Raw genomic sequence first — 56,804 nt, forward strand, 5'->3', positions numbered from 1 at the left:
AGGGCATGACGATGGTGGTCGTCACGCACGAGATGGGCTTCGCCCGCTCGGCCGCCAACCGGGTCGTCTTCATGGCCGACGGAAGGATCGTCGAGGAGACGACCCCGGACGAGTTCTTCGGCAACCCGCGCAGCGACCGCGCGAAGGACTTCCTCTCCAAGATCCTCAAGCACTGAGCCTCGGCCGCGGCCGACCCACAGCCCCCAGGGGTGATCATGATGAACCCGCTCAGGAACACCGGGAACCGCACGGCGGACCGGAGCCGCACGGCGGACCGGAGCCGCACGGCGGACGGGAGCCGCTCGGCACGCCGGACCGGCCGGGGCTTGCGGGGCGGCGTCGCGGTGGCCGCCGCCCTCGTCCTCTCCTTCACCTCCGCAGGGCTCGCCACGGGCCTGCCGGCCGGCCACGACGAGGACGACACCATCACCATCGGCATCAAGTACGACCAGCCCGGCGTCGGCCTGAAGACCCCGGACGGCACCTACACCGGCTTCGACGTCGACGTCGCCACGTACATCGCCAAGGAACTCGGCCACGACCCGTCCAAGATCGTGTGGAAGGAGGCGAAGAGCGCCGACCGCGAGACGCTGCTCCAGCGCGGCGACGTCGACTTCATCGCCGCCTCGTACTCGATCAACGACGAGCGGGCGGAGAAGGTGGACTTCGCCGGACCGTACCTCCTCGCCCACCAGGACGTCCTGATGCGGGCCGACGACGACTCCATCAAGCAGCCGTCCGACCTGAACGACAAGAAGCTCTGCTCGGTCACCGGCTCCACCTCCGCCCAGAACGTCAAGGAGAAGCTCGCCCCCGACGCCCAACTCCAGGAGTACGGCGGCTACTCGGAGTGCCTGACCGGTCTGGAGAACGGGGTCATCGACGCCGTCACCACCGACGACTCGATCCTCGCGGGGTACGCCTCCCAGAGCCAGTTCAAGGACAAGTTCAAGCTCGGCGGCTTCAAGATGAGCAACGAGAACTACGGCATCGGCGTCCAGAAGGGCAGCGACCTGAAGGACAAGATCAACACCGCCCTGGAGAAGATGGTCGAGGACGGCTCCTGGGAGGCCGCGGTGAAGAAGAACTTCGGACCCGCCGGGTACCAGAACGAACCCGCCCCGAAGATCGGCACCGTCGTCCAGTGAGCGGGCCGTCGTGTTCGACTTCCTCGAGGGCTACGACCTCCTCGGAGCCTTCTGGGTGACGGTGCAGCTCACCGTCTACTCGGCGATCGGCTCCCTCGTCTGGGGGACGCTCCTGGCCGCCATGCGCGTCAGCCCCGTTCCCCTCATGCGGGGCTTCGGCACCGTCTACGTCAACGTCGTCCGCAACATCCCGCTCACCGTCATCATCGTCTTCACCTCGCTCGGCCTCTTCCAGACGCTCGGGGTCGGACTCGGCGCCGAACGGTTCACCACGATCAACTTCCGGCTCGCCGTCCTCGGGCTCACCGCCTACACCAGCGCCTTCGTCTGCGAGGCCCTCCGCTCCGGCATCAACACCGTCCCCCTCGGACAGGTCGAGGCGGCCCGCGCCATCGGGCTCAGCTTCCCCCAGGTCCTGCGGATCATCGTGCTCCCGCAGGCCTTCCGGTCCGTGGTCGCCCCACTCGCCAACGTCCTCATCGCGCTCACCAAGAACACCACCGTGGCGGCGGCGATCGGCGTGGCCGAAGCCGCGCTGCTGATGCGGGAGATGATCGAGAACGAGGCCCAGCTCATCCTCGTCTCCGCCGTCTTCGCCGTCGGCTTCCTCTGCCTGACCCTGCCCACGGGGCTGCTGCTCGGCCGGGTCGCCAAGAAGGTGGCGGTGAAGCGATGAGTGGAACGAAGGGAGCGAGGGGGCGGGAGGGGCGGGTGAGGGGAGCGAGGGGGAGGGGGGAGCGAGGGAGGGGGATGCGGGAGAAGACGGCGAAGGTGAGGCCCACCGTCCTCTACGACGTGCCAGGCCCGCGCGCCCGCCGGCGCAACCTCCTGTGGACCGTCCTGTTCCTGCTCGCGCTCGCCGCCGTCGTCTGGTGGGTCGTGGTGAGCCTCGCCGAGAAGAACCAGCTCGCATGGGCCAAGTGGGAGCCGTTCTTCACCGACGCCCGCGTCTGGGAGACGTACCTCCTGCCCGCCCTCAAGAACACGGTGATCGCCGCGGCGCTCGCCATGGTGATCGCCCTGCCCCTCGGCGCCCTCCTCGGCATCCTCCGGCTCTCCGACCACCGCTCCCTGCGCCTTGTCGCCGGGACGGTCGTCGAGTTCTTCCGGGCGATCCCCGTCCTGATCCTCATGCTCTTCGCGAACGCCGCCTACTCGGAGTTCACCGACATCAGCCCCGACACCCGCCCCCTGTACGCGGTCGTCACCGGGCTCGTCCTCTACAACGCGTCCGTCCTCGCGGAGGTCGTCCGTGCCGGGATCCTCGCCCTGCCCTCCGGGCAGACGGACGCGGCCAAGGCCATCGGCATGCGCAAGGGCCAGACCATGGCGTACGTGCTGCTGCCGCAGTCGGTCACCGCCATGCTGCCCGCCCTGGTCAGCCAGCTCGTCGTCATCGTCAAGGACACCGCACTCGGCGGCGCCATGCTCGGATTCTCCGAACTGCTGGCCTCCGTCCGGCCCATGAGCGCCAACTACGGCGCCAACACCATCGCCTGCTTCACGGTCGTGGCCGTGCTGTTCGTCGTGCTCAACTTCGCCCTCACCACCTTCGCCTCGTGGCTGGAGGCCCGTCTGCGCCGTGCGAGGAAGTCGAGCGGAGCGGTGGTCGGCGCCGACGCCGTCGAAGACCTCGCCACCCCCACCGGACCCGAGGGGGGCGGCCCCGGCCCCACGCCCCGCGGATGAGGGGGACCCCGCCGAGAGGGAGCGGGAAGGACGGCACAGGCCGCGCCGTGCCGGGTAACGAACCGGTTCCCGGGGGTCCGTTCGGCGCGTTCATGAGGGACACTGCTTCCGTGCGCGGACATCTCCCTGACGACAGCCCCGGTTTCGTGGGGCGCCGGACGGAACTGGCCCGGGTTTCCGAGGCGTTGGCGGAGCACCGCCTCGTGACCGTGACCGGCGTCGGGGGAGTGGGCAAGACCCGGCTCGCCCTGCGCGCCGCGCACCGCGCCGCCCCGCTGTTCCCGGACGGCGCCTGGTGGACCGACCTCACCCCGCTCGATGGCGACCGGCTGCTCCTCTCCCTCGTCGCCGACTCGGTGGACCTCTCCGACCACACGCCCGGCATGGGCGCCGCCGCGCTCCACCGTCACCTCGCCGACAGCCGCCTCCTCCTCGTCCTCGACTCCTGCGACCACCTCGCCGCACCCTGTGCCCGGCTCGTCGCCGACCTCCTCGACGCGGCACCCGGCCTCACCGTCCTCGCCACCGCCCGCGGCGCGCTCGGCGTCCCCGGCGAACACGTCCTCGCCCTCGACCCGTTGCCGCCGTCCGGCCGCGACGCCCTGGACCTCCTGCGCCGCGCGGCCGGGGAACACCTGCCGGCCGCCGGAGTGGGCGGCGAGATCTGCGTACGCCTCGAAGGCATCCCCCTGGCCCTCGAACTGGCCGCGGCCCAGATACGGCTCCAAGGCGCCGAGGCCGTCCGCGACCAGCTCGGCACCCGCTTCGACGGCCGCCCCGGCGAGGCCCCGCCCGGAGCCCGCTTCGACGTCCTCGCGCACCCGGAGCGGGTGTGGCCCAGTCGCCACCAGACCCTGCGCGCCGCCATCGGCTGGAGCCACGAGCTGTCCGAGCCCCTCGAACGGCTCCTCTGGGCCCGCCTCTCCGTCTTCCGCGGCCCCTTCGACCTCGCGTCGGCGACCGCCGTGTGTGCCGGCGGGCCCCTCACCCCCGCGCTCCTGCCCGGCGCGCTCGACGGCCTCGTCCGCGCCTCCGTCGTCCGGCATCCGGACGGCGCGGGGCGCCACCGCATGCTCGACACCCTCCGCGAGTACGGCGCCCTCTGGCTCGACCGGCTCGGCGAGACCGCGGCCGTCGCCGACCGGCACGCCCACCACTTCCGACAGGTGGCCCGCCGCGCGGGCGCCGCCTGGCAGAGCGCACCCGATGCGCCGCCGGGCGTCTCACGCATCCGGGGCGCGGTGGGAGATTCCCGTACGCCGGAGGCTCACGGCGCCTCGGGGCCTGCCCGCGCGTCCGGGACCGCCGGTATCCCAGGTGCTGCCGGGCCCGCCGGTACCCCGGGGGCCTCCCGTGCCTCCGGGACCGCCGGTACCCCAGGTGCTGCCGGGCCCGCCGGTATCCCAGGTGCCGTCGGCGCCTCCGGGCTCGCCCGCGCCGCCGCGCCCGCCGGTGCTCCGGCGGGCGCGCGTCCGCCCCACTGCGGCCAGCCGGGGATCGACGCCCACCACACCGACCTGCGCACCGCCCTCGACCGGCTCCTGCGCACCGACCCCGACGCCGCCCTCGACCTCATCGGCTCCGTCGCCTTCGCCTGGTCCTGCCGCGGCCGCCTCCGTGAGGCGCGCGACGGTCTCGAACAGGCCCTCCTGCTCAGCGGCGCCCGGGGCAGGACACGGACCCGCGCGCTCTGGGCCCTCGGCGTGACCCTCATCCTCCAGGGCGACCTCGGCCCCGCCCAGGAGATCAGCGAGCGGTGCGCGCGCGAGGCCCGCTACACGGAGTACCAGGAGGCCAGGGACGCGGGTCGCGCCGACCGCGACCGGCCGGGCGAGCTCACGCTGGACGCCGCCGCCCTCGCCGGCCTCCTCGCCCTCACCACCGGCCGGGCCCTGGCCGCCGCCGTCGTCGTCGGACACGTCCTCGACGCCGCTCCCGAGGAACACGAGGAAACGGGAGAACCCCAAGCACCCGGAATGCCCCAAGAACTTGGAGAGCGCGAAGAATCCGGCGCGCCCGGTCGACGCGGTGCGGCCGCGGGGGCACCCGGGCCCGACCCGCGCGGCGCGTCCGCCGCGCGCCTCCGCTGCCAGCTCGTACGGATCTTCGCCCTCACCGGCCTCGGCCACCTCGCCGAGGCCCGCGCCCGGGCCCTCGCGCTCCGTACCGTGTGCGAGGAGCTGAACGAGCTCGGGACCCGCACGGCCCTGGAGTACCACCTCGCCCTCACCGGCCTCCTGGAGGGCGACCCGGCCACGGCCGCCGACCACGCGCGCGCCATGCTGGAAGGCACCCGCCGCCTCGGCGCCAGCCTCGGCGTCGCCCTCGGCCTCGACGTCCTCGCCACCGCGCTCGCCGCCGCGGGGGACGGCGAGCGCGCTGCGGACGTCTCCGGCACCGGAGAGGCCTACTGGCGCTCCACGGGGCAGCCGCGGCGCGGCCTGCCCGGCCTGCGGGCGCTGCGCGAGAAGTACACGGACACCGCCCGCGCAACGATCGGCGAGCCCGCCTACGAGGAGATCTTCCTCCGCGCCCTCACCGGCCTCCCGCAGGACGGCCTCGACCGCGCCCTGCGCGGCACCCTCCGCTCCTGACCACCCTCCGCTCCTGTACGCCGTCCACCCGGCACCCTTCCCGCTCCCGTGGCCGCGGCCCGGGCCGACACCCGAGGCGCGGAGCCCCGCGCCGTCGCGCCGCCCCCACCCCGTAAAGTCGGTTGCGTCGCACGTACCAGCCCGACGAGGAGAACCCCGTGACCGACCCGGCGCCCATCGACCGCCAGCAGCAGATCGCCCGGGAGCTGGAGGTCGCCGAGACCTTCGACCCGAAGGCGGAGATCGAGCGACGGGTGGCGTTCCTCGCCGAGCGGCTCACCTCCACCGGTCTGCGCTCCCTCGTCCTCGGGATCAGCGGTGGCGTCGACTCCACCACCGCCGGCCGACTCTGCCAGCTCGCCGTCGAGCGCGTGCGCGCCGCCGGGCACGACGCCACCTTCTACGCCATGCGCCTGCCGTACGGCGTGCAGGCCGACGAGCAGGACGCGCAGACCGCCCTGGGCTTCATCCGGGCCGACCGCGTCCTCACCGTGGAAGTCAAGCCGGCCAGCGACGCGGCCCTCGACGCCTGCCTCGCGGGCGGCGTGACCTTCCGCGACGCCCACCACCAGGACTTCGTGCAGGGCAACATCAAGGCCCGCCAGCGGATGATCGCGCAGTACGCCGTCGCGGGCGCGCACGACGGGCTCGTCGTCGGCACCGACCACGCAGCCGAGGCCGTCTCCGGGTTCTTCACCAAGTTCGGCGACGGCGCCGCCGACGTCGTCCCGCTCACCGGCCTGACCAAGCGGCGCGTCCGCGCCGTCGCCGCCGAGCTGGGCGCCCCTGCCGAGCTGGTCTGGAAGACCCCGACGGCGGACCTGGAGACCCTGGACCCGGGCAAGCCCGACGAGGACGCGCTCGGCGTCACGTACGACGACATCGACGACTTCCTGGAGGGCAAGCCCGTCTCGGAGGCCGCCCACACCGCGATCGTCCGCCGCTACGAGCTCACCGAGCACAAGCGACAGCTGCCGATCACGCCCTGAGCCCGGAGCCCGATGCCCTGAGCCCGAAGCCCTGAGCCGCCCGACGCGGTGAGGGCCCGTTCCCTGAGCGGGCCCGGCGTGGGCGGCGGATCCTGGAAGGGGACCCCGGAACGGTCGGGTCCCCTGAAGGGAGAACACCATGTTCGGCCAGACCTCGGCGTTCAGCGGCTTCTCGGTCGACGACCTCGACGCCGCCCGGCGTTTCTACGGCGACACCCTCGGTCTCGAGGTGACCGACGAGGGCCCGCCGGAGATGGGCGCGCTGCACCTCACCCTGGCGGGCGGGACCCGCGTCTTCGTCTACGCCAAGGACGACCACGCCCCCGCCACGTACACGATCCTCAACTTCCTCGTCGACGACATCGATGCGGCCGTCGACGGCCTGACGGGACGCGGGGTGACCTTCGAGCGCTACCCCGGGTTCGACGCGGACGAGAAGGGGATCATGCGCGGTGACGGCGAGGGCCGTCCCTCCATCGCCTGGTTCACCGACCCGGCGGGGAACGTCCTCTCCGTCCTGCAGACGAGCTGACTCCGGACTGGCTGACCCCGGACGAGCCGACTCCGGACGGGCTGACTCCGGACGGGCTGACCCCGGGCGAGCCGACTCCCGCGCGCGGCCGACGGCCCTGCCCCGAACGGCCCGGCCGGGGTGCGGGCCGCCCCCGCCGCCCCTGCAATGAGAGGGTGACCGCGCCGCCCGACGACTGCCTCGCCCGCAACGAGTGGATCTGCGGCGCCTACCTGTCGACGCGCAGCGAGATCCTCGCCGACGCGGCCGCCCAGCACCTCCGGCTCACGGCCGTCTCCGTCGCCCTCGCCGTGCTCCTCGCGCTGCCCCTGGCGCTCGCGGCCCGCCGCTGGCGCTGGGCGGCGGGCCCCGTCCTCGGCGTCACCACCGTCCTCTACACGATCCCCGCGCTCGCTATGTTCTCGCTGCTGCTGCCGCTGTACGGCCTCTCCGCCTCGCTCGTCGTCGCCGGGCTCGTCCTCTACTCGCTCACCCTCCTCGTACGGAACCTGCTCGCCGGGCTCCGCGCCGTTCCCGAGGAGACCCGGCAAGCCGCCCGCGGCCTCGGATACGGCCCGGTCCGCCTGCTGCTCACCGTCGAACTGCCGCTCGCCCTGCCCGCCGCGATGGCCGGGCTGCGGATCGCGACCGTCTCCGCCGTCTCCCTCGTCACCATCGGCGCGATCGTCGGCCACGGCGGCCTCGGGAACCTCATCTACGCCGGAATGAACACCTACTTCAAGGCACAGGTGCTCACCGCCTCCGCGCTCTGCGTCCTGATCGCCGTCGCCGCCGACCTGCTCCTGCTCGGCGCGCAGCGGCTGCTGACCCCCTGGACCCGGGCGCAGCCGCGGTGAACACGCTCTCCGCCGCCTGGTCGTGGCTCACCACCGCGTCCCACTGGTCGGGTGAGGGCGGTGTCGGGCACCGGCTCGCCGAGCACCTCCTCCTCACCGGTGTCAGCCTCGCCCTCGGCTGCCTGCTCGCGCTGCCCGTCGCCCTCGTCCTCGGCCACCTCGGCAAGGGCGGCGCGCTCGCCGTCAACCTCGCCAACGCCGGCCGTGCGGTCCCGACCTTCGCGGTGCTCGTCCTCCTGATCCTCAGCCCCCTCGGCACGTACGGCCCGTGGCCCACGATCATCGCCCTCGTCCTCTTCGCCGTTCCGCCGCTGCTGACCAACGCGTACGTGGGGATGCGGGGCGTCGACGCCGACGTCGTACGCGCTGCCCGCGGCATGGGCATGACGGGCCGCCAGACGCTCGCCCGGGTGGAAGTGCCGCTCGCGCTGCCGCTGATCCTCACCGGCGTCCGTGTCGCCGCCGTGCAGCTCGTGGCCACCGCCACCGTGGCGGCCCTCGCGGGCGGCGGCGGACTCGGGCGGATCATCACCGCGGGCTTCAACCTCGCCTCCACCCCGCAGGTCGTGGCGGGCGCCTTCCTCGTCGCCGTCCTGGCGCTCCTGGTGGAGGGCGTCTTCGAGGCCGCCGAACGGCTCGCCCCGGCCCGGCGTGCGCGGGAGAGGGGCGGAGCGTGACGGCGAGGACGCCGCCGCGGGCCGCGCGGACCGGGCTACCGCTCGGGCCGGGCTCGGTGCTCGCGTCGTCCCCCGTGCTCGCGCTGTCCACGGTGCTCGCCGTGCTCGGGCTGCTCGCGCTGCTCTCCGGGTGCGCCGCCGGGCCCGCCCTGGAGGACCGGGAGGACGTCACCGCCCCGCCCGGGGACCGGCGCCGACTGACCGTCGGCTCGGCCGGGTTCACCGAGAGCGACCTCCTCGCCCGGATGTACGCCCTCCTCCTCGAAGACGCCGGGTACCGCATCACCGTCCTCTCCGTCACCAACCGCGAACTGTACGAACCGGCCCTGGAGAGCGGCCGGATCGACGTCGTACCGGAGTACGCCGCCACCTTCGCCGACTGGCTGAACGCCAGGACCAACGGTCCCGACGCGCCCACCGTCGGCTCGCCCGACCTCACCGCCACCATGACGGCGCTCCGCGCGCTCGCCGGTCCGCGCGGGCTCGCCGTGCTCGACCCCGGCCGCGCCGCCGACCAGAACGCCTTCGCGGTCACCGCCGCGTACGCCGCCGAGCACCGCCTGCGCACCCTCAGCGACCTCGGCGCCGCCCGCCTCCCCGTGCGGCTCGCGGCGGGGGACGAGTGCGTGAAGCGGCCCTACTGCGCCCCCGGCCTCAAGGAGGTCTACGGCATCGACGTGACGGCGGTCGACCCCAAGGGCGTCGGCACGACGCAGGCCAAGCAGGCCGTCCAGAGCGGAGAGGACCAGCTGGTGCTGACCACGACCACCGACGCCACCCTCGACGACTTCGGCCTGGTCCTCCTCGCCGACGACCGACAGCTCCAGAACGCCGACCACATCGTCCCCGTCGTCAACCGCGCCCGCGCCGGCGGTCCGCGCGTCACCGGCGCCCTCGACCGGCTGAACACCGTCCTGACCACGGCCGACCTCGCCGGCCTCAACGAGCGGGTGGATTCCTGGCGACGGCTGCCGGAGGACGTGGCCCGCGACTACCTCGTGGCCAAGGGACTCATCGGCCGCACCTGAACCGGCCGGCCCCGGGTCCTCGACCGGCTCCTCGCCCCCCTCCCGCGGCGAACTCCGACGGATCCCGGGCGGGCGTTACCCCGCCGGCCGCGGCGGCCGCCCGTATCCTGCGGTCATGATCGACACGGACGCCACGGACCTGACCGAGATGCCCGACGACTGGCAGCGCGCCCTCGCCGTCGTCGCCCACCCCGACGACCTGGAGTACGGCTGCGCGGCGGCCGTCGCCGCCTGGACCGACGCGGGGAAGGAGGTCGTCTACGTCCTCGCGACCCGCGGTGAAGCCGGCATCGACGGCATCGACCCCGCGACCTGCGCCCCGCTGCGGGAGCGGGAGCAGCGCGACAGCGCCGCCGTCGTCGGCGTGGAGACCGTCGAGTTCCTCGACCACCGGGACGGCGTGATCGAGTACGGGCTCGGCCTGCGCCGTGACATCGCCGCCGCGATACGCCGCCACCGCCCGGAACTCGTCGTCACCCTCAACCACCGGGACACCTGGGGCGGAACGCCGGGCGCGCCCTGGAACACGCCCGACCACCGGGCGGTCGGCCGTGCCGCCCTCGACGCGGCCGGGGACGCGGGCAACCGCTGGATCTTCCCCGAACTCATCGAGCAGGGCCTCGCCCCGTGGGACGGGGTCCGCTGGGTCGCCGTCTCCGGCTCCAGCACCCCGACCCACGCGATCGACGCGACCCCCGGCATGGACCGCGCGATCGCCTCGCTGCTCTGCCACCGCGCCTACATCGAGGGCCTGACCGACGAGAACCCCGAGGAGTACGTCCGCGGCTTCCTCGGCGCGACGGCCGCCCGCGCCGCGGACCGCTTCGGCGGCCGCCCCGCGGTGACGTTCGAGTTGTTCCCGCGCTGACACCGCCGTTCACCGGAGCCGGAGCCGGGTCCGGGGCCGGGGCCGGAGCCGGAGCCGGGGCTCAGCCCATCGGGGCGGGCTTCAGGATCGCGAACGGGGCGCCGGCGGGGTCGGCGAACCAGGCGAGCCGGCCGACGTCCGGGATGTCGGCCGGCGGAAGGAGGACGCTGCCGCGCGCCCCCTCGACCGTACGGGCGGTGGCGTCGGCGTCCTCCACGGCGAAGTACGGCACCCAGCGGGCCCGGTGGTCGCCCTCCTGGAGCTGCGCGGCGCCGCCCCAGGAGGTGTCCTCCTGGTCGCCGTCGGCGGTGGAGATCACCCGGTACGTCATGCCGGGGGCCTCCATCTCCGCCCAGCGCCAGCCGAACAGGGACCGGTAGAACGCCAGGTCGGTCTCGGGGTCGGGCACGTGCAGCTCGGCCCAGACGAGCGTGTTCGTGTCCGAGGTCCGCTCCAGGCCCTGGACCGTGCCGGGCTGCCAGACGGCGAACTCGGCGCCGGCCGGGTCCGTGAGGCACGCCATCCGGCCGGCGTCCATGACGTCCATCGCGGGGACGCGGACGGCGCCGCCGGCGGACTCGGCGGCCTTCTGGGTGGCGTCCACGTCCGGCGTACGGAAGTAGATCGTCCAGGCGCTGGAGGCGCCCTCCTCGGTGAGCGGCCCGAGCGCGGCCACCGTCCTGCCGTCCTGCTGGAAGAAGCCGTAGCCGCCGGCCTCGGGACCGGCCGAGCGGAACTCCCAGCCGAAGACGGCGCCGTAGAACGCGGCCGCCGCGTCCGTGTCGGGGCTGCCGAGGTCGATCCAGCAGGGCGACCCCGTGGTGTACTCCGTACCGAGCATGAGCGCTGTCCCGTCCTTCCGTCGCATGGGCACTGGCCGAAAGACGGCCGCCATGGCCGATCCTCGCCCCTCGAAGGACGCGGCGCAGCCGCACCCGCACGGGTTCATCCGACCGGCGGACCCCGGACCCTCAGGCCCCCGGACCCCGGGCCCTCAGACCCCCGCCCGGGTCTCCAGGTCCGTCATGAGGAGGTCCCCGTTGAGGGCGGTGGCCGCGCGGTAGCCGAGGCTCGCGGCGTTCACGACCTGCTCCTGCGGGCCCGTGACGTTGCCGGCCGCCCAGACACCGGGGACGCTCGTGCGGCCCGTCTCGTCGACCGCGACGAACGCCCCGAACGGCGTCTCGCGCAGCTCCGCCCCCAGCTGCCGCAGCACCCCGTCCCGGGCCGCGAGGCGCGTCGCCCCGGCGAAGACCACGGACCGCCCGACCACCCGCCCGTCGGCGAGCCGGACGCCGGTCAGCGCGTCGTCCTCGACGACGAGCCCCGCCACCTCGCCCGGCACGACCCGTACCCCGGCGGCGTCGAGCAGCGCCGCGTCCCGGTCCGACAGCGCGTCGACGGTGTGCAGGAAGAGGACCACGTCGTCGGACCAGTGGGAGACCGTCAGCGCCTGGTGCGCGGGCATCCGGGGGTGGGCGAGCACGCCGAAGGCCCGGTCGCGGACCTCCCAGCCGTGGCAGTACGGGCAGTGGAGCACGTCCCGGCCCCAGCGCTCGGCGAGCCCGTCGACCGCCGGGAGCTCGTCGACGAGACCGGTGGTGACGACGAGCCGCCGCGCGGCGACGGTGCCGCCGTCGGCGAGGGTGAGGACGAAGCCGTCGCCCTCGCGCGCCGCGCCCGTCACCTCGCCGGAGCGCAGGCCCACCCCGTACGCCTCGACCTCCCGCCGCCCGGCGGCCAGGAACTCGGCCGGGGTCATGCCGTCCCGCGACAGATACCCCTGCATGTGGGAGGAGGGGGGGTTGCGGGGTTCGCCCGCGTCGATCACCAGGGTCCGGCGGCGGGAGCGGCCGAGGACCAGCGCGGCGCTGAGCCCCGCCGCCCCGCCGCCGATCACCACGGCCTCGTACCTGTCGTCGGCCGGCGCGTCCGTGCGTGCCTTCATGTCGTGCCCGTCCTTCCGTGTGTCCGGGAGCGCGTCCGGGCGGGCGCTCCTCGCGTCGCCCGTCGCTTCGTTCCTGGGGGAGAGCCTCACTCCAGCTGCCCGACAACGGCAAGCAAGCTTGCCGATTCTGCAACACTGGACGTATGACCGAAGACGACCGCATCGACACCGTCCTCAACGAGGTCGGCCCCCGCCTGCGCCGGGTCCGCCGCGACCGCGGCGTGACGCTCGCCGAGCTCTCCGAGGCCACCGGCATCTCCGTGAGCACCCTCTCCCGCCTGGAGTCCGGGCAGCGCAAGCCCAGCCTGGAGCTGCTCCTGCCGCTCGCCCGCGCCCACCAGGTCCCGCTGGACGAGCTGGTCGGGGCGCCGCCCGTGGGCGACCCCCGGGTCCGGGCCAAGCCGATCGTCCGCCACGGCCGGACGATGTTCCCGCTGACCCGGCAGCCCGGCGGCCTTCAGGCGTACAAGGTGATCCAGGAGAAGTCGTCCGGGGCACCCGACCCGCGCGTCCACGAGGGGTACGAGTGGCTGTACGTCCTCTCGGGGCGGCTGCGGCTCGTCCTCGGCGAGCACGACGTGGTGCTCGCGGCGGGGGAGGCGGCCGAGTTCGACACCCGCGTGCCGCACTGGTTCGGACCGGCGGACGACGGGCCGGTGGAGTTCCTGAGCCTCTTCGGCCCCCAGGGGGAGCGCATGCACGTGCGGGCGCGCCCCAAGAACTCCGTCTGAGCCGGTTCCCCCAGGGGCAAGCGACCGCTTAGTATGCAGCCGACCGCTCGGTACGGACGGAGGCTTCGGATGCAGGCATGGCGTGTGCACGAGAACGGCGAACCGGGTGCGGTGATGCGCCTCGACACGGTGGAACCGCCCACCCCCGGGCCCGGGCAGGTCCTGCTGAAGGTCCGCGCCGCGAACGTCAACTTCCCCGACGCGCTGCTCTGCCGCGGCCACTACCAGGTGCGGCCCCCGCTCCCCTTCACCCCCGGCGTCGAGATCTGCGCCGAGACCGAGGACGGCCGCCGCGTCATCACCACCACCGCCCTTCCGCACGGCGGCTTCGCGGAGTACGCCCTCGCCGACGCCGCCGGGCTGCTCCCCGCCCCCGAGTCCCTCGACGACGCCGAGGCCGCCGCCCTGCACATCGGCTACCAGACCGGCTGGTTCGGCCTCCACCGCCGCGCCGCCCTCCAGGAGGGCGAGACCCTCCTCGTCCACGCCGCCGCGGGCGGGGTCGGCAGCGCGGCCGTCCAGCTCGGCAAGGCGGCCGGCGCCACCGTCATCGGCGTCGTCGGCGGACCGGAGAAGGCCGAGGCGGCCCGTGCGCTCGGCTGCGACCTGGTCGTCGACCGCCGCTCCGAGGACGTCATCGCCGCCGTCAAGGCCGCGACCGGCGGCCGGGGCGCCGACGTGATCTACGACCCCGTCGGCGGCGAGGCCTACCAGCAGTCCGCCAAGTGCGTGGCCTTCGAGGGCCGGATCGTGATCGTCGGCTTCGCGAGCGGCACCGTCCCGGCCCCCGCCCTCAACCACGCCCTCGTCAAGAACTACTCGATCCTCGGCCTCCACTGGGGCCTGTACGCCCAGAAGGACCCGGCGCTCGTCGGCCGGTGCCACGAGACCCTCACGGCGTACGCGGCCAAGGGCCTCGTCAAGCCGCTCGTCGGCGCCCGCGTCCCCCTCGCCGGGGCCGCCGACGCCGTCCAGCGCGTCGCCGACGGCACCACCACCGGCCGCCTCGTCGTCCTCCCGGAAGGAGCCCGCGCATGACCGACGCCGACGAACTGCGCACCCGCACGCGGCAGTTGCTCACCGAGCATCCACCCGCCACCACCGACCGCACCGACTTCCTGAAGGCCCGCTTCGACGCCGGACTCGCCTGGGTGCACTACCCCGTCGGCCTCGGCGGACTCGACGCGCCCCGGTCCCTGCAGGCCGTCGTCGACGCCGAACTCGCCGCCGCCGGAGCCCCCGACAACGACCCGCGCCGCATCGGCATCGGCCTCGGCATGGCCGCCCCCACCCTCCTCGCGTACGGCTCCGAAGAGGTCAAGTCCCGCTTCCTGCGCCCCCTCTGGGTCGGCGAGGAAGTCTGGTGCCAGCTCTTCAGCGAACCCGGCGCGGGCTCCGACCTCGCCGCGCTCGGCACCCGGGCCGTCCGGGACGCCGCCACCGGCGACTGGATCGTCGACGGGCAGAAGGTGTGGACCTCCAGCGCCCACGTCGCCCGCTGGGCCATCCTCATCGCCCGCACCGACCCCGACCTCCCCAAGCACCGGGGCATCACCTACTTCGTCTGCGACATGAGCGACCCCGGCGTCGAGGTCCGGCCGCTGCGCCAGATCACCGGCGAGGCCGAGTTCAACGAGGTCTTCCTCACCGGCGTCCGCATCCCCGACGCCCACCGCCTCGGCGAGGTCGGCGACGGCTGGCGCGTCGCCCGGACCACCCTGATGAACGAGCGCGTCTCCATCGGCGGCGCCCGCCTCCCCCGCGAGGGCGGCATGATCGGGAAGGTCGCCGCGACCTGGCGCGAGCGCCCCGAACTGCGCACCCACGACCTGCACCGGCGCCTGCTCGACCTCTGGGTCGACGCCGAGGTCGCCCGGCTCACCGGAGAGCGACTGCGGCAGCAGCTCGTCGCCGGCCAGCCCGGCCCCGAAGGCAGTGCGACGAAACTCGGCTTCGCCCGGCTCAACCAGGCCCTCAGCGGCCTCGAACTCGAACTCCTCGGCGACGACGGCCTGCTGTACGAGGACTGGACGATGCGCCGCCCCGACCTGGTCGACTTCACGGGCCGCGACGCCGGCTACCGCTATCTGCGCTCCAAGGGCAACTCGATCGAGGGCGGCACCACCGAGGTGCTCCTCAACATCGTCGCCGAACGGGTCCTGGGCCTGCCGCCCGAGCCCCGCAACGACAAGGACGTCGCCTGGAAGGACCTGGCCCGATGACACCCCTGCTCTACTCGGAGACCGAGGACGACCTGCGGGCGGCCGTGCGGGCGCTGCTCACCGACCGGGCCGGGCCGCAGGCCCTGCTGGACCGGATCGAGACCGGTGATCCGTACGTCCCCGGCGTCTGGAGCGGCCTCGCCGCCGACATGGGCGCCGCCGGGCTGCTGGTCCCGGAGAAGCTCGGCGGCCAGGGCGCGAGCCACCGCGAGGCCGCCGTCGTCCTGGAGGAGCTGGGCCGGGCGGTGACCCCTGCCCCGTACCTGACGAGCTCCGTCGTGGCGACCGGGACGCTGCTCGCGCTCGACGGCCCGGGGACGGCCGCCGTGGGCGACCTCCTCGCCTCGCTCGCCTCCGGCGAGCGCGTCGCGGTCCTCGCCGTCCCGTTCTCGACGGCGCCGCCCGCGCCGACGGCCGACGGCGCCGAGCCCACCGCGGCGGGCCCCGCGCGGGCGGTCGCCGACGCCGTGGCCGCCGACGTGTTCCTCGTCCCGCGCCCCGACGGGCTGTACGCGGTGCCCGCCGCCGACGCCGTCGTCACGCCCCTGACCCCGCTCGACCTGACCCGCCCCGTGGCCGTCGTCGACGCGAGCGGCGCCGGGGGCACCCGGCTCGCCGACGCCGTCGCCGCCCGCGCCGCCGTCGGGCGGGGCCTGCTCGCGGGCGCCGGACTGCTCGCCTCCGAGCAGCTCGGCCTCGCCGCCTGGTGCCTGGAGGAGACCGTCCGCCACACCCGGGAGCGGCACCAGTTCAACCGGCCCGTCGGCTCCTTCCAGGCGCTCAAGCACCGCATGGCCCAGCTCTGGCTGGACCTGGTCGGCGCCCGGGCGGCGGCCCGCGCCGCCGCGGACGCCCTGGCCACCGGCGCCCCGGACACCGCGCTGACCGTGGCCGTGGCCCAGGCGTACTGCTCCAAGGTCGCCGTCCGCGCCGCCGAGGAGTGCGTCCAGCTGCACGGCGGCATCGGCATGACCTGGGAGCACCCGGCGCACCTGGCGCTCAAGCGGGCGAAGGCCGACCAGATCGCCCTCGGTTCGGCGGGCCGGCACCAGGACGCGATCGCGGCGCTGATGGAGCTGCCCGCCCCCGTGTGAGCGGCCCGCCCCCGTATCAGCGGGCCGACGGCCCCGGCGTAAGGGGCCCCCGTGTCCACGCCCCTCTACATGCTGTTTAATTGCATGCTGTTCGCAATAACAGTTGATCTTCAAAAGGGGTGTGGACACGATGACCGCGCGATCCCTCCGCGGCACGGCCGCCGCCGTCCTCGCGGGAACCGTGGCCTTCACGGCGGCCTGCACGAACCCCGGCCCCGCGGGGGACGCGGCCGGGCCCGCGGACTCCGCGGTCGTCGGCATCGCCTACGAGCCCGAGACCCTCAGCCCCCTCCTCGGCTACGGCAAGGACGGCAACTCCAAGATCTTCGACGGGCTCCTCGCCTTCGACGCCGACCTGAAGCTGCGGCCCGCCCTCGCCGTCCGGCTGCCCCACATCAGCGACGGCGGCCTCACCTACACGTACACGCTCCGCACCGGCGTGACCTTCAGCGACGGCGCGCCCTTCACGGCGAAGGACGTCGTCTACACCTACCGCACCATCCTCGACCCGAAGACGAACAACCCCTCCCGCACCGAACTCGACGCCCTGAAGAGCGTCGAGGCCGTCGGCGACGACACCGTCGTCTTCCGGCTCAAGTACCCCTACGCCCCCTTCGCAGAGCGCACCGTCCACGCCATCGCCCCCGAGCACGTCGCGGGGAAACAGGACGTCAACACCGGCGCCTTCACCACCCGGCCCATCGGCACCGGACCGTACGTCCTCACCTCCTGGTCCAAGGGCGAGAAGCTCAGCTTCGAGGCCAACCCGTCCTACTGGAACGGCGCGCCCCCGGTGAAGAGGTTCACCATGGCGATCATCAAGGACGACGACGTCCGCGCCACCCGGCTGCGCGCCGGGGACCTCGACGGCGCCATCCTGCCGCCCAACCTCGCCGCCGGCTTCAAGGACGACAAGGCGAAGCGGACGTACGCCGCCACGACGTACGACTACCGCACCGTCACCCTCCCCACCCACCACCCCGTCACCGGCGACACCGCCGTCCGCCGCGCCCTCGACCTCGCCGTCGACCGGCAGGCCATGGTCGACAAGATCCTCGAAGGCGCCGGAAAGCCCGCCTACGGCCCCGTCCCCACCGACAGCCCCTGGTTCGCCAAGGGCACCGAGCGCCGCCACGACCTCGCGGGCGCCGAGAAGATCCTCGACGAGGCCGGCTGGAAGCCCGGACCCGACGGCATCCGCGTCCGCAACGGCGTCCGCGCCGCCTTCCCGCTCTGGTACCTCTCCGGCGACAAGCTCCGCCAGGACCACGCCCTCGCCTACGCCTCCGACGCCAAGAAGGCCGGCATCGACGTCACCACCCAGGCCGGGACCTGGGAGGTCATCGAACCCCGCATGAAGACCGACGCCGTCCTCGCCGGCGGCGGCTCACCCGGCGACCCCGACTTCGACCAGTACCTGCTGCTCAAGTCCGACCTCGCGGGCGCCGGCTTCAACAACATGGCCCGGTACGACAACAAGGCCGTCGACACCGCCCTGGAGGCGGGCCGCAGGACGAACGACCCGGCCGCCCGGAAGGCCGCCTACGACACCGTCCAGCGCGAACTGGTGAAGAACCCCGGCTACACCTTCCTCACCCACATCGACCACCTGTACGTCGTGAACGACCGCTGGGACGGGCTGACCACCCAGACCGAGCCGCACGACCACGGCCTCGCCTCCGGCCCCTGGTGGAACGTCGAGACCTGGAAGCCGAAGAGCGAGGCGAAGAACACCGGGGACACCAAGGCCGGGGACGCGAAGAAGTGAGCCGCCGCCTCCCCTGGGGGGCCATGGCCCGGATGACGGGACGGCGCGTCCTCGCCGCCGTCCCCGTCCTCCTCGGCGTCACCCTCGCGGTCTTCGCCGTCGCCGACGCCTCCCCCTTCGACCCCGTCAAGGCCTACGCCGGCAGCGCAGGCCTCACCGCCTCGCAGGAGAACCTCGACCAGCTCCGCGCCAACCTCGGCGTCGACCGACCCCTCCTCACCCGCTGGTGGGACTGGCTGACCGCCGCCGTCACCGGCGACCTCGGCGACTCCTCCGTCATGCGCAGGCCCGTCGCCGAGGTGATCACCGAGCGCCTCGGCTGGTCCGTCCTCCTCGCCGTCACCGCCTTCCTCGTCGCCCTCGCCCTCGGCACCCTCCTCGGCGTCCTCGCCGGCCGCCGCAGGGGCGGCCTCCTCGACCGGGCCGTCAGCTCCGCCGCGTACACCCTGGAAGCCGCCCCCGCCTTCTGGCTCGGCCTCCTCGCCATCTGGTTCTTCGCCCTCAATCTCGGCGCCCTGCCCGCAGGCGGGCTCACCGACACCGCGAGCGCCACCGTCACCGCCGACCAGGTGGCCCGCCACCTCGTCCTGCCCGCCCTCGTCCTCGGCCTCTCCCAGCTGCCCTGGTTCTTCCTGTACGTCCGCCAGGGCGTCGGCGACGCCCTCGACGAGGACCCCGTGCGCGGCGCCCGCGCCCGCGGCCTCGCCGAACGCACCGTCCTCACCGGCCACGCCCTGCGCTCCGGGATGCTGCCCATGCTCACCCTCGTCGGCTCCCGGGTCCCCGAACTCATCACCGGCGCCCTGCTCGTCGAGACCGTCTTCAGCTGGCCCGGCATCGCCGCCGCCACCGTGCAGGCCGCCACCTCCGTGGACTTCCCGCTGCTCGCCGCGCTCACCGTCCTCGCCACCGCCGCCGTCCTCCTCGGCAACCTCCTCTCCGACCTCCTGTACGGCCTCGCCGACCCGAGGGTGGGCTTCGATGGCTGACCCCCGCACCCACCGGCTGCGCCTGTGGACCTCCGCCCTCGTCGTCGGCACCGTCGCCCTCGCCGTCCTCCTCGTCCCCCCGCTCGTCCAGCTCGACGAACAGGCCGTCGACCTCTCCCGCAAACTCCTCCCGCCCTCCTGGGCGCACCCCTTCGGCACCGACGACCTCGGCCGCGACCTGCTCCTGCGCTGCGTCTACGGCCTGCGGGTCTCGCTCCTCGTCGGACTCGTCGCTGCGCTCGTCGCCACCGTCATCGGCACCACCGTCGGCGCGACCGCCGGAGCCCTCGGCGGTCGCCTCGACCGCGGCCTCATGCGGCTCGTCGACGCCTTCTCCTCCGTCCCCCACCTGCTGCTCGGCATCTTCGTCGTCGCCCTCTTCCGGCCCGGCGTCTGGCCCGTCATCGCCTCCGTCGCGGTCACCCACTGGCTCTCCACCGCCCGGATCGTCCGCGCCGAGGTCCTCTCCCTGCGCACCCGGCCCTACGTCGACGCCGCCGTCTCCGGCGGGGCCTCACGCCTCCGCGTCGCCGTGCGCCACCTCCTTCCGGCCGTCCTCCCGCAGGCCGGACTCGCCGCCGTCCTGATGGTCCCGCACGCCATGTGGCACGAGTCCGCCCTCTCCTTCCTCGGCCTCGGCCTCCCCAGCCACCAGGCCAGCCTCGGCAACCTGGTGCAGAGCGCCCGCTCCTCGCTGCTCACCGGGCACTGGTGGCCGACCCTCTTCCCCGGCCTCCTCCTCATCGTGCCGACCCTCGCCCTCGCCGGACTCGCGGGCATCTGGCGCGACCGCCTCAACCCGCGCCGCCGATCGGAGCTCATGCTGTGACCACCGAGAACGTGCTCCGCGCACTCGACGCCGTCACCGCCGAGCGGGCCGAGGACGCCCTCCTCAGCGTCCGGGGCCTCACCGTCCGCTTCCGGCTGCGCGGCGGCCGGACCGTCGCCGCCGTCAGCGACGCCGACTTCGACCTCGCCGCGGGGGAGTGCCTCGCCCTCGTCGGCGAGAGCGGCTGCGGCAAGTCCGTCCTCGCCTCCGCGCTCCTCGGCCTGCTCCCGGGCAACGCCGAGACCGGCGGCACCGCCCACCTCGACGGCACCGACCTGCTCGCCGCCGACGAGAAGACCCTCGCCCGCACCGTACGGGGCCGGCGCGTCGGCCTCGTACCGCAGAGCCCCGCCGCCCACCTCACCCCCGTCCGCACCGTGCGCTCCCAGCTGGAGGAGACCGTCCGGGCCCTCACCGGCGCGCCCCGCAAGGCCCGCCGCGGGGCCGCCGAGGCAGCCGCCGAACGCGCCGCGTTCCCCGCCGGACACCTCGACCGCTTCCCCCACGAGCTCTCCGGCGGCCTCGCCCAGCGCGCCGCCACCTCCCTCGCCCTCATCGGCGACGCCCGGCTCCTCCTCGCCGACGAACCCACCACCGGACTCGACCGCGACCTCGTCGACCGCACCGTCGACGAACTGCGCCGCCACGTCGACGAGGGACGCGGCCTGCTCCTCATCACCCACGACCTCGCCGCCGCCGCACGCGTCGCCGACCGCGTCGCCGTCATGTACGCCGGCCGCATCGTCGAACTCGCCCCCGCCCACCGCTTCTTCGGCCCCACCGGACCCGCCCACCCCTACGCCCGCGGCCTCCTCGACGCCCTCCCCGACCGCGCCTTCACACCCGTCCCCGGCATGCCGCCGGAGCTCTCCGACCTCCCCGACGGCTGCGCCTTCGCCCCGCGTTGCCCCCGCGCCACCGACCTCTGCGCCACGCTCCCCGAGCTGCGCGCCCAGGTCGCCTGCCACCACCCGGAGCGGCCCCGTGCTTGAACTCCACGCCATCACCGCCGGATACGAGCGCCGCGCCCCCGTCTTCCGCGGCGCCTCCCTGACCGTCGCCCCCGGCGAGTCCGTCGGCCTGCTCGGCCCCAGCGGCTGCGGCAAATCCACCCTCGCCCGCGTCGCCGCCCTCCTCCACCGCCCCGACGCCGGACGGTTCGTCCTCGACGGCACCGAGGTACGGGCCTGGCGCCACCGCGCCCCGCGTGCGCAGCGCACCGCCGTCGGCGTCGTCTTCCAGCAGCCCCGCACCGCCGCCGACCCCCGGCTCACCCTCGCCGACCTGATCGCCGAACCCCTGCGCGCCACCGGCCGCGGGTCCGAGGCCGCGGGCCGCGTCGCCGCACTCGCGCCCGCCGTCGGCCTCACCCCCGACCTCCTCAGCCGCCGCCCCCACGAGGTCAGCGACGGCCAGCTCCAACGCGCCTGCCTCGCCCGCGCCCTCGGCCTGCGCCCCCGCTGGCTGATCTGCGACGAGATGACCGCCATGCTCGACGCCTCCACCACGGCCGCCCTCGTCGCCGCCGTCGAGGCCTACCGCGCGGAGACCGGCGCCGGCCTCCTCGCCGTCGGCCACGACCGCGTCCTCCTGAACCGCTGGTGCGACCGCACGGTCGAGTGGAAGGACTGCCTCCAGGGGCCCGCCGGGGAGTGAACGGGCGACATCTCACCCGTATGGCCGCCCCGCCACACGTCCGGACGGACCGCCCATTCCGCCACACTGTCGGCCGAACGCCGCAATTCCGGTGCGGCGACGGAGGGACGTGAGAGCGATGGCCGTTTCCATTTCTGTCGTGGTGCTGCTGCTGGTCCTGGCGGTGATCTTCCTCCGCAGCGGCGGCCTGAAGCTCACCCACGCCCTCGTCTGCGCGCTCCTCGGCTTCTTCCTCGCCGGCACCAGCATGGCGCCGACCATCCACAACGGCGTCGCCGCCACCGCCAACGTGGTCTCCAGCCTCCGGCCCTGACGCCGACGGGGGCCGGACCCGGCCACGACGGCGCCGGGGACGCGCGACCGCCCCGGGACCGGGTCCCGGGGCGGTACGTGAGCGGTGCGGTGTGCGGTGCGGCGGGGCATGCGGTGCGGTGGCCCGCACGGCTCAGGCCATCTCGGGCATCTCGCCGACGGTGGTCCGCACGTCGATCACCGCGAAGGCGGCGCCCTGCGGGTCGACGATCGCGGCGAACCGGCCGAAGGGGCTGTCCATCGGACCGAACACCTTGCGCCCGCCGAGGCGTTCGGCCGCCTCGACGGCCTTGTCGCAGTTGTCCACCGCGAAGTACACCTGGATGTACGAGGGGATCTCGGCAGGGAAGTCCTCGCTCGTCATCACCATCCGGCCGAGCAGCGGGTCGGAGCCGAGGTCGAAGACCCGGTAGTCCATGTGCTCGTCCAGGATCTTCTTCGAGCCGAAATTGAAGACCGAGGTGAAGAAGTCGTCCGACTTCGCCGGCTCCCGCGTGAAGACCTCGGCCCACACGTACGATCCGGTCTCGCCCTCCAGCTCGAACCCCTCGTGGACGCCCGCCTGCCAGAGGCCGAACACGACGCCCGCCGGGTCCTGCGCGAGGCACATCGACCCGAACTCGCCGACCTGCATCGGCTCCATCACGACGGTGCCGCCCGCGGCCCGGACCTTCTCCGCCGTGGCGGTGACGTCGTCGGACGCGAAGTACAGACACCAGGACGACTGCGGCGGGGCGTCCTGGCCGGGCATCGGCGGGACGACGGCCGCGACGGCCTTCCCGTTCTTGTACGCCTGCGTGTAGTTGCCGTATTCCGAGGAGGCCTCCCCGAAGGTCCAGCCGAGCACGTCGCCGTAGAACGTCTTGGCGCCCTCGGCGTCGGTGAACATCGCGTCGGTCCAGACCGGGGTTCCCTCAGGTCGTGCGGCCATGACGGTGACTCTCTCTTCCGATCGATGACGTGTTCCACCGGCCACGCTAGCCACGGTCGACCGACCGCGCGCGCCGACGCTCCGCCCCGGTCGGCCGGGGTCGGTCGGGCAGCCTGCCCAGGGCGTACCGGTGGAACGGACCCTCCGGCACGGGCAGCTCCGGGCGCCAGGCCCTGAGCACCTGCGCCGAGGGAAGGAACAGCGCCTCCGGCAGCCGGTCCGGGTCCGTCCACTCCCAGCGCTCGATCTTCTCCGGCTCGGCGACGGCGGCGGAGCCGGAGAACCGGCGCACGACCGTCGCCGCCGTCATCCGGGTCAGCGCCGCGGAGGTGACCGAGTCCAGGAGCAGCGCGATCACCTCGACGTCGGCGGCCTCCGCCACGAGCGCCGTCTCCTCGGCCAGCTCCCGCACGGCGGCGGCCTCGATCGACTCGCCCGGCTCGACCTTGCCGCCCGGCAGCTCCCACACCCCGGAGCGGTCGAGCCCGAGCAGGATCCGCCCGGCGTCGTCGACGACCACGACCCCCGCCCCGAGCGAGGCCTGGGCGGGCGGCGGCTGGACGTTGCGGAGGGCGGTGGCGGCGTCGTCGGCGGTCGTCATGGCACCTGTCTACCAGCCGCCGTCCCGGCCGGGGCCGACCACCCGTCCCCTCAGCCCGCGGAGCCCGTCGCCGCCGGCGGGACGACCGCCACCGGGCAGTGCGCGTGGCGCAGCACCGCGTGCGCCACGGACCCCACGAGCAGGGAGCCCAGCCGGTGCCGACGGTGGCGCCCCACGACCAGCAGACCGGCGTCGCGGGACTCCTCCACGAGCCGGCCCGGCGCGTCCCCCGGTACCACCGTCCGCACCAGCTCCACGTCCGGCCACCGCGCGGCGAACGGACGCAGCCGCTCCTCCTGGTCCCGGTCCTCCTCCGCCACCAGCTCCGCGCCGTCGTCGGCGGCGGGCAGCGGCGGCGGCACCTGGAGCGCGGGGGAGGGGGCCGCGAGCAGCGCGGACGGCGTCGGCGGCAGCCGGAGCACGGTCACCGCCACCAGCGGCACGCCCTGCCGGCCGGCCGCGTCGAAGGCGAAGTCCAGGACCTCGTCCGGGGTCTCCTCGGGGTGCAGCCCGAGGAGCACCCGGCGCGCCGGGGCCCCGGAGGGAGGCGCCGCCCGCTCCTCGTCCGGGACGACGACCAGGGGGCAGGGCGCCGTCGCGGCCAGGGTCCTGCCGGTCGAGCCGAGCAGCAGCCCGGCGAAGCCGCCGTGCCCGCGCGAGCCGCTGACCAGGAGCCGGGCGCCGCGCGCCGCCGCCGGGAGGGCGTCGGTCACCGCGCCGTCGAGGGACTCGTACCGCACGGGCAGCCGGTGGCCGCGTTCCTCGACGGTCCTCCGGACCGCGTCCAGGACCGTGTCGGGCAGGTGCGGATCGGTCCCGAGGGAGGCGATCCGGGCGGCGCCCAGCTGGAGGGCGTCCGAGCGGACGTGGGCCGCCACCAGGGGCGCGCCGAGACCCTCGGCTGCCCCCAGGGCCCACTCCAGGGCCCGCCGGCTGGGCGCGGAGCCGTCGACTCCGACGACGACCGGGGGCTCGGACGCGGTGCTCGTATCGCTCATGAACGCATGCCTCCCGCGCTCGGCGCGACGCCACGCCGGATCCGTACGTCGGAGGTACGGGGCGGGGGCGGGGGAGCGGGCGTCCGGGGGCGTACGCCGGGGGGACGGCGTACGCGGAGGGTCAGGCGCCCTGCTCGCGGCGGGCCCGCTCCTCCTCGCGCTGCGCGTTGCGCTCCTTGATGCGGACGGTCTCCTTGCGGACCTCGGCCTGCGTCGCCCGCTCCTTCTGGAGCCACTCCGGCGACTCCTGCTTCAGGGCGTCGATCTGCTCGGTGGTCAGCGCCTCGGTGACGCCGCCGCGCGCGAGACCGGCGATCGAGACGCCCAGCTTCGCGGCGACGACGGGGCGGGGGTGCGGGCCGTTGCGTCGCAGTTCCTGCAGCCAGGCGGGCGGATTGGCCTGGAGCTCGTTGAGTTCGGTGCGCGAGACGACACCCTCCCGGAAGTCGGCGGGGGTGGCCTCGAGGTACACACCCAGCTTCTTCGCCGCGGTGGCGGGCTTCATCGTCTGGGCGTTCTGGTGCGACGTCATGGTGTCAAGGGTATCGAGCATGTGGCCGAGCTCCGACCACGACCACTACCGGTAACCTGGCGGAGTGACAGGCTCGGACGCTTCCCCCGCGGGTTCCCCCGTCGACACCCCCGGCGACATCCCCACCGATTCCCTCGTGGACCCCGTACCGGGCTCCGCCCCGGGGCCGTCCTTCCGGCTCGCGTACGTGCCCGGGGTGACGCCCTCGAAGTGGGTGCGGGTCTGGAACCAGCGCCTGCCCGACGTCCCGCTCGCCCTCGTCGCCGTGACGCCCGGCGAGGCCTTCGGCGCGCTCAGGGACGGCGGCGCCGACGCGGCCCTGCTCCGGCTCCCGGTGGACGGCGACGACCTCAGCGCGATCCCGCTCTACACGGAGACGACCGTCGTCGTGGTCCCCAAGGACCACCTCTTCGCGGCGGCGGAGGAGGTGTCGGCCGAGGACCTCGCCGACGAACTCGTCCTGCACCCCCTCGACGACACCCTCGACTGGGAGGCGCGGCCGCCGGGCCGCCCGGCGGCGGAGCGCCCCGCGACGACCGGCGACGCGGTCGAGCTCGTCGCCGCCGGGGTCGGCGTCCTCGCCGTGCCCCAGTCCCTGGCCAGGCTGCACCACCGCAAGGACCTGACGTACCGCACGCTCACGGACGTGCCGCAGTCCCGCGTGGCCCTCTCCTGGCCGAAGGCCGAGGAGGCGCCCGACCTGGTGGAGGAGTTCATCGGGATCGTCCGCGGACGCACGGTCAACAGCACCCGGGGCCGCCGGGCCGAGGAGCGCAAGGGCCGGAAGACCGCGCAGCCGACCGGGGCCGGGGGAGCGGGCCGGGGCGGTGGGAAGACGGCCGGTGGAAAGACGTCCGGCGGGAAGGCGTCCGGCGGGAAGACCGCGACGGGCCGGAGGGCGGCCGGCGGCAAGTCCACGGGCGGCAGGTCGGCCGGCGGCTCCGCGTCCGGCCGCGGCGGCCGCACCGGCGGCAAGCCCCGCCGCCGCTCCTGAGCCGCCGGTCCCGGGCCGCCCGTCCGCACGGCGGACGGCCGTTCCGCCTGCCCGGGGCGCTCGGCATACTGACCCCTCCTGTGATCATCCGAACGTACGGCTGATCACCCAGCACCCGCAGGAGGAGCCTTGGCCGGCAGTTTCAGGACCGTCATCGAGGTGGCGCCCGACCACCTGGAGGAGGCCCGGTCCATCGACCGGGTCTTCCAGGAGGCGATCGCGCCCGCCACCGTCAACTTCGACTTCGAGGCGATCAGCCGGGCCGCCGCCGCCGTTCCCGACAGCGACGTCGTCCGGATGGTGCGCGGCTGGGGACTCCAGGAGCACGCGCCCGTGCTCGTCATGGTCCTCTCGCTCAAGGAGGCCGTGCGCCAGGCCCTCCCGGCGGAGTGCGCGGAGGCCGGGTTCTGGGAGACCGTCGAGCGCGAGCTCGTGCGGGCCTTCACGGAGCTCGGGGCCCGCGAGGGGGAGCCGGGCCTGGTCTTCTACGAGGAGTCCGCGGAGCGCACCCGCTACTACCGGGACCTGTTCTTCGCCCTCCAGGACGAGGGGACGGGCGAGGAGCTGTACGCGCTCGCCTTCTGCGTCGACGTCACCGTCGACCTCCCCAAGGAGCGGGTGACCGGCCTCGGCCTCACCGACGTCGCCCCCTTCGCGGTCCGCCTCAACGCGATCGTGATGCGCCGGGCCCTGGGCCTCGCCGCCTGACCCGTACGTCCCACCGAGCCGTACGACCACGGTCCGTACGGACCGCCGCCGGCCCGCCGTCCCGGGCCGGATCCCCTCAGCGCTCGGGGTCGTCCCGCCCGCGCCCGTTGCGGCGCGCGATCATCGGCAGCACGAACCAGCAGAGCGCGAACCACACCGCCATCGCGGCCACCAGCCACAGGGCGAGCGTGTCGTCGACCGCCATCCGCATGATCAGCAGGAACGTCGACGCCATCGTCATGTACAGCAGCGCGAGGCCGACGAGCGTCAGGCGCCCCGCCCACGTCACCGTCTGCGGTTTCAGCCGCCGCCCCGCCACCAGCCGGTGCAGGGAGACCGGGCCGATGAGCGCCCCCGTCGTCGCCGCGCCCAGGAAGACCGTGACCACGTAGATCGTCCGGTCGACGTTGCTCAGGTCGGCGAAGCGGGGCTGGAAGACCACGGCCACCAGGAAGCCGAAAAGGATCTGTACGCCGGTCTGGGCGACCCGCAGCTCCTGGAGCAGCTCGTTCCAGCGCCGGTCCGCCCGTTCGTCCGGGGTCTCGTCCCTGCCGTCGGCCGGATTCGCGTCCGGAGGGCGGGGTCCGGATCGTTCCGTGGTGCCCATGCGGGGGCGAGTGCCCGCCTCACCCGCCCCGTACGCATCCGCTGACCCGTGAACATCCGACCCGTACGCGTCCGAGCCGCGGATCAGCCCGAGCGGCGCCGCCACCGCCCCGCGCCCCGGGCCGCCGCCACCAGTTCGGGGACGGTGGTGAGCTTCACCCGCGGGCGGCCCGCGGCCGCTCCCCGGGAGCGTTCGAGCCGGTCGATCGCCGCCATCCCACGCGCGTCCACGAGCCCCCGGCTGCGGCTCCTGGCCAGCCGCGCGAACGCCTTCGGCGTACCGGTCGGGGTCGGCAGGGCGCCCGCCACGGCGTCCCCCAGGAGGGTGCCGACCGTCTCGTGGGAGCAGGTGCGGTTGGCCCCGATGCCGCCCGAGGGACCGCGCTTGATCCATCCGACGACGTACGTGCCGGGCATCCCCTCCACCCGGCCCGCCGTGTGCGGCACGGTGCCGGTGGTCTCGTCGAAGGGCAGCCCCGGGATCCGTACGCCCCGGTAGCCGATCGCCCGGACGAGCAGGCCCGCCGCGACGTCGACCGGCTCCGCCGGGGCGTCCGCGTCGGCCACGCCCCCGCCGATCCGCACCGCCCGCACCGCCCCGGCCGCCGAGCCCAGGACCTCCACCGGGGCGGAGTGGAAGCGCAGCACGATCCGCCGCCGGTCCGGCGCGGGCGGCGCCGACCAGTCCACGGCAGCCCTCGGCACGTCCTTGAGGAGCGCCGCCTTCTCGCCGGGCGCGGCGGCGTCGATCGCCTTCCCGACGCGCGGGTCGTGATCGTCGACGAGGAGGTCGAGCCCCGGCACGTGGCGGAGCGCCCGCAGTTCGGAGGCCGTGTACGCGGCGTCCTCGGGGCCCCGGCGGCCGAGCAGCACCACCTCGCGGACCAGGGCGCCGCGCAGCGCGGCCAGGGCGTGGTCGGCGATGTCGGTGCGGGCGAGTGCGGCCGGATCGGCGACGAGGAGCCGGGCGACGTCGAGGGCGACATTGCCGTTGCCGACGACCACGACGCGCTCGGTCCCGGCGGGGTCGACGGCGTCGGCACCGGTCTCCGGGTGGCCGTTGTACCAGGAGACGACCGTGGTGGCCGCGACGCTGCCCGTCAGCTCCTCGCCGGGGATGCCGAGGCGGCGGTCGGCGGGCGCGCCCACCGCGTAGATCACCGCGTCGTGGTGGGCGGCCAGCTCCTCGGCGGAGACGTCCTTGCCGATCTCGACGCCCAGCCGCATCCGGACCCGGGGGTGGTGGTGGAAGCGGCCGAGGGTGTCGCCCGCGCCCCTGGTCGCCGGGTGGTCCGGCGCCACGCCGTAGCGGACGAGCCCGCCCGCGACGGGGAGCCGGTCGATCAGCGTCACCTCGGCGTTGGTGTGCAGGAGCAGGTCCTCCGCCGCGTACATCCCGGCCGGCCCGGTGCCGACGATCGCGACCCGGACGGGCGCGAAGTCGGCGGGCAGCGAGCGGTCGAAGGTCGGCTCGCCCCAGGCGTGGAAGGTGGGCGAGGCCGCGGCGGGAGCGGGCGGGCGGTCCGCGAAGTGGGCGGCGTTGACGGCCTCGTACTCGCGCAGCCGCCCGGTGAGCCGGTCGGCCGGGAAGATCGCGTCGACCGGGCAGGCGTCGGCGCACGCCCCGCAGTCGATGCAGCTCCTCGGGTCGATGTAGAGCATCTCCGTGGTGCCGAAGTCGGGTTCGTCCGGCGTGGGATGGATGCAGTTGACCGGACAGACGGCGACGCAGGTGGCGTCGTTGCAGCAGGTCTGGGTGATGGCGTAGGTCATGGTCGTCGGCTCGGTTCGGCTCGGGCTCGGATTCCTGGGGGCGTGGGGTCAGATGAGGTTCGCGCGCTTGTAGAAGAACAGCGCGGGCCGTGTGAGCAGCCGGACCGAGGCGAGGAACTCCATGAGCCCGGCGCAACTCGCCCGCATCTGCGCCTTGTAGTGCTCGTTGGCGGCGGCCTCGCGGCGGGCGCGCACCGGGTCGAGGCCGGCCCGCGCGTACACGTCGGGGCTGACCAGGCTGGTGACGATGTAGTACGAGGCGATGGCGATGACCAGGGCGTGGAAGTGGCGACGGGCGGCGCTCGCCCCCGCCAGGTGCCGGCGCGTCTCGTCCCGGGCGAACTTCATGTGCCGGGACTCCTCCACGACGTGGATGTTGTTGATCGTGCGGACGAACGGCACGACCCGCTCGTCGCGCATCCAGTCGCGCTGCATGACGTCGAGGACCTCCTCGGCGACGAGGATGCCCGCGTAGGCGGCCTCGCCGAAGCCGACGGTCTTGAAGGCCCTGCCCAGTTCGAGGACCGCGCGCTTGGGGCGGTAGGCCGGGGCGCCGAGCTTCTGCGCGCCGCGCGCGAACATGATCGAGTGCCGGCACTCGTCGGCGATCTCGGTGAGCGCCCACTGGAACCGGGGGTCGGTGGGGTCCTTGGCGTACATGTCCCGCAGCACCATCTGCTGGAGGATCATCTCGAACCAGATGCCGGTGCTGGCGACCGAGGCGGACTCCTGGCGGGTCAGCTCCTTGCGCTGCTCCTCGGTCATCTCGTTCCAGTACGCCGTGCCGTAGAGGCTGTTCCACTCCGGGCTCTGGCCGTGGAAGTCCTTGTCGAGCGGGGTGTCCCAGTCGACCTCCACGGCGGGGTCGTACGACAGCTTCGCGGCCGACCGGAGGAGCCGCTCGGCGACGTCGTGGTCTTCGTTGTCCGGACGAACGGTGCTGCTGGCCATGGTGCGGCTCCTTGGGTCACGCGAGCGGCTCGGGCTCTTGTTAGACGTCGCGTCTAGCAAGCTTGTTAGACGGAACGTATAGCAAGGGTCCGGTGCAGGCCTACCCCCCGGTAGGCACTTTTTCCCCCGGAAACACCGTGCGGTCCTTCCCGGGCATGCGAAAGGGACCGGAGCCACGGTGGCTCCGGCCCCTTTCCCCGGGTCCGGGAGTGCGGGAGAAGGTGCGGGAAGAGACCTAGAAGGTCAGGTTCCAGGCGTCGACGCGGCCCGTGTCCTGGTTCGCGTTGTCGTTGACCCGCAGCTTCCAGACGCCGTTGGCGACCTCCGCCGAGGCGTTGACCGTGTACGTCTGGGCGATGTTGTCCGTGCCGCTGCCGGTCCGGTTGTGCAGCGTGTACACGGTGCCGTCCGGCGCCACCAGGTCGACCTTCAGGTCACCGATGTAGGTGTGCTTGATGTCCACGCCCACCTTCAGGGTCGCGGGCGCGTTGCCCGTCACCCCGCTGACCGTGATCGGGCTCTCGACGGTGGCGTTGTCCGAGATCGTCACGTCCGTGAGGTTCTCGAAGTACTTGCCGGGCGGCGGGGTGACGCCACCGACGGCCTTCAGGGCGTCGACGGCGCCCTCACCGAAGAAGCCGTTCTTCGTCGTCGTACCGGTGCAGCGGACGTCCGAGGGGCAGGCCCGGTCCGTGGCCTGGACGCCGAGCTGGTCACGGATCTGTGCCGGGGTGAACGTCGGGTTGACGCTCGCGATCAGCGCCGCGACACCCGCCACGTGCGGGGAGGCCATCGAGGTGCCGTTCATGTTGCCGTACTTGCCGCCCGGCAGCGTCGAGTAGACGCCGGAGGAGCCGTCGCCGCCCGGGGCGGCGATGTCGATGACGCCGTTGCCGAAGTTCGAGTACGAGGCCTTGGCGCCGCCGTTGCCCTGCGCGGCGACGGTCACGACGCCCGGGAGCTCCGTCGGGATGTCGAGGCAGGCGTTGGTGATCGTGCGGGTGACCGGCGTCGAGTCGTTGGGGCTCTCGGTGTCGGTCGTCTTGTTCGCCAGGTCGTAGTTGGAGTTGCCGGCGGCGGCGACCTGGAGCGAGCCCTTGCCCTCGGCGTACGCCTGGGCGCGGCGGACGCCCTCGATGATGGCGGCCTGGTCCACGTTGTCGGGGCAGTTGAACGCCCACGGGTCCGTGTAGTAGCTGTTGTTGGTGACCTTGAAGCCGTGGTCACCGGCCCACATGAAGCCGCAGATCGTGTTCTCCGCGAAGAACAGGCTGCTGGTCGGCTCCGCGATGCGGACGGAGGAGATCTTCACGCCCGGGGCGACGCCGATGACGCCCTTGCCGTTCTTCGCGGCGGCGATCGTGCCGGCGACGTGCGTGCCGTGGGTGCCGACGTCACGCCAGGCACCGGCGCGGGTGTCGGCCTTGCCGTAGGCGCAGGAGACCGAGTCGGCGGCGTTGAAGTTGGGCGCGATGTCCTGGTGCTGGTCGTCCACGCCCGTGTCGAGGACGCCGACCTTGACCGTGGCCGAGCCCGTGGTGACGGCCCAGGCCTGGTCGGCCTTGATCTGCGTCATGTCCCAGCGGTTCGACTCCGTCAGGGTCGTCGTCGACTGCGAGGGGTTCGCCGGGAGCGCCGGGTTGTAGGCGTCGGCCGGGACGTCGGACGTCCGGGTCGCGCCGACCTGCTGGACGCCACCGACCGCGCGCATCGACGCGGCGAAGGAGGCGGAGGTCGAGTGCGCGACGATCACGCCGATCGCGTCGTACGCGGCGAAGACCGAGCCGCCGTTGTTCGCGACGGCGGTGCGGACCGCGGAGGTGTCACCGGGCGTCGTGATGACGAGGTAGGCGCGGGTGCCCGCGGCCCAGGCGGCCGGTGCCGCCGCCGCCGTCGTGCCGGCCGTCGACGCCGTGCCCGCCGCACGGGCCCCGACGGGCTCCGTGTCGAGCGGCGCCGCCATGGCGAGTCCTGCGGGGGCGGCCAGCGCCACGGTCGTACCGAGGGCGGCCGCGGCGAGGGCCGAGGACCTCAGCCGGCTGGATATGTGGGAAAACAATGCGTCCTCCGATGACCCGGTGGCGCGGGTGGCGCCCGCCGGGCCCTGTGATGTGTGGGGTGGACGCAAGATCCCAGACGCGTGCCCCGGAGGGAAGCGTTCTGTCCGAGAAGCCTGTTCGCGTTACGCACTGTTGACCTGACGGCGCCGGGAAGGTGTGCCTATCGACCGTCCTGCCCGCTTCGTACGGGGCGGGTGCGGCCCGCCCCGTACGACGGCGCTCGCGGCGCCGGGCTACTTCAGGTACGGACCCGCGGCGCCGATCCTGCCGGGGCCGTTCAGGACGTACACCCGCAGGTTGCCCTTGCCGGGCGCGGCGACCGAGAGGGTGCCGTTGGTGACGGTGCGCACGTCACCGGTGACGGCGTCGGTGTAGGTGCCGTTGGGGATGCCGGTGTACGTCGCACCGCCCGAGACCGTGACGAGGGCGAAGCTGTCCGTCGAGCCGCTGGTGTAGCGGCGCTTGAACGCCATGTCGCCCGAGATGCCCTCCGTGGAGTACTGGCCCGTCTGGAGCGCGGGGATCGCCCGCCGGATCTCGTTGAGCCGCTGCACGTGCCGCACCAGGGGCTGCTGGAGCGTGGTGGCGACGGCGCCGGAGGCCGCGGAGACCTTCGAGAAGTCGGAGGCCGTGACCGACCCCGCGAGATGGGCGCCGTAGTAGGCGCGACCGGTCGTCGCCAGCGGGCACGACGGCCCGCAGTCGATCTTCCGGCCCTTCTGGAACTCGATCTCCGAGCCGTAGTACAGGGTCGGGATGCCGCGGAAGGTCCACATCAGGGACATGTTCTCCGCCCAGGCGTCGGTGCCGCCCGCGTACCGCTCGCTCGACTTGTTCGGCCCGTAGTCGTGGCTGTCCACGTACACCACGTTGTACGTGGCGTCGTTGTAACTGTCGTCGGAGTCCTTGCCGTTGTGGAAGGCGTTGGACGCGTCACCGAAGTTCATGTGCATCCGCATGTCGATGACGTTCATGCCGGAGAACCTGCTGTGGTCGGGCGCGTGGTACGCGTTCCCGTTCAGGAACGCGTTGCCGGAGGTGGGCTGGTTGGCCGTGCCCTGCTGCTGCTCGTAGTCGTACATCTCCAACGCCGCCCTCGCGTCGTCGGCGGCGTACTCCTTGCGCTCCTTCCAGGTGAAGAACTGCGCGGAGTGGTTCACCGAGCCGCGGTTCCACTTGTCGTTGACGAAGGCCGCGACCTCGCCGAAGACGAAGAAGTTCTTCGCCGCCTCCGCGCCGTGGCGCTGGGTGACCCGCTCCTGGATCGCCGGCAGGAAGCGGCGGTTCCAGGTGGTCCGCGGGATGTGCACGGCGGTGTCGACGCGGAAGCCGTCGACGCCCATGTCGATGTACTTGTTGTAGGCGCCGATCAGGTGATTCTGGACGGTGGCGTTCTCGGTGTTGAAGTCCGCGAGGTCCTCGTGGAGCCAGCACGAACGGGAGTCCTCGCCCTCCCAGTTGCCGATCCAGCAGGGGTGGTAGAGGTCCTTCGGGAACATCCCGGAGGTCGGGCTCGGCCACTGGCAGTTGTAGACGGTGTAGCCCTCGGCGCTCTTCCCGCCGGTCGGCCTGCCCCAGTTGACGCAGGTGTTCCCGGCCGGCTCGACCGTCGACCAGAGGTCGCCGTTGTAGTACGACTTGCCGGTCTTCGTGTCGATCGTGAGGCCGTCGTACTCGAAGCCGGGCTGCTTCTCGTCGTAGTACCAGCTCCACTGGCTGTCGCGCACGCCGTAGACGGTCGGCGTGAACAGGCCCTTCGCGCCCCAGCGGGACGAGTGGTTGTAGACGACGTCCTGGTAGATCTTCATGCCCTTGGCGTGGGCTGCGTCGATCAGGTCCTGGTAGGACGCTCCGGCGGACTCCAGGCGCGGGTCCACCTTGTAGAAGTCGTAGCCGTGGTAGCCGTGGTAGTCGTAGTCGGACCGGTTCAGGACCACCGGGGTGACCCACACGGCGGAGAAGCCGAGGCCCTTGACGTAGTCCAGCTTCTGGATCAGGCCCTTGAAGTCGCCCCGGAACATGGGGTCCTCGTTGGCCGCGTTGCCGGACTTGGTGTGCTGGCTGCCGCCCCGGTTGTTCGTCGCGTCGCCGTCGTGGAAACGGGCGGTGAGGACGAAGTAGATCGGGTCCTTGCGCGGGTCGGTGCCGAGCGGCTTGCCGGTGGCCGGCGTCGCGGGCCGGTCGCCGGTCGTGGCGGTCGCCGCGGCGGAGGCGAGGGAGACGTTCCCGGCGGCGTCCACGGCCTTCACCGTGTAGCTGTACGTGGTCCGTTCGGCCAGGTTCGTGTCGGAGAACACGGTGGAGCCGACGTCGGTCACGACCGTGCCGCCGCTGCCGCCGGTACGGGTCACCTGGTACTTCGTGACGGCCCTGTCGTCCGTGGCCGGGTCCCAGGTGACGAGGACCGACACGCCGTCGGCGGCGGCGGTCACCCGGGCGGGCGCGGTCGGGGCCCGGGTGTCGGGCGGGGTCGCCGCGCACGGGTCGGTGGCGCCGGCGGTGACCACGCGGTTGCGCACGGTCGAGACGCCCGTGCCGAGCGTGTAGTCCGAGCCGCCGTTGTTGTCCCACGTGCCGTTGCCGTTGTTGAAGGCGGCCTTGAACGAGGTGGACGTGCCGAGGTCGACCTCCCGCTTCCACCAGCCGGTGCAGGCGGCCGTCATGCCGACGCCGGGGACGGCGGTCCAGGCGCCGCCCGCCGGCTGGTAGTGCACGTTGACGGTGGACCAGCCGAGCGACTCGGTGGAGTAGTACACCGTGGCCTTCGCCGACGGGGGCGGCGTGGTCCCCGCGCAGGGGTCGGAGTGCGCCACCACGCCGTCCTTGACGGTGACGCTGCCGGTGCCCAGGGCGTAGTTCCGGCCGCCGTTGTTGTCCCAGGTGCCGGACCCGTTGGTGAAGGTGGCCCGGAGCCCGGCGGCCGTGCCCAGGCTGACGGTCTTCTTCACCCAGTCCGTACAGGCGGGTTCCATGGCGACGCCGGGGACGGTGGTCCAGGCGCCGCCGTCGGGGGCGTAGTGCAGGTTGTAGGCGGCCCAGTTCCTCGTCTTCGTCCAGTAGAAGACGGTCGCCGTGTTCTCGGCGACGGCCGCGGCCGGGGCGGTGCGGGGCGCGGCCTCGCCGGGCGGCGCGGCGAGCAGACCGAACAGGCCTGCGGCGGCGGCCAGGACGGCCACCGGGCGGCCGGGCGGCCGCGTGGGGGTGCGGGTCATCCGATTCTCCAGACAGAGGACGTGTTCGACGGGCCGGGACGGGAACGGGGATCGGCGCCGTTGGAAACACATTCGGAAAGTTTCAGAAATGTCTTGCGTCGGCGGGAAGTTACCGCCGCGGGACCCGCAGGTAAAGAGTTCTGACGGAAGTGGGCGCGCGCGCCCGTGGGGCCCGGGGCAGGAGGCCCCGCACCCGAACGGGCCCCGGCGGCAGCGGACGTGGAAGGGCCCGGGCCGCAGGGGACGTGGAAGGGCCCGGGCCGCAGGGGACGGGAAAGGGCCCCGATCACCGCGTGACGTGCACGGGGACCGGGGCCCTTCCTACGGCCTGGCCTCTTCGGCCGGTTCAGTCCTTGCCGTCGAACGCCTCCAGCGTGAACAACGCGCCGTCCGGGTCCCGCACCACCACCCGGTCCTCGCCCGCCCCGTCCTCCGCCTGCGGGGCCCCGCCCCACTCACCGCCCGGGACCACCGAACCGCCGTGCTCCTCGACCGCCGCCGCCGCGGCGGCCAGGTCGGCCACCCGGAAGCGGACCAGCCAGCGCGGACGCTGCTGCGGGCGGGGCGACGCGGACTCCACCGGGCCGCTGTCGAGCCGCGCGACCGCCTCGCCGTTCCGCCGCAGGACCACCCGGTCGTCCTCGTACGACACCTCGCAGCACCCCGGCGCCGCCTCCGCCCAGCGCAGCACCCCGCCGTAGAACACCGCCGCGTCGAAGGCGTCCCGCGTGTGCAGCTCCACCCACGCCGGAGCCCCGCTCTCGGCCACGTGCCACCGGGAGCTCAGCCTGCCCTCCCACACGCCGAAGGCCGCGCCCTGCGGATCCGTGGCGAGCGCCGCGCGGCCCCTCGGCGGGTACGCCACCGGGCCCACGCCCACCGTGCCGCCCCGCTCCCGGATCCTCCCGACCGCCGCGTCCGCGTCGTCCACGGCGAAGAACACCGTCCAGGCCACCGGCAGCGCCAGCTCGGCCGCCACCGCGCCGATCCCGGCCACCGGCACCCCGTCCCGCTCACCCACCACGTAGTGCTCGCCGAGCCCGCCCGGCCGGAACGACCACCCCAGCACCGCCCCGTAGAAACGCTTCGCCGCGTCGAGATCGCGCGCGGCCAGACTCAGCCAGCACGGCGCGCCCACCGCCTCCGCGGTCATCGGCCCCGTCACCGGAACCACCTCCTCGTCTCCCCGCCCGCCGCCGGACGTCGTCACGCGCCCCTTCCCGCGTGCGCCGTCCCCCATGCCTCCACTCACCCACGTGCCCGCCAGGACCACACGCCCGGGTGCCCGGGGAGCGGCCGGGACGGTGTCCGGTCATGACCGGGAGCCCGCCACCCCGGCCGGCCCCGGCTCAGCCCGCCGCCCGTGCCACCTGGGCGCGCAGCGCCACGGTGAGGTGGTGGTGGAGCGCCCCGAGGACCGGCCGGCCGGGGGCGAACAGCTCCGCCGCGAGATCACGGGCCCGTCGTGACGGGCGAGCAGCCCGAGGAGCCGGCGCCGGAAGGCGGGCGTGTCGCCTACGCCGAGCGCCGCGGCGTACGCGGCGACGAAACCGTCGAGGGCGCCGGCCGCCGGACCCGGTTCCTCGCCGGGCCCGCGGCCAGCCTCCGTCCCCGTACCTCCGTCGCGGTCCCCTCCGACCCCGGCGGCGAAGGCGAGCCCGTACGCCTCCGCCAGGCCGTCGTACAGCACGGCCGGGCGGTACTCGCCCTCGGGCAGCGGCGGCGCGGGGCGCAGCTCCGGACGGTCGAGCCGGGGATCGGAGACCAGCGCGTGCAGCCGGGCGAAGGCCAGGACCTGCGCGGGCGTCGGTGCGGCGGGCGGCTCCGGGACCACCGCGTCGAGGACCGACGCCACCTGCGCGCGCGGCAACCGGACGGGCAGGGCACGCCGCCAGAAGCGGACCACGGCGTCGGCGTCCGGGGGCAGCGGCACGGCGCCGACGAGCCGCAGGCGCGCGGCCCGTTCCCCGGGAGCGCCGTCCCGGACCAGGCGCAGGGACGCCTCCCGCCAGCGCAGCTCCGTCAGCTGGGAGCCGACCTCGCACAACCGGCCGGTGAGCGCCTCCACCAGGACGTCGTCCCCGGTGCCGTCCTCGCCGCCGAGGACCCGCTCCACCTCCGGCAGCGGGAGGCCGAGGGAGCGCAGGGAGCGGATCGACCGCAGCCGGTCGAGCGCCTCGGGACCGTAGCGCCGGTGACCGCCGCCGCTGCGCGCGGCCTCCGGCAGCAGCCCGCGGTCCGAGTAGAAGCGCACGGTCTTGACCGTGGCCCCGGCCCGGGCGGCCAGTTCGCCGATGCTCCACAACCCGTCGGCCACCATGACTTGAACCTCCCTCAGGGGGAGTTCCTAGCGTACCGAGCGGAGATCACCGAACCGTTCGAGGAGACGACGATGACGGCGTACGTACTGGTGGCGGGGCCCTTCACCGACGGCCGGCTGTGGGAGGAGACGGCCGCCCGGCTGCGGGAACGGGGGGCCGGGGCCCACCCCGTCACCTTCACGGACCGGCCGGCCGCCGGCCACCGCGACGGCACCGGGCGGGGCGGCCCCGGTCACGACGGCACCGGCCGCGACGGCATCGGTCACGACGGCACCGGGCGGGGCGGCCCCGACCCGGGCAGCCCCGCCCCGGACGGCGCGGGCGCGAACGGCCCCGGCCCGGACGGTGCCGGCCAGGACGGCCCCGGCCCGGACGGTGCCGATCTCGACGCGCACGTCGAGCAGCTCGTACGGATCGTGGAGCGCCTGCCGGAGCCGGTGGTCCTGGTCGGGCACGGCTACGGTCTCTACCCCGTGCTCGGCGCGGCCGACCGGGTCCCGGAGCGGGTGGCCCGGATCGTCTCCGTCGACACCGCCGTCCCCCGGGACGGCGACGCCGCCCTCGCGCTCGTCCCCGACGCGGACCTGCGGGACCGGCTCGTCCGGGGCGGCGCCGTGCCGCCGCCGCGCGGCGAGGCGTGGCTGCGGTGGGGGAGCACCGAGGGCGTCCCCGGGGACGCCGCACGGCTCCTCGACCGGCTGGCCGTCCCGCAGCCCGCCGCCACGCTCACCCGCCCGCTGCGGCTCACCGGCGCCGCCGACGCCGTCCCCCTCACCGGCATCCTGTGCACCGGCAACGGAGCGAGCCTCGCCATGGTGCGGATGCTCGTGGAGTCCGGGCCGCCGCAGTTCCGCTCGCTCACCGACGACCGCTACCGCTTCCTCGAACTCGCCACAGGACACTGGCCGATGCTCGCCGACCCGGACGCGCTCGCCGAGGTGCTCCTCGCGGCGGGCGCGGGTGAGGGCGAGCGGGTGTCCGCGCCCGAAGGGCAGGAGCAACTCCCCACCCACCTCCTGCCGTTCCTCCTCGACCCGCCCGAACGGCCCCGCGAGCGCAGCGGACGCGTCGACCTCCACCTCCCGGCGGCGGACGAGGACGGATCGGCGGCCGACCCGGCTCCGGCGGCGACCGAACGCCCGCGGCCCGCCGTGGTGTTCGTGCACGGCGGACCCGTCGCCCCGGACCAGCGGCCCACACCGCGGGAAACACCGTTCTTCCTCGGCTACGCCCGCTGCGCGGCGGGCCGGGGCCTCGTCGGCGTCACCCTCGACCACCGCCTCCACGCCCTCACCGACTACGCCCGCGCCGCCGACGACCTCGCGGCGGCCGTCGCGCGGGTCCGGGCCAACCCCCGCGTCGACCCGGACCGGATCGCGCTCTGGTTCTTCTCCACCGGCTCCCTGCTCGCCGCCGACTGGCTCGCCGCGCCCCCGTCCTGGCTGCGCTGCGTGGCCCTGACGTATCCGCTGCTCGCGCCGGTGCCCGGCTGGGAGGCCGTGGAGCCCCGGTTCCGGCCCGTCGACGCCCTCGGCCGGGCGGCCGACGCACCACCCGTCGTCCTCACCCGGGCCGGGCTGGAGAACCCGGCGTTCGACGCGACCGTACGGGACTTCCTCGTGGCCGCCGCCGCGCACGGCACCGACGTGGAGGTCGTCGACGTGCCCCACGGCCGCCACGGCTTCGAACTCCTCGACCCCACCGACGAGTCCAGGGAGGCCGTGACCCGGGCGATGGACACCGTCGCCGCCCGGCTGCACGCCTGACGCGCCCCGGGCGTCGGCCGGAACCCGACCGGCCGGCGCTCGGCAGGGGCGGCCGCCGCCCCCACCGCGACCCGCGCGGAGCCCCGGAGCGGGTGCGCTGTGACGGGGCTGTGACCGGAGGAGTGGCGTCCGTCACGGCGGGCCGGGACCCGTGGTGATCGGCTCAGGGGCATGCCCCTGACCCGCCGCGCCGCCCCGTCCCTCGCCACCGCGCTCGTCTCCGGTGCCCTGCTCCTCACCGGCTGCGGGACGGAACGGACCGGGGCGGGCGGGTCGCCGTCCCCCTCCGTGCCCCCCGCCTGCGCGAACCCGGCCGCCGGGACCGAACGGGAGGGCGAGCAGGGCGTCGTGCTCACCGGGTGGGCGCTCCGCGCCGGGCGCTGCGAGGCCACGTACACGGTCACCGGAACGGGCACCGAAGCCCAGACGTACACCCTCACGTTCCAGTTCCTCTCGGCCACCGGAGAGGCCCTGGCCACGGCGGCGGAGACGGTGCCCGCCGTCGCTCCCGGCGCCACCGTGCGGGGCTCCGTCCCCCTCGACGGCCCCGCCGTCCCCGCCGTCCCCGCCGTCCCCGGCGGCCCGGACGCCGCCGGGGCGCCCGCCACCGCCGGAGGCCTCGTCCCCCTCGGCGAACCCCCGAGCACCACGGGCCGCGTCGCGGACGTGCGCCTGCTCAAGGTCCGCCGCGTACCCACCGACGAGGCACCCTCGACCGGCGGTGCCTGCCCGCCCTCGGGCGTCCGGGTGTGGGCCGACGAGGGCGACGCCGCCACGGGACTGCGCGTCGTCGGTCTCCACCTGGAGAACTGCGGCACCCGGCCGTACCGGCTCCACGGCTACCCCGAGGTCTCCCTCCGCGACGAGGAGCACCGCCCCGTCGACGGCGTACGCGTCGTCAGGGACGGCTCCGCCGTCGCCACCGGCACCGGGGCCGACGGGCCCGCCCGGGCCGTCACGCTGGAGCCGGGCGAGCGGGCGTACGCCGGTCTCGTCTGGCGCGACACCGTCGAGGCGGGCGTCGGCGACCCGGTCCACGCCCCCTACGTGACCGTACGGGTCAAGCCCGGTGCCGCCCCCGTCACGGTGACGCCCGAACTCGACCTCGGCACCACCGGCAGGCTGGCGACCGGCCCCTGGAAGCCGGAAGCCCCCTGACGGACACGGCCCGGGTGCCCGCGGCCCGGCGGCGCTCACCGCGACGCGGCGCCCGCGACCCACTCCGCGAAGACCTCGGGCAGCCGGTCGAGGTCGGCCGCCGTGACGGTGACCAGACGCAGCCCGAACACCGCCGCGAGCTCCCGCTTCCGCTCCACCTTCGCCGCGTACGCCTCCCGCTCCATCAGTCCCAGCGCCTCGACGAAGGTGCCGTCGGCGAGCCGCCAGTCGGCGCGCAGACCCGTCGTGTTGAGCTCCGGGTGGTGGGGGTAGTGCGGCTCCGGCTCGTGCGCGATGCCCCGGTGGTGCAGGAAGTCGTCGACGTGCCGCTCGAACAGCGACCGGCAGAGGTGGCCGTCCGTGGCCGTGGTGACCGTACCCATCGCCGTCCGCACGCCGTCGACGAGCAGCCCGGCGAGCTGGAGCCACTCCGGCCACGTACGGGCCCGGCGCTCCGGACGGGTGCTCAGGACCGTCGAACCGGGCCGGGGCAGCAGGAAGCGGCAGAGCAGGACCTCGTCGACGAGCGCGGGGTCCGAGAACGGCACCGAGACCCGGGCCAGCTGGGCGAGCGACGGCGGCCCCGAGAACTCGATCTCGGCGAGCCGCCGCAGCGCGTAGGTGACCGCCTCCGTCCACTCGCCGTCCGCCCCGTTGTCCCGCAGGACGCCGCCGAGCGCCAGACCGCAGCAGCGGTGGCAGTAGAAGAGACCGGGCCGGGCCGACTGGGCGGAGCGCCCGCACAGCCGGCAGGGCCCCCGCCGCCCGGTGTCCACGGGCGCGCCGAACAGGCCCTCGAGGGCCCGGCGGTAGTACGGGTTGTCCGAGGCGTCGTCGACGAGCGGCGGCAGCAGGCTCCCGGGGTCCGGCTCGACCGGGACCTCGGGCGTGGCCGCCAGCCACTCGCGGAACCGCTCGGGCAGCAGCCCCTGCGCCCCGGCCGTGACCCGGCTCGTGCCGTTGAACGGACTGATCTCCGAACGGGCGAAGTACGCACGGAAGTTGTGCCGCTCGACCTCCTCGCGCGGCGCGCCCCGCGTGACGAGGAGCGGCCGGACCCCGTGCCGGCGCAGCAGCACCGTCAGCGGCTCGGCGTGGGGGGCCGCGTAGACGGTGAGCGTGCCCGAGTCGGCGTCGAACCAGCCCGCTTCGGGGAGGCCGGACAGCGGCACGCCCTCCTTCACCAGCCGGATCGACCACGTGCCGTCCCGGACGACGACCGAGGCGTCGGGGAAGCCGTCGAGCTCCGCCAGGCGCTCCGGCGTCCCGACGTCGATCCCGTGCGCCCGCAGCGCGCCGAGCGCGTCGGCGCGCGCCCGTTCGTCCACGAGCGTCAGCGGACCGTCCGGCAGGTGGTAGCGGCCCACCTCGACCCCGGACCCGTCCAGGACCAGGACCCGGGTGCGGTGGAAGACCGAGCGGGTGACGGCCCGCAGCGCGGTGAAGCCGTGCGGGCGGGCGCGGAACGCCTCCCAGGACGCCAGCAGCGGCGCCGCCTCGGCGTCCCGGCGCAGCCGGGCCCGGTCGCGGTCGGTCTCCCTGCCCCAGGTGCCCTCGGCGGCGCGGTGCCCGAGCCCCTTCCTCATCAGGACGGCGAACCGCTCGTGGAGCGCGCGCCGCAGCTGCCGCTCCACGAGCGACGGCTCCTCACCGGCCTCCGGGCGGCGGGGCGCGGGAACCTCGGAGACCGCCGTCGTCTCCTTGGACGGCCTCGGTACGGCCGGGGCGGCGGGGCGGCGTCGCTCCGGCTCCCGCAGGTACCGGTCGACGAGCGTCCGCACGGTCTCCCTGGCGGGCAGCAGGATCCGTACGCGTCCGATGCCGAGGCCCAGTTCCTTCTGCTCCGCCCAGGAGAAGGGGGAGTCGTGGTCGGCGACCCAGTCCTCGTCGCCCTCCTCCTCCCGCTCCTCGTACGCGTAGCCGTCGGGGTCGAGCCGGTCGATCTCGATCCAGCCGTGGCAGCCCACCGGTGTGCCCGTCTCGTCGGTGAGCCGGCGGATGCTCTCGCTGGTGATGTGGAGGCCGCTGCCGTACATGTAGCCCATGTGCCGGTCGAGGACCGATCCGCCGTGGCCCGGGGGTGCGGCGACGGATATCGCGCGCGCGTCGTAGTCGTTGTCCGGCCGGGGCACCAGGTTCAGCACCACCGGGACGACGAGGTCGCAGTCCGCACGGGCGGGCGGCGGCGGCACGCGCGGACCGGGGGCGCGCAGCGCGCCGAGCACGAAGTCCCGCAGGGCCGGGACCGAGTCGTCGAAGACCGCGAACCCCGGCGCGTGGTCCTTCGCGGGGTCACCGGGGATCATGAGCATGCCGGTGGCGGGGTCGTACTGCACCGACGGGGCGGGTGGAGAACTCGACATGGGCGGATTATGTCAGCGGCATATGACGCGGCAACGGGACGGGTGGCACGCGACGGGTGGCGGTGTGTCAGGCCAGAACCTGCGCGGCGTAGAAGGCACCGACGCCGGCCGCCGTCGCGCCGAGGAGCAGCCGCAGCGCCGCCTCCGGCAGGCGCGGCTGGAGCCGGGCCCCGAGGTGCCCGCCGACGAGACCACCCAGGCCGCAGGAGAGTCCGAGGGACCAGTCGGGCGCGAGGTGCGCGCCGCCGACCAGCGCGAGCAGACCGTACGCGACGGCGCCGACGACCGACGTGACGAAGGTGGCGGCGAGCGCGGCCGGGGCGACCGTGGCGACGGGCAGTCCGCGCCCCACGAGGACCGGGCCGATCAGCGAGCCGCCGCCGATGCCGTACACGCCCCCGACGGCGCCGACCCCGAGCGCCAGCCACGCGGTGGCCCGCCGCGACGGCCCGGCCGCCCCGGTCGTCAGGGCAGTCTCCGTCGCCCGGTCAGCCTCCGGCGGCCCGACCTGAGCACCCGTCACCGGACTCGTCACCGGACTCGTCGGAGGTCCCGTCACGCGCCCCGTCACGTGCCCCGTCACGCGCCCCGCGCGCCCCGTCACGTGCCCCGTCGCGGGCCGGGCCGGGCGCAGCGTCCGCAGGCAGAGCCACAGACCGAGCGGCAGCAGCAGCGCCGCCACGAAGAGCCGGAACACCACGGCCCCGGGGACCGCCCACGCCCGGATCAGCGCCCCGAGGACCACTCCCGGCACCGTGCCCAGGAGCAGCAGCCGCGTGAGCGGGCCGCCCAGCGCCCCCGTCCTGCGGTGCCGGAGCAGCGCGCCCGGTCCGGCGACCACGTTGTACAGCAGGTTCGTCGGCGTCACGGCGGGACTCGGCACCCCGAGCACGCTCACCTGCACCGGCAGCAGGAAGACCGCGCCCGAGACGCCCACGGGCGCGGTGACCGCCGCGAGCACGAGCCCGGTGGCGAAGCCGAGCAGCGCGGTTTCGATGCCCATCACACGATTCCGTCCTTCCGGGCGCCCCGGAGGACGGCGGCCCAAGCCCTTCCCCGCGATTCTCCCCGCCGGCTCCCGCTTTCCTCACCCGATCGTGTGAACAGATCGTTGCGGGGCCGAACGGGCCCGTCGCGGCCGGCCACCGCCGCCCGCGACGGGCGGTAGCGCACGGTTCTGAGCGCGACAGCCGTAGACGCCACGGTCCTCAGCGGGACGGCCGTTAGCGGGACGTAAGCGGGACGGCAGGGCCGACCGCCACGCTGGGAGGGACGCGCCACGGGACGGGACCGCGGCCGCGCATCCACCGAGCATCGAGGGAAGGCATCATGCGACGACGCACGCTTCTGAAGGGCACGCTGCTGGGCACGGCGTTCGCGGCCGTACCGTCGGCCGCCCTGGCCGCCGGCGGAGCGACCGGTGCCGGCGGCGCCACCGGCACGACGGCCGCGGCCGCCGCGGCCGAGACGTGGGTCTACTCCCTCAAGGACCTCCAGAGCGCGATCAACTCCGCAGGACCGGGCGACCGGATCGTCCTCGGCGACGGCACCTACACCGTGCCGTCCGGCGGCGCTGTCACCGTGTCGGGGAAGAACGGCACCACCAGCGCCCCGATCACCGTCGTCGCGGCCAGCCGCGGCGGCGCGGTCCTCCAGGGCGAACGCAGCTTCGTCTTCAGCAACTCCAGCAACATCACCATCAGCGGCTTCGCCCTGCGGCAGAGCACCTCCCTGGTGATCCCCGTCGGCAGCACCCGCATCCGGCTGACCCGCAACGACCTCCGCTTCGCCGACGTCGCCGGCCTCGACTGGGTGATCGTGCAGGGCGACGACGCCAAGGTCGACCGCAACCACTTCCACCACAAGACCACAGAGGGCATCTTCCTCCGGGTCGACGGACCCGGCACCGAGGGCATGGCCCAGCGTCTCCACGTCCTCCGCAACCACTTCTCCGACCACACCTTCGCCGGAGCCAACGGCGGCGAGCCCATCCGCCTCGGCGTCAGCTCCCGCGCGCTCACCGCCGCCCACGCCCTCGTCGAGTACAACCTCTTCGAGCGCTGCGACGGCGACCCGGAGACCATCTCCGTGAAGTCCTCCGACAACACCGTCCGCCACAACACCATCCGCGACAGCCTCGGCGGCATCGTGCTGCGCCACGGCAACGGCACGACGGTCGACGGCAACCACATCCTCGGCGGCCACGACGGCGTGCGCGTCTACGGCAACGACCACGTGATCGTCAACAACTACGTCGCCGGCCTGTCCGGCAGGGCGATGGTCGTCGGCAGCGGCACCACCCGCGACCACCACGCGGGCGAGACGACCGAGGAGCGGCGCGGCAACGACGCCTGCGACCGCGCCGTCTTCGCCCACAACACCCTCTACGGCAACGCCCAGTCGCTCACCGGCGAGACCAGGACCTACGAACCCCGGGACGTCGTCGTCGCCGACAACCTGATCGTCGGGAACTCCGGCAACCTCGTCGCCATGGGCGCCACCAGCGGCTTCACCTGGCGGAGCAACATCCTGTGGGGCAGCGCCGCCAACGGCACCATCCCCTCCGGCGGCTTCGTCCGCGTCGACCCTCGCCTCCAGCAGGGCACCGACGGGGTCCACCGCCTGACCGCGGGCAGCCCCGCGATCGGCGCGGCCACCCTCGCGACCCCGGCCGTCGCCGAGGACATCGACGGGCACCTGCGCGGCACCACCCGGGACATCGGCGCCGACGAGTACACGACCACCGCCCCCCTGCGCCGTCCGCTCACGCCGACGGACGTCGGCCCGAACGCCGCGTAGCCCCCGATCCGGCACGGCACGCCGGGCCGCCCAGGCCCCCTGATGCCGGATCCCACCGCCCGGGCCTCCTAGGCTCGGGCGGGTGAAGGACAACGAGATCAAGCTCAAGGCCATCGCCGCGCTGACGGCACTCCGCGCCGACGTGGACGAGCGCGTCGCCTCCGACCTGCTCGGCGAGGTGATTCCCGATCAGTTCGAGGTGCCGATGGGCGCGAGCGCGGAGGAGGCCGGGCTCGCCGTCCTCTCCCAGCTCTCGGCGCCGCTGAGCGCCCTGGTCAACGGCTTCGTCCTCGCCTTCGAGACGATCGCCGACGCGTACGACGGCACGGGCGCGGAGCCGGGCACCGAACTGATCCTCCAGGAGCTGGCCCTGCGCCTGGCGCGGGAGAACTTCGAGGGCGGGACCGACAGTGACGGCGAGTTCGACGGGAACGGCGGCGGATTCGACGGGAACGGCGGCGGGTTCGACGGCAACGGCGGGATCAACGGTGGCGGGGGAGGCGACGGCGACGGTCCGCTCTGAGGTCACTCGGCGGTGCCCAGCGGCACCGTCCCCACCCCGTGGAACGCCCGCTCGGCCGCCGCGATCAGCGCCTGGATGCGGACGCCCACCTCCGCAGGACCGCAGGCGGGGGTCGGGAACGGCAGGCGTACGTCGGCGTGCCCGTCGGCCCGTTCGGCGCGGAGGGTCAGCCCGTGGCGGTCCACCGCGGCGGGCCGGACCGCGTGCGCGCCCTCCAGGACCTCCGGCGCCAGCAGATGGGTGAGGACACGGACGACGTCCTCGTGGTCGTCGACGAGGTGGGTCAGCATGCCCGCCTCGTACGGCGCGAGGGCGTCCGGCCGGGCGAGCGCCAGCTCGTCGAGGCCGACGGTCACGGTGCCGCGGGCCGTCTCCAGGGAGACGTGCGCCGTGTCCAGGCGCAGCTCCGTCTCCCGCTCGCCGGGCGTCAGCCAGCCCGCGAAGGTGACCCGGGCGCGGACCCGGTCGCGCAGCGCGACCGGGGCGACGTCCGTGAACTTCAGGAGCGTGGACAGGACTCCACAGGGGGCCGTGGCGACCTCGGCGGTGAGCGGGCTGTCCGCCGGGACGTGGAGGAGGAGCCGGCCGTCGTCGTCGACCGTGTGGAGACCCGCCCCGAGGAGGTCGTAGTCGCGGGCGCCGGTGACCACGGTGAGCGAGTCGGCGGCGGCCACGACGGTGCGGACGCGCTCGGCGTCGGTGGGCCGGATCGCGGCGGTGTGGTCGGCGGCCATCGAACAACCTCCAGGCTTGTTAGGTAAGGCTTACCTAATCACCCTAGGGGTTGGGGCGGGGGAATCCAAGCCCCGGCACCCGGTTCCGCTCCTTGGTCTGGACCTGTATCGCGCTCGGCGTCAAGATCTGGCCATGGACCTGGAGTTGCGGCACCTCAAGACGATCCGTGCCATCGCGGACGCCGGCAGCCTCACGCGCGCCGCCACCGTCCTCGGCCTCGCGCAGCCCGCGCTGAGCGCCCAGCTCAAACGCATCGAGCGGGCCCTCGGCGGCGCCCTCTTCGAGCGGAGCAGGGAGGGCGTCCGCGTCACCGCCCTCGGCGACCTCGTCCTCGACCGCGCCCGCGTCGTCCTCCCCGCCGTCTGCGAACTCCAGGAGGAGGCCGTCCGGTTCGCCCGCGAGGGCGCGGGCGGCCACCGCCTCGGCGCCACCCACGGCCCGCTCCTCGGCGGCCTCGTCGACCTGCTCGCCCGCGCCGAACCGGGCGCGCCCGTCACCACGTACACCTCCTGGTCCGAACGGGAGATCGCCGCCGGGGTCGTCGCAGGACGTCTCGACTTCGCCCTCGTCGGCGTCTGCGGGGAGAGTTCGCCGCCCGAGGCGGGCCGCCTCGCCTGGACGGAGGTCGCCCGCGACCCCGTGTACGTGATGCTCGCCACCGGCCACCCCCTCGCGCACCGCACCGAGATCGCGCTCGCCGAGCTGGCGGCCGAGGCCTGGACCGACGTCCCCGGCGACGGCTGTTTCGGCGACTGCTTCGCCGCCGCCTGCGTCCGCGCCGGCTTCACCCCCGCCTGCGTCTACGAGACGGACACTGCCTCCTGCGTCCACCTGGTCCAGGTCGGCCGCGCCGTGGGCCTCTGCCGCGCCACCTTCCCGGCCACCCCCGGCATCGTCACCCGACCCCTGGCGGGAGCCCCGCTCGTCTGGCGCCACCTCCTCGGCTGGCACCCCGAAGGCCGCGCGGCCGCACGCGCCGCCACGGTGCTCGCCCACGCGCGCGCCGCCCACACCACCGCCCTGGCCCGCGCCCAGGGCGCGCCCCCGCCCGCGGGGCCATAACGCGATGGCGAGGGCCGAACGGCAGCTCCCCGAGCCTCCACCGGGGTCCCTACGGTGTCGACCGATCCCCCACCGACAACCGAGGAGACACCCCATGCTCCGACGACACGCCCGCACGGCGTGTACCGCGCTGGCCGCCGCCGGGCTCGCGCTCGCCGGGCTCCAGGCCGGGTCCGCCACCGCGGCCCCCGACCCGGGTCCGTCCGCCGCGACCGCCGCGCAGAGCCTCGGCGCCGGCTCCGCCCCGCCCGAGCTGCTCCGCGCGATGCAGCGCGATCTGCACCTCACCCGGGACCAGGCCCTCGTCCGGCTGGCCAACGAGGCCGAGGCCGGAGCCACCGCCGCCCGGCTCCGGCAGGACCTCGGCGCCGCGTTCGCCGGCGCCTGGGTCGGCGGGGCGGAGGCCGGGACCCTGACCGTCGCCACCACCCGCGCCGCCGACGCCGCCGCGATACGCGCCGCGGGCGCCTCCGTCCGGGTCGTCCCGCACGCACTCGCCGCCCTTGAAGGCGCCAAGGCGTCCCTTGACCGGGCCGCCGGAGCCGACGCGCCCGTCCGCTACGTCGACGTCCGCGCCAACGTCCTCGTCGTCGAGGAGACCCGCGCCGGGGCAGCCGACCGGCTCCTCGCCGCCACCGGCGTCCCGCGCGCCCTCGTCCGCGTCGTCCCCACCATCGAGGCACCCCGCCCGCTGTACGACATCCGGGGCGGCGACGCGTACTACATGGGCGGCGGCGGCCGCTGCTCCGTCGGCTTCGCGGTCACCCGCGGCACCACCCAGGGCTTCGCCACCGCAGGGCACTGCGGCCGCACGGGCACCACCACCAGCGGCTTCAACCAGGTCGCCCAGGGCACCTTCCAGGGCTCCGTCTTCCCGGGCAGCGACATGGCCTGGGTCGCCGCCAACACCAACTGGACCGCCACCCCGTACGTCAAGGGCGCCGGCGGCGCCGCCGTCCAGGTGACCGGATCGGTCCTCCAGCCCGTCGGCGCCTCCGTCTGCCGCTCCGGCTCGACCACCGGCTGGCACTGCGGCACCATCCAGCAGCACAACACCAGCGTCACCTACCCCGAGGGCACCATCACCGGGGTGACCCGCACCACCGTCTGCGCCGAACCCGGCGACTCCGGCGGCTCGTACATCTCGGGCAGCCAGGCGCAGGGCGTCACCTCCGGCGGCTCCGGCACCTGCTCCAGCGGCGGCACCACCTTCTTCCAGCCCCTCAACCCGCTGCTCCAGACCTACGGCCTCACCCTGAAGACCACCGGCGGCGACCCGGGCCCCGGCCCCGGCCCCGGCGAGCCCCAGCCGGGCGGCACCTGGGCGGCCGGCAAGGTCTACGCGGCCGGTGACACCGTCACGTACGGCGGCTCCACCTACCGCTGCCTCCAGGGCCACCAGGCCCAGACCGGCTGGGAACCCCCGAACACCCCGGCCCTCTGGCAGCGCGCCTGACCACGGGCCCTGACCACGGGCCCCTGATCACGGGCCCCTGACCACGGGCCCTTGGCCTCCCCGCACCGGGACGCCCCGCCACGGCGGCGCCTCCCGGTGCGGGGCCGTTCCTCAGGAGGCGTCCAGGCCGCCCCGGGCGATGACCTCCCCGTACCAGCGGGCGCTGTCCTTCGGCGTCCGGCGCTGCGTCGCGAAGTCCACGTGCACGATCCCGAAGCGCTTGCTGTAGCCGTACGCCCACTCGAAGTTGTCCAGGAGCGACCAGAGGAAGTAGCCGCGCACGTCCACCCCGTCCGCGAGCGCCCGGTGCACCGCCGCCAGATGGGACCGCAGGTACGCCACCCGCTCCGGGTCCTTCACCCGGCCCGAGGGGTCGGCGTAGTCGTCGTAGGCCGCCCCGTTCTCGGTGATGACCAGCGGCACGCCCGGCAGCTCGTCCCGCAGCCGCACGAGCAGCTCGTGCAGTCCGTCCGCGTCGACCGGCCAGTCCATCGCGGTGCGCGGCCCCGGGATCTGCTCGAACCGCACGTGCCGCTCCGCCCCCGCCCACGGCGAGGGGGACTCGGAGCTGCCCGCGCCGACGAGCGAGGGCGCGTAGTAGTTGATGCCGAGCGAGTCGATCGGCGCGGCCGCCGTCGCCAGGTCGCCGTCCGCCACGAACGACCAGTCCGTGACCGGCGCGGTGTCGCGGACCAGGTCCTCCGGGAGCCGCCCGTGGAAGACCGGGTCCAGGAAGATCCGGTTGCCGACGGCGTCGATCCGGCGGGCCGCGTCCACGTCCTCCGGGTCGCTCGAACAGGCCCGCACGGCATGGAGGTTGAGTGTCAGGGACACCTCGGAGGAGTCCGGCAGCGCGCCCCGCAGCACCCGCGCCGCCAGACCGTGCGCCAGGTTCAGGTGGTGGGCGGCGCGCAGGGAGGCGACGGCGCTGGTCCGGCCCGGGGCGTGGACCCCGTTCCCGTACCCGAGGAAGGCGGCGCACCAGGGCTCGTTCAGGGTGGTCCAGGTCGCCACCCGGTCGCCGAGCGCCTCCGCCATGATCCCGGCGTACTCGGCGAAGCGGTACGCCGTCTCCCGCTGCGGCCAGCCCCCGGCGTCCTCCAGCTCCTGCGGCAGGTCCCAGTGGTACAGGGTCGCCACGGGCCGGATGCCCGCCTCCAGGAGCCCGTCGACGAGCCGCCGGTAGAAGTCGAGGCCCTTCTCCACCGCCGGCCCGCGGCCGGTCGGCTGCACCCGGGGCCAGGCGACCGAGAACCGGTAGTCGGTGACGCCGATCCGCCGCATCAGCGCGATGTCCTCGTCGAGCCGGTGGTAGTGGTCGGCGGCGATGTCGCCGGTGTCGCCGTTGCGGACCTTGCCCGGCGTGCGGCTGAAGGTGTCCCAGATGGACGGCGTGCGGCCGTCCTCGGCCGCCGCGCCCTCGATCTGGTACGCGGCGGTGGCCGTGCCCCAGCGGAAGTCCGTCGGGAACCGCAGGGCGGGCGTCGTGTCGGGGCGAGCGTCGAGCGTGGTCATCGGAGCGGAACTCCCGTAGGTGAGAGGTCGGTTGAAGAGGAGGAGAGCCGGGGGAGGGGCGGCCGGGGTCAGCCCTTGACCGCGCCCTGCATGATCCCGCCGACGATCTGCCGGCCGAGGAGCCCGAAGACGAGCAGCACGGGCAGGGTGCCCAGCAGCGTGCCTGCCATGATCACCGACTGGTCGTGGACGTACCCGCCGCCGAGCTGGCGCAGCGCGACCTGGACGGTGGGCTCGGAGGAGGACAGGGCCACGATCGGCCAGAAGAAGTCGTTCCAGGAGGCCATGAAGGTCAGCAGTCCGAGGACAGCCATGCCGGGCCGGGCGATCGGCACCACGATCGACCAGAAGATCCGGGCCGTGGAGGCCCCGTCGACCCGGGCCGCCTCGATCAGCTCGTCGGGGAGCGACTGCACCAGGTACTGCCGCATGAAGAACACGCCGAACGCCGACACCAGGCCCGGCAGGATCACCGACTGGAGCTGGTTCACCCACCCCAGCTCGGCGACGAGCATGAACAGCGGGATCACCCCGAGCTGCGGCGGGATCATCATCGTGCCCACGGTGACCGCGAGCAGCGCGCCCCGGCCCCGGAAGCGCAGCTTGGCGAAGGCGAAGCCGGCGAGCGTGCAGCACAGCACGGTGCCGAGCGTGATCGACCCGGAGACGATCAGCGAGTTGAGCAGGGCCGTGCCGATGTCCGCCTCGTCGAGGACGGCCTGGAAGTTGCGGATCAGGTGCGGGCCGGGGACGAGCGACGGCGGCACCCGCGCCAGGTCCGCGTTGGTCCGGCTGGCCGCGATGAGCGTCCAGTAGAACGGGAACGCGGAGACCAGCACCGCGAGGACCAGGATGCCGTACGCGAGGGGGCCGGCGTGCAGGGTGCGCCCGGCGCCCGAGGGCCGTCGGCGCGGCGCCCGGACCCGTACCGGAGGCTTCGGGGGAGCGGTCGGCGGATCGGCGAGCGCGGTCATCGGCCGGCCTCCTTGCGGTCGGTGCCGTCCTTGCGGGAACGGCGGCGCGCGATCAGGGCGTTGACGCCGACGAGCACCACGATGAGCAGGAACATCACCCAGGCGATCGCGGCCGCGCGCCCCAGGTGGAAGAAGCCCCAGCCCTGTTCGTACATGTAGAGGCCGAGCGTCTGGTACTGGTGCGAGATGCCGCCCGACATCGATCCTTCGAGCAGCAGCGGCTCGCCGAAGAGCTGGGTGGCGCCGATCGTGGAGACGATGACGGTGAAGACGATGGTGGGCCGCAGACCGGGCAGGGTGACGTGGAAGAACTGCCGCCACCGTGACGCCCCGTCCATGGCGGCGGCCTCGTACAGCTCGTCGGGGATCGACTGCATGCCGGCCAGGTAGATCAGCGCGTTGTAGCCGGTCCAGCGCCAGATGACGACCGTGGAGACGGCGATCTGGGAGGCGACGGTGCCGTTCTGCCAGTCGACGGGGTCGACGCCGACGAGCCCGAGGGCGTAGTTGATCAGGCCGAAGTCCCGGCCGAAGAGCTGCGCGAAGACGAGGGTGGCGGCGGCGACGGAGGTCGCGTACGGCAGCAGCACCGCCGTCCGCAGGAACGTGCGGCCGCGCATCCGGTAGTTGAGGAGGTGGGCGAGGCCGAGGGCCATCACCAGCTGCGGCACGGTGGACAGGACGCCGATCGTGAACGTGTTGCGCAGCGAGGTCCAGAAGTACGAGTCGGAGAACAGCGCCGTGTAGTTGCCGAGGCCGCGCCACTCCATGTCGCCGGGGGTCTGCAGCTCCACGCGGTAGAGCGAGACGAACGCCGTGTAGATCAGCGGGAAGAGGCCGAAGGCGGCGAAGAGGGTGAAGAAGGGGGCGATGTAGGCGTACGGCGAGAAGGTCTGCCACGCGCGCCGTGCGGAGCCCCGGCGCGGGGGCGGGGCGACCGGCTTCGGCGGCGCCGGGGTCTCGGGTGCGGTGAGGGTCACGGGCGGCCCTTCGGGGTGGTGGGTGCGGTGGTCCGTCTCCCCGCGCCGCCCGGGCGGGGAGGCCGTGGCGGCGCGGGGAGACGGAGGAGGGAGGGGAGGGGAAGGGGCGCGTCAGCCGAGGGTGTTGGCGACGCCCTTCTTCGCGTTCGACCAGGCGTCCTCGGGCGAGGTGCCCTTGCGCTCGACCTCGCTCAGCGCGTTGGTGATCTGCTGCGCGATGTTCTGGTCGTGCAGACCGAGGACCTGGACGGGGGCCTCCTTCACGGCCTCGCCGAAGATCTTCCCGATCGGGGCGCCGGAGAAGTACGGGTCGGTCGCTCCGGCGACCGCGTCGATCGCGCCCGTGGCGGACGGGAAGTTGCCCTGCTTGCGGAAGAGCTTGGCCTGCTGCTCGGGGGCGGTGAGCCAGGCGATCAGCTCGTACGCCTCCTTCTTGTGCTTGGCCGCCTTGGGCACGGCGAGGTAGGAGCCGCCCCAGTTGCCCGCGCCGCCCGGGAGCTTGGCGACGTCCCACTTGCCCTTGCCGGCCTCGCCCGCCTGGCCCTTGATGTAGCCGAGCATCCAGGCGGGGCACGGGATGGTGGCGAAGGAACCGGCGGCGAAGGCCTGGTTCCACTGCGGCGACCACTGGTCGAGCTTGGCGCTCAGCCCGTCCTGCGCGGCGGCGACGGAGTGGTCCCAGGCGTCGCGCAGGGCCGGGTTCGTCTCCCAGATCAGCGCGCCGGAGGCGTCGTAGTACCGCTCCTTCTGCTGGCCGATCATGATCGAGTAGAGGCTGCCGACGCTGTCGAGCCAGGCGCTCTTGCCGGGGGCCTTCGCCTTGTACTGCTTGCCGAGGGCCAGGTAGCCGTCCCAGGTGGACCAGCGCTTGGCGAGTTCCTCGCGGTCGGTGGGGAGCCCGGCCTGCCGGAACAGGTCCGTGCGGTAGCACATCGCCTCGGGGCCGACGTCGGTGCCGAGGCCGAGGACCTCGCCGTTCTTCGCGGTGGCGGCCGCCCACTTGGCGTCGGCGAACTGCGCCTTCAGCCCGTCCGCGCCGTACTTCCGGAGGTCCTCGAAGCGCTCGGTCTGCTGCTGGGTGACCGAGGCGATCCGGCCGACCTCGATGCCCTGGACGTCGGCGAGGCCGGCGCCGCCCGCGAGGCGGGTCTGGAGGGACTTCCAGTAGTCGGCCTCGTCCTCGGTGTCCGTCTGCTTGATGGTGACGCCGGGGTGCAGCTTCTCGTACTCGGCGTAGAGCCCGGCCTCCTTGTAGCCGAAGGAGCCGAACAGGTCCACGGTGATCGTGACCCCGCCCCCCGCGCCGTCGGCGGACGTCCCGTCCGTCGAACTCCCGCAGGCGGCGAGCAGCGCCCCGGTGAGTGCGACCGCGCCCAGGCGGACGACGGCTCTCTTGGCGGCTCGGGCGATGGGCATGGGAAGCCTCCCTTGGCTCCGGACGACGAGAGACGCTTGAGAGCGCTCTCAGCAATGCGGTTGGAGCGTGCCCCTGGCGTGCCCGTCCCGTCAAGAGTTGAAGGCGTAACGGCTTGGACTCGGGGCCAAGTCAGGTCTGTGCGCGCTCTCTTGACACCCAGGTTTCGGGAGTTTTACGTTTCCGGCCATCTGAGAGCGCTCTCGAAGCAGTCGGGAAACGCACTCGGGATCTCGCTCCGCATGCCGCACCACCCCCCCATCCCCTCCTCCCCACGAGGTGCCGTACATGCCAGCCCCCCGACCCCGACCGGCCGCAGCCCTGGTCCTGGTCTCCGCCCTCGCCGCCCTGGGACTCGGCCCCGCCGCAGCCCCCGCGGCCGCCGCCACGATCCCCGTCGGCGCCGGAAGCCACTCCGACACCCGCCCCGCCGGAACCTCCGGCCCCACCACCAACACCGGCACCCCGGTGACCCCCAAGGTCACCGCCGCCGCCCAGGGCAAACCCGTCCCCACCAACGACTGGTGGTCCTCCCTGGCCTTCCAGCGCTACGGCGACAACCCGTACTCGACCCCGATGTACGGCCACCCGCTCACGTACCAGGCCACCGCCGGGGGCCTCGACATCGGCTACCCGACCACCCCCGCCGTCGTCGGCGACGGCCGCCAGTACGAGTACGCCCACAAGCGCGACCTCACCCTCGGCCTCACCGGCCTCAACGCCCCCGACACCAAGGTCGACGCCTGGTCCGACTGGACCGTCACCCCCTACTGGTCCGACGGCGCCCGCACCCTGCGCACCACCATCGGCCACGGCATGCCCTTCGTGTACGCCAAGGGCAGCGGCGGCGACGCGCGGATCACCACCGCCACCGCCCCCGCCGTCTTCGCCGACCAGGGCAACGTCCTCGGCATCACCGTCGCCGGCCACCACTACGCCCTCTTCGCCCCCAGCGGCGCCGACTGGAACGTCTCGGGCTCCACGATCACCGCGGGCCTCGCCGGCAAGGACTACTTCTCCGTCGCCGTCCTGCCCTCCACCGACGCGCTCGCCACCTTCCGCACGTACGCCTACAGCTTCGTCACCGGATCCACCGTGAACTGGAGCAGCGCGGGCGGCACGATACGCGCCACCTACACCCTCACCACCGAGGCCAAGGAGGGCACCGAGCGCGGCACGCTCCAGGCCCTGTACCGGCACCAGTGGCTCCACACGACCGACGCGCTCACCCCGTACACGTACGTCTCCCCGCGCGGCACGATGAAGGTCCGCGCCTCCGCCTCCTTCACCACCGCCCAGAAGGCCGCGCCCGTGCTGCCCGCGCTGCCGCGCACCGGCGGCGTCGACGCGGCCCGGCTGCGCGGCTACCTGAACGAGGTCGCGAACGCCTCCGACCCGTTCTCCGGAGCCGTCGACACCTACTGGACCGGCAAGGCGCTCGGCAAGCTCGCGCAGCTGGTGCCCGTCGCCGACCAGATGGGCGAGGGCGCCGTCCGCGACAAGCTCCTCGGCCTGATCAAGGGCCGCCTGCAGGAGTGGTTCACGGCCGGCGGGGCCGCCGAGTTCTCGTACGACAGGACCTGGAAGACCCTCACCGGCTACCCGGCCTCCTACGGCAGCGACACCGAACTCAACGACCACCACTTCCACTACGGCTACTACGTCTACGCCGCCGCGATCGTCGCGCAGTACGACCCCGCCTGGGCCGCCGACTCCGCCTGGGGCGGCATGGTGAAGACCCTCGTGCGCGACACCGCCAACCCCAGCCGCACCGACTCCGCCTACCCGTTCCTGCGCGGCTTCGACGTCTACGCCGGGCACAGCTGGGCCAGCGGCCACCAGGGCTTCGCCGCGGGCAACAACCAGGAGTCCTCCTCCGAGTCGACCAACCTCAGCGCCGCCCTCGTCCTGTGGGGCTCCGCCACCGGCGACACCGCCCTGCGCGACCTCGGCAGCTATCTGCTCGCCACCGAGGGCGAGGCCATCGCCCAGTACTGGTTCGACGCCGACCAGCAGGTCTTCCCCGGCTCCTACGGCCACGACACCGTCGGCATGGTCTGGGGCAGCGGCGCCGCCTACTCCACCTGGTGGACCGCCAACCCCGAGGAGATCCACGGCATCAACGTCCTGCCCGTGACGGGCGGCTCCCTCCACCTCGGCGGCCACAAGGACGCCGTCCGGCGCAACCTCGCCGAGATGGAGCGCGAGAACGGCGGCCCCGCCGTCGAGTGGCGCGACATCCTCTGGGAGTTCCGCTCCTTCGCCGACCCGGCCGCCGCGAAGGCCCAGTGGGACGCCGGCCAGGGCTACACGCCGGAGGCGGGCGAGTCCCGCGCCCACACCTACCACTGGATCGCGACCCTCGACGCGATCGGCGCGCCCGACCCGTCCGTGACCGCCGACCTGCCCACGGCCGCCGCCTTCACCAAGGGCACCACGCGCACCTACGTCGCCCACAACCA

49 protein-coding genes and 1 pseudogene (1 of these 50 running past the window's edge) are annotated in these 56,804 nt (G+C 74.1%); 30 read left to right on the forward strand and 20 right to left on the reverse strand.

Translation table 11 applies throughout. The features are described from left to right. The 11 genes and pseudogenes from ACWDVG_RS18830 to ACWDVG_RS18880 form a co-directional block, all read left to right on the forward strand. Positions 1 to 176, forward strand: a pseudogene (locus ACWDVG_RS18830) (amino acid ABC transporter ATP-binding protein); the annotation flags it as partial. A 39-nt stretch (positions 177 to 215) separates the two neighbouring features. Next, complete coding sequence (locus ACWDVG_RS18835) at positions 216 to 1,148, forward strand: glutamate ABC transporter substrate-binding protein (RefSeq protein WP_451700372.1); 933 nt, start codon at positions 216 to 218, stop codon at positions 1,146 to 1,148. A gap of 10 nt (positions 1,149 to 1,158) precedes the next feature. Further along, a complete protein-coding gene (locus ACWDVG_RS18840) occupies positions 1,159 to 1,824 on the forward strand; it encodes an amino acid ABC transporter permease (protein ID WP_451700373.1) in 666 nt (221 codons plus the stop codon). Positions 1,825 to 1,898: 74 nt separating this feature from the next. Beyond that, positions 1,899 to 2,837, forward strand: coding sequence for an amino acid ABC transporter permease (locus ACWDVG_RS18845; RefSeq protein ID WP_451700374.1), 939 nt, complete (start codon positions 1,899 to 1,901; stop codon positions 2,835 to 2,837). Positions 2,838 to 2,947: 110 nt separating this feature from the next. After that, complete coding sequence (locus ACWDVG_RS18850) at positions 2,948 to 5,431, forward strand: ATP-binding protein (protein WP_451700375.1); 2,484 nt, start codon at positions 2,948 to 2,950, stop codon at positions 5,429 to 5,431. 158 nt (positions 5,432 to 5,589) lie between these two features. Further along, positions 5,590 to 6,420 (forward strand): ammonia-dependent NAD(+) synthetase, encoded by an 831-nt coding sequence (nadE, locus tag ACWDVG_RS18855; RefSeq protein WP_451700376.1) that lies wholly within the window; start codon positions 5,590 to 5,592, stop codon positions 6,418 to 6,420. A 139-nt stretch (positions 6,421 to 6,559) separates the two neighbouring features. Continuing rightward, positions 6,560 to 6,952, forward strand: coding sequence for a VOC family protein (locus ACWDVG_RS18860; protein WP_451700377.1), 393 nt, complete (start codon positions 6,560 to 6,562; stop codon positions 6,950 to 6,952). Positions 6,953 to 7,107: 155 nt separating this feature from the next. Then, positions 7,108 to 7,788 (forward strand): ABC transporter permease, encoded by a 681-nt coding sequence (locus ACWDVG_RS18865; protein ID WP_451700378.1) that lies wholly within the window; start codon positions 7,108 to 7,110, stop codon positions 7,786 to 7,788. After that, complete coding sequence (locus ACWDVG_RS18870) at positions 7,785 to 8,465, forward strand: ABC transporter permease (RefSeq protein ID WP_451700380.1); 681 nt, start codon at positions 7,785 to 7,787, stop codon at positions 8,463 to 8,465. Before ACWDVG_RS18865 ends, ACWDVG_RS18870 begins: the two co-directional genes overlap by 4 nt. Positions 8,466 to 8,539: 74 nt before the next feature. Beyond that, a complete protein-coding gene (locus ACWDVG_RS18875) occupies positions 8,540 to 9,493 on the forward strand; it encodes an ABC transporter substrate-binding protein (RefSeq protein WP_451700444.1) in 954 nt (317 codons plus the stop codon). A 115-nt stretch (positions 9,494 to 9,608) separates the two neighbouring features. After that, positions 9,609 to 10,361 carry a PIG-L deacetylase family protein gene (locus ACWDVG_RS18880; protein WP_451700381.1) on the forward strand — a complete coding sequence of 251 codons (753 nt, stop codon included), beginning with the start codon at positions 9,609 to 9,611 and terminating at the stop codon, positions 10,359 to 10,361. A 61-nt stretch (positions 10,362 to 10,422) separates the two neighbouring features. Here ACWDVG_RS18880 and ACWDVG_RS18885 read toward each other — a convergent pair whose 3' ends face one another. After that, entirely contained in the window at positions 10,423 to 11,202 is a 780-nt protein-coding gene (locus tag ACWDVG_RS18885) for a VOC family protein (RefSeq protein ID WP_451700382.1), read from the reverse strand. Positions 11,203 to 11,355: 153 nt separating this feature from the next. Then, the gene (locus tag ACWDVG_RS18890) at positions 11,356 to 12,309 is read right to left on the reverse strand and encodes an NAD(P)/FAD-dependent oxidoreductase (RefSeq protein WP_451700383.1); all 954 of its coding nucleotides are present in this window, start codon (positions 12,307 to 12,309) and stop codon (positions 11,356 to 11,358) included. A 143-nt stretch (positions 12,310 to 12,452) separates the two neighbouring features. Between ACWDVG_RS18890 and ACWDVG_RS18895 the strand changes: the two genes are divergently transcribed. The 10 genes from ACWDVG_RS18895 to ACWDVG_RS18940 all read left to right on the forward strand — a co-directional run bounded on the left by ACWDVG_RS18895 (position 12,453) and on the right by ACWDVG_RS18940 (position 21,911). Continuing rightward, the gene (locus ACWDVG_RS18895; protein ID WP_451700384.1) at positions 12,453 to 13,040 is read left to right on the forward strand and encodes a helix-turn-helix domain-containing protein; all 588 of its coding nucleotides are present in this window, start codon (positions 12,453 to 12,455) and stop codon (positions 13,038 to 13,040) included. A gap of 69 nt (positions 13,041 to 13,109) precedes the next feature. Further along, positions 13,110 to 14,078: an NADPH:quinone oxidoreductase family protein gene (locus ACWDVG_RS18900; RefSeq protein WP_451700385.1), complete on the forward strand. Its 969-nt coding sequence runs from the start codon at positions 13,110 to 13,112 to the stop codon at positions 14,076 to 14,078. Next, on the forward strand, positions 14,075 to 15,262 hold the full coding sequence (locus tag ACWDVG_RS18905) for an acyl-CoA dehydrogenase family protein (RefSeq protein ID WP_451700386.1): 1,188 nt from the start codon (positions 14,075 to 14,077) through the stop codon (positions 15,260 to 15,262). Before ACWDVG_RS18900 ends, ACWDVG_RS18905 begins: the two co-directional genes overlap by 4 nt. After that, a complete protein-coding gene (locus tag ACWDVG_RS18910) occupies positions 15,259 to 16,356 on the forward strand; it encodes an acyl-CoA dehydrogenase family protein (protein WP_451700387.1) in 1,098 nt (365 codons plus the stop codon). Before ACWDVG_RS18905 ends, ACWDVG_RS18910 begins: the two co-directional genes overlap by 4 nt. Before the next feature lie 130 nt (positions 16,357 to 16,486). Next, positions 16,487 to 18,124: an ABC transporter substrate-binding protein gene (locus ACWDVG_RS18915; RefSeq protein ID WP_451700388.1), complete on the forward strand. Its 1,638-nt coding sequence runs from the start codon at positions 16,487 to 16,489 to the stop codon at positions 18,122 to 18,124. Then, positions 18,121 to 19,113, forward strand: a complete 993-nt coding sequence (locus ACWDVG_RS18920; protein ID WP_451700389.1) for an ABC transporter permease — start codon at positions 18,121 to 18,123, stop codon at positions 19,111 to 19,113. The genes ACWDVG_RS18915 and ACWDVG_RS18920 overlap by 4 nt, the downstream gene beginning before the upstream one ends. After that, a complete protein-coding gene (locus ACWDVG_RS18925; protein WP_451700390.1) occupies positions 19,106 to 19,942 on the forward strand; it encodes an ABC transporter permease in 837 nt (278 codons plus the stop codon). The genes ACWDVG_RS18920 and ACWDVG_RS18925 overlap by 8 nt, the downstream gene beginning before the upstream one ends. A gap of 11 nt (positions 19,943 to 19,953) precedes the next feature. Further along, entirely contained in the window at positions 19,954 to 20,934 is a 981-nt protein-coding gene (locus tag ACWDVG_RS18930) for an ABC transporter ATP-binding protein (protein ID WP_451700445.1), read from the forward strand. Beyond that, positions 20,927 to 21,598, forward strand: a complete 672-nt coding sequence (locus tag ACWDVG_RS18935; protein ID WP_451700391.1) for an ABC transporter ATP-binding protein — start codon at positions 20,927 to 20,929, stop codon at positions 21,596 to 21,598. Before ACWDVG_RS18930 ends, ACWDVG_RS18935 begins: the two co-directional genes overlap by 8 nt. Positions 21,599 to 21,716: 118 nt before the next feature. Next, on the forward strand, positions 21,717 to 21,911 hold the full coding sequence (locus ACWDVG_RS18940) for a hypothetical protein (protein ID WP_384562485.1): 195 nt from the start codon (positions 21,717 to 21,719) through the stop codon (positions 21,909 to 21,911). Between the two features lie 132 nt (positions 21,912 to 22,043). Here the strand turns inward: ACWDVG_RS18940 and ACWDVG_RS18945 are convergent, their stop codons facing one another. The 4 genes from ACWDVG_RS18945 to ACWDVG_RS18960 form a co-directional block, all read right to left on the reverse strand. Then, positions 22,044 to 22,841 (reverse strand): VOC family protein, encoded by a 798-nt coding sequence (locus ACWDVG_RS18945; protein ID WP_451700392.1) that lies wholly within the window; start codon positions 22,839 to 22,841, stop codon positions 22,044 to 22,046. Positions 22,842 to 22,887: 46 nt separating this feature from the next. After that, on the reverse strand, positions 22,888 to 23,442 hold the full coding sequence (locus tag ACWDVG_RS18950) for a nucleotide triphosphate diphosphatase NUDT15 (RefSeq protein WP_451700393.1): 555 nt from the start codon (positions 23,440 to 23,442) through the stop codon (positions 22,888 to 22,890). A gap of 50 nt (positions 23,443 to 23,492) precedes the next feature. Continuing rightward, on the reverse strand, positions 23,493 to 24,440 hold the full coding sequence (locus tag ACWDVG_RS18955) for a universal stress protein (protein ID WP_451700394.1): 948 nt from the start codon (positions 24,438 to 24,440) through the stop codon (positions 23,493 to 23,495). A 121-nt stretch (positions 24,441 to 24,561) separates the two neighbouring features. Next, positions 24,562 to 24,993 (reverse strand): DUF5997 family protein, encoded by a 432-nt coding sequence (locus ACWDVG_RS18960; RefSeq protein WP_451700395.1) that lies wholly within the window; start codon positions 24,991 to 24,993, stop codon positions 24,562 to 24,564. Positions 24,994 to 25,090: 97 nt separating this feature from the next. On the opposite strand from ACWDVG_RS18960, the gene ACWDVG_RS18965 reads away from it, so the two are divergent. Both ACWDVG_RS18965 and ACWDVG_RS18970 read left to right on the forward strand, forming a co-directional pair. After that, complete coding sequence (locus ACWDVG_RS18965; protein ID WP_451700446.1) at positions 25,091 to 25,966, forward strand: LysR family transcriptional regulator substrate-binding protein; 876 nt, start codon at positions 25,091 to 25,093, stop codon at positions 25,964 to 25,966. Between the two features lie 129 nt (positions 25,967 to 26,095). Further along, positions 26,096 to 26,674, forward strand: a complete 579-nt coding sequence (locus tag ACWDVG_RS18970) for a Type-2Aa cytolytic delta-endotoxin (protein ID WP_451700396.1) — start codon at positions 26,096 to 26,098, stop codon at positions 26,672 to 26,674. 76 nt (positions 26,675 to 26,750) lie between these two features. Here the strand turns inward: ACWDVG_RS18970 and ACWDVG_RS18975 are convergent, their stop codons facing one another. The 7 genes from ACWDVG_RS18975 to ACWDVG_RS19005 form a co-directional block, all read right to left on the reverse strand. Beyond that, the gene (locus ACWDVG_RS18975; protein WP_451700398.1) at positions 26,751 to 27,281 is read right to left on the reverse strand and encodes a DUF6328 family protein; all 531 of its coding nucleotides are present in this window, start codon (positions 27,279 to 27,281) and stop codon (positions 26,751 to 26,753) included. Positions 27,282 to 27,364: 83 nt separating this feature from the next. Then, the gene (locus ACWDVG_RS18980; RefSeq protein ID WP_451700399.1) at positions 27,365 to 29,053 is read right to left on the reverse strand and encodes an FAD-dependent oxidoreductase; all 1,689 of its coding nucleotides are present in this window, start codon (positions 29,051 to 29,053) and stop codon (positions 27,365 to 27,367) included. Positions 29,054 to 29,101: 48 nt separating this feature from the next. Next, a complete protein-coding gene (locus tag ACWDVG_RS18985; RefSeq protein ID WP_451700400.1) occupies positions 29,102 to 30,004 on the reverse strand; it encodes an AurF N-oxygenase family protein in 903 nt (300 codons plus the stop codon). 235 nt (positions 30,005 to 30,239) lie between these two features. Next, positions 30,240 to 32,063 carry a S8 family serine peptidase gene (locus ACWDVG_RS18990; RefSeq protein WP_451700401.1) on the reverse strand — a complete coding sequence of 608 codons (1,824 nt, stop codon included), beginning with the start codon at positions 32,061 to 32,063 and terminating at the stop codon, positions 30,240 to 30,242. Between the two features lie 234 nt (positions 32,064 to 32,297). Then, positions 32,298 to 35,276, reverse strand: a complete 2,979-nt coding sequence (locus ACWDVG_RS18995) for a carbohydrate binding domain-containing protein (RefSeq protein WP_451700402.1) — start codon at positions 35,274 to 35,276, stop codon at positions 32,298 to 32,300. Positions 35,277 to 35,622: 346 nt separating this feature from the next. Continuing rightward, the gene (locus ACWDVG_RS19000) at positions 35,623 to 36,429 is read right to left on the reverse strand and encodes a VOC family protein (protein ID WP_451700447.1); all 807 of its coding nucleotides are present in this window, start codon (positions 36,427 to 36,429) and stop codon (positions 35,623 to 35,625) included. A 159-nt stretch (positions 36,430 to 36,588) separates the two neighbouring features. Further along, the gene (locus ACWDVG_RS19005; RefSeq protein WP_451700403.1) at positions 36,589 to 37,596 is read right to left on the reverse strand and encodes a helix-turn-helix domain-containing protein; all 1,008 of its coding nucleotides are present in this window, start codon (positions 37,594 to 37,596) and stop codon (positions 36,589 to 36,591) included. 72 nt (positions 37,597 to 37,668) lie between these two features. Here ACWDVG_RS19005 and ACWDVG_RS19010 point away from each other — a divergent pair, with 72 nt between their 5' ends. Continuing rightward, positions 37,669 to 39,363: an alpha/beta hydrolase gene (locus ACWDVG_RS19010; RefSeq protein ID WP_451700404.1), complete on the forward strand. Its 1,695-nt coding sequence runs from the start codon at positions 37,669 to 37,671 to the stop codon at positions 39,361 to 39,363. A 171-nt stretch (positions 39,364 to 39,534) separates the two neighbouring features. Next, positions 39,535 to 40,521, forward strand: a complete 987-nt coding sequence (locus ACWDVG_RS19015) for a DUF4232 domain-containing protein (protein ID WP_451700405.1) — start codon at positions 39,535 to 39,537, stop codon at positions 40,519 to 40,521. A 35-nt stretch (positions 40,522 to 40,556) separates the two neighbouring features. Here the strand turns inward: ACWDVG_RS19015 and ACWDVG_RS19020 are convergent, their stop codons facing one another. Together ACWDVG_RS19020 and ACWDVG_RS19025 are read right to left on the reverse strand one after the other, a co-directional pair. Continuing rightward, positions 40,557 to 42,884, reverse strand: a complete 2,328-nt coding sequence (locus ACWDVG_RS19020) for a hypothetical protein (RefSeq protein ID WP_451700406.1) — start codon at positions 42,882 to 42,884, stop codon at positions 40,557 to 40,559. A 67-nt stretch (positions 42,885 to 42,951) separates the two neighbouring features. Next, positions 42,952 to 43,887, reverse strand: coding sequence for a TSUP family transporter (locus tag ACWDVG_RS19025; protein ID WP_451700407.1), 936 nt, complete (start codon positions 43,885 to 43,887; stop codon positions 42,952 to 42,954). Positions 43,888 to 44,213: 326 nt separating this feature from the next. On the opposite strand from ACWDVG_RS19025, the gene ACWDVG_RS19030 reads away from it, so the two are divergent. Continuing rightward, positions 44,214 to 45,683 carry a chondroitinase-B domain-containing protein gene (locus tag ACWDVG_RS19030; protein WP_451700408.1) on the forward strand — a complete coding sequence of 490 codons (1,470 nt, stop codon included), beginning with the start codon at positions 44,214 to 44,216 and terminating at the stop codon, positions 45,681 to 45,683. 82 nt (positions 45,684 to 45,765) lie between these two features. Further along, positions 45,766 to 46,206: a hypothetical protein gene (locus ACWDVG_RS19035; protein ID WP_451700409.1), complete on the forward strand. Its 441-nt coding sequence runs from the start codon at positions 45,766 to 45,768 to the stop codon at positions 46,204 to 46,206. A 2-nt stretch (positions 46,207 to 46,208) separates the two neighbouring features. On the opposite strand, the gene ACWDVG_RS19040 is transcribed toward ACWDVG_RS19035, so the two are convergent. After that, on the reverse strand, positions 46,209 to 46,940 hold the full coding sequence (locus tag ACWDVG_RS19040; RefSeq protein ID WP_451700410.1) for a DUF2470 domain-containing protein: 732 nt from the start codon (positions 46,938 to 46,940) through the stop codon (positions 46,209 to 46,211). Positions 46,941 to 47,073: 133 nt separating this feature from the next. On the opposite strand from ACWDVG_RS19040, the gene ACWDVG_RS19045 reads away from it, so the two are divergent. Further along, entirely contained in the window at positions 47,074 to 48,003 is a 930-nt protein-coding gene (locus ACWDVG_RS19045) for a LysR family transcriptional regulator (protein ID WP_451700411.1), read from the forward strand. A gap of 94 nt (positions 48,004 to 48,097) precedes the next feature. Beyond that, positions 48,098 to 49,459, forward strand: coding sequence for a carbohydrate-binding protein (locus ACWDVG_RS19050; protein WP_451700412.1), 1,362 nt, complete (start codon positions 48,098 to 48,100; stop codon positions 49,457 to 49,459). Positions 49,460 to 49,570: 111 nt separating this feature from the next. Here the strand turns inward: ACWDVG_RS19050 and ACWDVG_RS19055 are convergent, their stop codons facing one another. The 4 genes from ACWDVG_RS19055 to ACWDVG_RS19070 all read right to left on the reverse strand — a co-directional run bounded on the left by ACWDVG_RS19055 (position 49,571) and on the right by ACWDVG_RS19070 (position 54,344). Then, on the reverse strand, positions 49,571 to 50,974 hold the full coding sequence (locus tag ACWDVG_RS19055; protein ID WP_451700413.1) for a GH1 family beta-glucosidase: 1,404 nt from the start codon (positions 50,972 to 50,974) through the stop codon (positions 49,571 to 49,573). Positions 50,975 to 51,042: 68 nt separating this feature from the next. Further along, positions 51,043 to 51,948 carry a carbohydrate ABC transporter permease gene (locus tag ACWDVG_RS19060; protein WP_451700415.1) on the reverse strand — a complete coding sequence of 302 codons (906 nt, stop codon included), beginning with the start codon at positions 51,946 to 51,948 and terminating at the stop codon, positions 51,043 to 51,045. Then, complete coding sequence (locus ACWDVG_RS19065; protein WP_451700416.1) at positions 51,945 to 52,928, reverse strand: carbohydrate ABC transporter permease; 984 nt, start codon at positions 52,926 to 52,928, stop codon at positions 51,945 to 51,947. The genes ACWDVG_RS19060 and ACWDVG_RS19065 overlap by 4 nt, the downstream gene beginning before the upstream one ends. Positions 52,929 to 53,039: 111 nt before the next feature. Then, complete coding sequence (locus ACWDVG_RS19070) at positions 53,040 to 54,344, reverse strand: ABC transporter substrate-binding protein (RefSeq protein WP_451700417.1); 1,305 nt, start codon at positions 54,342 to 54,344, stop codon at positions 53,040 to 53,042. Between the two features lie 286 nt (positions 54,345 to 54,630). Here ACWDVG_RS19070 and ACWDVG_RS19075 point away from each other — a divergent pair, with 286 nt between their 5' ends. Beyond that, positions 54,631 to 56,804, forward strand: partial view of a glycosyl hydrolase gene (locus ACWDVG_RS19075; protein WP_451700418.1) — the 5' portion only. Its footprint extends 601 nt past the window's final position; only the first 2,174 of its 2,775 coding nucleotides appear in the window; the start codon lies at positions 54,631 to 54,633; the stop codon falls past the right edge of the window.

The organism is Streptomyces sp. NPDC003327, from assembly GCF_053589515.1.

Excerpts from the sequence above, each read along its gene's own strand:
- ACWDVG_RS18885 (WP_451700382.1), bottom strand. The coding sequence starts at position 11,202 with ATGCTCGGTACGGAGTACACCACGGGGTCGCCCTGCTGGATCGACCTC.
- ACWDVG_RS19045 (WP_451700411.1), top strand. The coding sequence starts at position 47,074 with ATGGACCTGGAGTTGCGGCACCTCAAGACGATCCGTGCCATCGCGGAC.
- ACWDVG_RS19040 (WP_451700410.1), bottom strand. The coding sequence starts at position 46,940 with ATGGCCGCCGACCACACCGCCGCGATCCGGCCCACCGACGCCGAGCGC.
- ACWDVG_RS19070 (WP_451700417.1), bottom strand. The coding sequence starts at position 54,344 with ATGCCCATCGCCCGAGCCGCCAAGAGAGCCGTCGTCCGCCTGGGCGCG.
- ACWDVG_RS18890 (WP_451700383.1), bottom strand. The coding sequence starts at position 12,309 with ATGAAGGCACGCACGGACGCGCCGGCCGACGACAGGTACGAGGCCGTG.
- ACWDVG_RS18925 (WP_451700390.1), top strand. The coding sequence starts at position 19,106 with ATGGCTGACCCCCGCACCCACCGGCTGCGCCTGTGGACCTCCGCCCTC.
- ACWDVG_RS18905 (WP_451700386.1), top strand. The coding sequence starts at position 14,075 with ATGACCGACGCCGACGAACTGCGCACCCGCACGCGGCAGTTGCTCACC.
- ACWDVG_RS18845 (WP_451700374.1), top strand. The coding sequence starts at position 1,899 with ATGCGGGAGAAGACGGCGAAGGTGAGGCCCACCGTCCTCTACGACGTG.
- ACWDVG_RS19000 (WP_451700447.1), bottom strand. The coding sequence starts at position 36,429 with ATGACCGCGGAGGCGGTGGGCGCGCCGTGCTGGCTGAGTCTGGCCGCG.
- ACWDVG_RS18985 (WP_451700400.1), bottom strand. The coding sequence starts at position 30,004 with ATGGCCAGCAGCACCGTTCGTCCGGACAACGAAGACCACGACGTCGCC.
- ACWDVG_RS19030 (WP_451700408.1), top strand. The coding sequence starts at position 44,214 with ATGCGACGACGCACGCTTCTGAAGGGCACGCTGCTGGGCACGGCGTTC.
- ACWDVG_RS19055 (WP_451700413.1), bottom strand. The coding sequence starts at position 50,974 with ATGACCACGCTCGACGCTCGCCCCGACACGACGCCCGCCCTGCGGTTC.
- ACWDVG_RS18895 (WP_451700384.1), top strand. The coding sequence starts at position 12,453 with ATGACCGAAGACGACCGCATCGACACCGTCCTCAACGAGGTCGGCCCC.
- ACWDVG_RS19010 (WP_451700404.1), top strand. The coding sequence starts at position 37,669 with ATGACGGCGTACGTACTGGTGGCGGGGCCCTTCACCGACGGCCGGCTG.
- ACWDVG_RS19050 (WP_451700412.1), top strand. The coding sequence starts at position 48,098 with ATGCTCCGACGACACGCCCGCACGGCGTGTACCGCGCTGGCCGCCGCC.
- ACWDVG_RS18880 (WP_451700381.1), top strand. The coding sequence starts at position 9,609 with ATGATCGACACGGACGCCACGGACCTGACCGAGATGCCCGACGACTGG.
- ACWDVG_RS18860 (WP_451700377.1), top strand. The coding sequence starts at position 6,560 with ATGTTCGGCCAGACCTCGGCGTTCAGCGGCTTCTCGGTCGACGACCTC.
- ACWDVG_RS18950 (WP_451700393.1), bottom strand. The coding sequence starts at position 23,442 with ATGACGACCGCCGACGACGCCGCCACCGCCCTCCGCAACGTCCAGCCG.
- ACWDVG_RS18995 (WP_451700402.1), bottom strand. The coding sequence starts at position 35,276 with ATGACCCGCACCCCCACGCGGCCGCCCGGCCGCCCGGTGGCCGTCCTG.
- ACWDVG_RS18900 (WP_451700385.1), top strand. The coding sequence starts at position 13,110 with ATGCAGGCATGGCGTGTGCACGAGAACGGCGAACCGGGTGCGGTGATG.
- ACWDVG_RS18835 (WP_451700372.1), top strand. The coding sequence starts at position 216 with ATGATGAACCCGCTCAGGAACACCGGGAACCGCACGGCGGACCGGAGC.
- ACWDVG_RS18975 (WP_451700398.1), bottom strand. The coding sequence starts at position 27,281 with ATGGGCACCACGGAACGATCCGGACCCCGCCCTCCGGACGCGAATCCG.
- ACWDVG_RS19060 (WP_451700415.1), bottom strand. The coding sequence starts at position 51,948 with ATGACCGCGCTCGCCGATCCGCCGACCGCTCCCCCGAAGCCTCCGGTA.
- ACWDVG_RS18910 (WP_451700387.1), top strand. The coding sequence starts at position 15,259 with ATGACACCCCTGCTCTACTCGGAGACCGAGGACGACCTGCGGGCGGCC.
- ACWDVG_RS18980 (WP_451700399.1), bottom strand. The coding sequence starts at position 29,053 with ATGACCTACGCCATCACCCAGACCTGCTGCAACGACGCCACCTGCGTC.
- ACWDVG_RS19025 (WP_451700407.1), bottom strand. The coding sequence starts at position 43,887 with ATGGGCATCGAAACCGCGCTGCTCGGCTTCGCCACCGGGCTCGTGCTC.
- ACWDVG_RS19005 (WP_451700403.1), bottom strand. The coding sequence starts at position 37,596 with ATGGTGGCCGACGGGTTGTGGAGCATCGGCGAACTGGCCGCCCGGGCC.
- ACWDVG_RS18960 (WP_451700395.1), bottom strand. The coding sequence starts at position 24,993 with ATGCTCGATACCCTTGACACCATGACGTCGCACCAGAACGCCCAGACG.
- ACWDVG_RS18940 (WP_384562485.1), top strand. The coding sequence starts at position 21,717 with ATGGCCGTTTCCATTTCTGTCGTGGTGCTGCTGCTGGTCCTGGCGGTG.
- ACWDVG_RS18945 (WP_451700392.1), bottom strand. The coding sequence starts at position 22,841 with ATGGCCGCACGACCTGAGGGAACCCCGGTCTGGACCGACGCGATGTTC.
- ACWDVG_RS18955 (WP_451700394.1), bottom strand. The coding sequence starts at position 24,440 with ATGAGCGATACGAGCACCGCGTCCGAGCCCCCGGTCGTCGTCGGAGTC.
- ACWDVG_RS19015 (WP_451700405.1), top strand. The coding sequence starts at position 39,535 with ATGCCCCTGACCCGCCGCGCCGCCCCGTCCCTCGCCACCGCGCTCGTC.
- ACWDVG_RS19020 (WP_451700406.1), bottom strand. The coding sequence starts at position 42,884 with ATGTCGAGTTCTCCACCCGCCCCGTCGGTGCAGTACGACCCCGCCACC.
- ACWDVG_RS18915 (WP_451700388.1), top strand. The coding sequence starts at position 16,487 with ATGACCGCGCGATCCCTCCGCGGCACGGCCGCCGCCGTCCTCGCGGGA.